At 59.7% G+C, this 54,368-nt stretch carries 57 protein-coding genes (2 of these 57 only partly in view); 26 read left to right on the top strand and 31 right to left on the bottom strand.

Going from position 1 to position 54,368, the window contains the following annotated elements:
• A protein-coding gene (locus tag ACR3XE_RS10530; protein ID WP_473700220.1) for an ATP-binding protein crosses the window boundary here: on the bottom strand, positions 1-697 show its 5' portion. It extends 554 nt beyond the left edge of the window; only the first 697 of its 1,251 coding nucleotides appear in the window; its start codon is at positions 695-697; the stop codon falls past the left edge of the window.
• A 165-nt stretch (positions 698-862) separates the two neighbouring features.
• On the opposite strand from ACR3XE_RS10530, the gene ACR3XE_RS10525 reads away from it, so the two are divergent.
• Both ACR3XE_RS10525 and ACR3XE_RS10520 read left to right on the top strand, forming a co-directional pair.
• A complete protein-coding gene (locus ACR3XE_RS10525) occupies positions 863-1,279 on the top strand; it encodes a hypothetical protein (RefSeq protein WP_473700221.1) in 417 nt (138 codons plus the stop codon).
• 59 nt (positions 1,280-1,338) lie between these two features.
• Complete coding sequence (locus tag ACR3XE_RS10520; protein WP_473700222.1) at positions 1,339-2,340, top strand: fumarylacetoacetate hydrolase family protein; 1,002 nt, start codon at positions 1,339-1,341, stop codon at positions 2,338-2,340.
• Positions 2,341-2,402: 62 nt separating this feature from the next.
• Here the strand turns inward: ACR3XE_RS10520 and ACR3XE_RS10515 are convergent, their stop codons facing one another.
• From ACR3XE_RS10515 to ACR3XE_RS10485, 7 genes are all read right to left on the bottom strand, one after another.
• Entirely contained in the window at positions 2,403-3,440 is a 1,038-nt protein-coding gene (locus ACR3XE_RS10515) for a type II secretion system F family protein (protein ID WP_473700223.1), read from the bottom strand.
• Between the two features lie 13 nt (positions 3,441-3,453).
• The gene (locus ACR3XE_RS10510; protein ID WP_473700224.1) at positions 3,454-4,425 is read right to left on the bottom strand and encodes a type II secretion system F family protein; all 972 of its coding nucleotides are present in this window, start codon (positions 4,423-4,425) and stop codon (positions 3,454-3,456) included.
• 64 nt (positions 4,426-4,489) lie between these two features.
• On the bottom strand, positions 4,490-5,770 hold the full coding sequence (locus ACR3XE_RS10505; protein WP_473700225.1) for a CpaE/TadZ family protein: 1,281 nt from the start codon (positions 5,768-5,770) through the stop codon (positions 4,490-4,492).
• Complete coding sequence (locus ACR3XE_RS10500; protein WP_473700226.1) at positions 5,767-6,411, bottom strand: CpaD family pilus assembly protein; 645 nt, start codon at positions 6,409-6,411, stop codon at positions 5,767-5,769. Before ACR3XE_RS10500 ends, ACR3XE_RS10505 begins: the two co-directional genes overlap by 4 nt.
• Before the next feature lie 23 nt (positions 6,412-6,434).
• The gene (locus tag ACR3XE_RS10495; protein ID WP_473700227.1) at positions 6,435-7,931 is read right to left on the bottom strand and encodes a type II and III secretion system protein family protein; all 1,497 of its coding nucleotides are present in this window, start codon (positions 7,929-7,931) and stop codon (positions 6,435-6,437) included.
• A 1-nt stretch (position 7,932) separates the two neighbouring features.
• Positions 7,933-8,979 (bottom strand): Flp pilus assembly protein CpaB, encoded by a 1,047-nt coding sequence (cpaB, locus tag ACR3XE_RS10490; RefSeq protein ID WP_473700228.1) that lies wholly within the window; start codon positions 8,977-8,979, stop codon positions 7,933-7,935.
• A 54-nt stretch (positions 8,980-9,033) separates the two neighbouring features.
• A complete protein-coding gene (locus ACR3XE_RS10485) occupies positions 9,034-9,516 on the bottom strand; it encodes an A24 family peptidase (protein ID WP_473700229.1) in 483 nt (160 codons plus the stop codon).
• Positions 9,517-9,629: 113 nt separating this feature from the next.
• On the opposite strand from ACR3XE_RS10485, the gene ACR3XE_RS10480 reads away from it, so the two are divergent.
• Complete coding sequence (locus tag ACR3XE_RS10480; protein WP_486185714.1) at positions 9,630-10,760, top strand: NAD(P)/FAD-dependent oxidoreductase; 1,131 nt, start codon at positions 9,630-9,632, stop codon at positions 10,758-10,760.
• Between the two features lie 67 nt (positions 10,761-10,827).
• Here the strand turns inward: ACR3XE_RS10480 and rnhA are convergent, their stop codons facing one another.
• The 3 genes from rnhA to ispH are packed head-to-tail and all read right to left on the bottom strand — an operon-like array spanning position 10,828 to position 13,267.
• Complete coding sequence (rnhA, locus tag ACR3XE_RS10475; protein ID WP_473700230.1) at positions 10,828-11,310, bottom strand: ribonuclease HI; 483 nt, start codon at positions 11,308-11,310, stop codon at positions 10,828-10,830.
• Positions 11,307-12,269 carry a homoserine kinase gene (gene thrB / locus ACR3XE_RS10470; RefSeq protein WP_473700231.1) on the bottom strand — a complete coding sequence of 321 codons (963 nt, stop codon included), beginning with the start codon at positions 12,267-12,269 and terminating at the stop codon, positions 11,307-11,309. The genes rnhA and thrB overlap by 4 nt, the downstream gene beginning before the upstream one ends.
• Before the next feature lie 5 nt (positions 12,270-12,274).
• Complete coding sequence (ispH, locus tag ACR3XE_RS10465) at positions 12,275-13,267, bottom strand: 4-hydroxy-3-methylbut-2-enyl diphosphate reductase (RefSeq protein ID WP_473700232.1); 993 nt, start codon at positions 13,265-13,267, stop codon at positions 12,275-12,277.
• Between the two features lie 161 nt (positions 13,268-13,428).
• Between ispH and ACR3XE_RS10460 the strand changes: the two genes are divergently transcribed.
• From ACR3XE_RS10460 to tatC, 9 genes are all read left to right on the top strand, one after another.
• On the top strand, positions 13,429-14,112 hold the full coding sequence (locus ACR3XE_RS10460; protein WP_486185713.1) for a hypothetical protein: 684 nt from the start codon (positions 13,429-13,431) through the stop codon (positions 14,110-14,112).
• Between the two features lie 152 nt (positions 14,113-14,264).
• Complete coding sequence (argS, locus tag ACR3XE_RS10455; RefSeq protein ID WP_486185712.1) at positions 14,265-15,992, top strand: arginine--tRNA ligase; 1,728 nt, start codon at positions 14,265-14,267, stop codon at positions 15,990-15,992.
• Positions 15,992-16,735, top strand: coding sequence for an SPOR domain-containing protein (locus tag ACR3XE_RS10450; RefSeq protein ID WP_473700235.1), 744 nt, complete (start codon positions 15,992-15,994; stop codon positions 16,733-16,735). The genes argS and ACR3XE_RS10450 overlap by 1 nt, the downstream gene beginning before the upstream one ends.
• Positions 16,736-16,844: 109 nt before the next feature.
• On the top strand, positions 16,845-17,852 hold the full coding sequence (nagZ, locus tag ACR3XE_RS10445; protein WP_473700236.1) for a beta-N-acetylhexosaminidase: 1,008 nt from the start codon (positions 16,845-16,847) through the stop codon (positions 17,850-17,852).
• A complete protein-coding gene (locus ACR3XE_RS10440; RefSeq protein WP_473700237.1) occupies positions 17,849-18,634 on the top strand; it encodes a segregation and condensation protein A in 786 nt (261 codons plus the stop codon). Before nagZ ends, ACR3XE_RS10440 begins: the two co-directional genes overlap by 4 nt.
• Positions 18,631-19,230: an SMC-Scp complex subunit ScpB gene (gene scpB / locus ACR3XE_RS10435; protein WP_473700238.1), complete on the top strand. Its 600-nt coding sequence runs from the start codon at positions 18,631-18,633 to the stop codon at positions 19,228-19,230. Before ACR3XE_RS10440 ends, scpB begins: the two co-directional genes overlap by 4 nt.
• Before the next feature lie 22 nt (positions 19,231-19,252).
• Positions 19,253-19,498, top strand: coding sequence for a twin-arginine translocase TatA/TatE family subunit (locus ACR3XE_RS10430; RefSeq protein WP_473700239.1), 246 nt, complete (start codon positions 19,253-19,255; stop codon positions 19,496-19,498).
• 31 nt (positions 19,499-19,529) lie between these two features.
• Positions 19,530-19,931, top strand: coding sequence for a Sec-independent protein translocase protein TatB (gene tatB / locus ACR3XE_RS10425; RefSeq protein ID WP_473700240.1), 402 nt, complete (start codon positions 19,530-19,532; stop codon positions 19,929-19,931).
• Positions 19,932-20,005: 74 nt separating this feature from the next.
• On the top strand, positions 20,006-20,761 hold the full coding sequence (gene tatC, locus ACR3XE_RS10420) for a twin-arginine translocase subunit TatC (RefSeq protein WP_473700307.1): 756 nt from the start codon (positions 20,006-20,008) through the stop codon (positions 20,759-20,761).
• Between the two features lie 23 nt (positions 20,762-20,784).
• On the opposite strand, the gene ACR3XE_RS10415 is transcribed toward tatC, so the two are convergent.
• Positions 20,785-20,919 (bottom strand): entericidin A/B family lipoprotein, encoded by a 135-nt coding sequence (locus ACR3XE_RS10415; protein WP_473700241.1) that lies wholly within the window; start codon positions 20,917-20,919, stop codon positions 20,785-20,787.
• A gap of 233 nt (positions 20,920-21,152) precedes the next feature.
• Positions 21,153-22,601 (bottom strand): magnesium transporter, encoded by a 1,449-nt coding sequence (mgtE, locus tag ACR3XE_RS10410; RefSeq protein ID WP_486185711.1) that lies wholly within the window; start codon positions 22,599-22,601, stop codon positions 21,153-21,155.
• Positions 22,602-22,780: 179 nt separating this feature from the next.
• Between mgtE and ACR3XE_RS10405 the strand changes: the two genes are divergently transcribed.
• On the top strand, positions 22,781-23,230 hold the full coding sequence (locus ACR3XE_RS10405) for a peptidylprolyl isomerase (RefSeq protein WP_473700243.1): 450 nt from the start codon (positions 22,781-22,783) through the stop codon (positions 23,228-23,230).
• A 36-nt stretch (positions 23,231-23,266) separates the two neighbouring features.
• On the opposite strand, the gene ACR3XE_RS10400 is transcribed toward ACR3XE_RS10405, so the two are convergent.
• Positions 23,267-24,400 carry an NAD(P)H-dependent flavin oxidoreductase gene (locus ACR3XE_RS10400; RefSeq protein ID WP_473700244.1) on the bottom strand — a complete coding sequence of 378 codons (1,134 nt, stop codon included), beginning with the start codon at positions 24,398-24,400 and terminating at the stop codon, positions 23,267-23,269.
• 113 nt (positions 24,401-24,513) lie between these two features.
• Here ACR3XE_RS10400 and nadC point away from each other — a divergent pair, with 113 nt between their 5' ends.
• Genes nadC through ACR3XE_RS10385 form a run of 3 tightly spaced genes read left to right on the top strand, consistent with a single transcriptional unit; the run spans position 24,514 to position 26,374 of the window.
• The gene (gene nadC, locus ACR3XE_RS10395; protein ID WP_473700245.1) at positions 24,514-25,362 is read left to right on the top strand and encodes a carboxylating nicotinate-nucleotide diphosphorylase; all 849 of its coding nucleotides are present in this window, start codon (positions 24,514-24,516) and stop codon (positions 25,360-25,362) included.
• A complete protein-coding gene (locus tag ACR3XE_RS10390) occupies positions 25,349-26,080 on the top strand; it encodes a ribonuclease T2 family protein (RefSeq protein ID WP_473700246.1) in 732 nt (243 codons plus the stop codon). The genes nadC and ACR3XE_RS10390 overlap by 14 nt, the downstream gene beginning before the upstream one ends.
• A 48-nt stretch (positions 26,081-26,128) precedes the next feature.
• Complete coding sequence (locus ACR3XE_RS10385) at positions 26,129-26,374, top strand: hypothetical protein (protein ID WP_473700247.1); 246 nt, start codon at positions 26,129-26,131, stop codon at positions 26,372-26,374.
• Positions 26,375-26,379: 5 nt separating this feature from the next.
• Here the strand turns inward: ACR3XE_RS10385 and ACR3XE_RS10380 are convergent, their stop codons facing one another.
• The gene (locus ACR3XE_RS10380) at positions 26,380-27,651 is read right to left on the bottom strand and encodes an MFS transporter (protein WP_473700248.1); all 1,272 of its coding nucleotides are present in this window, start codon (positions 27,649-27,651) and stop codon (positions 26,380-26,382) included.
• A gap of 145 nt (positions 27,652-27,796) precedes the next feature.
• On the opposite strand from ACR3XE_RS10380, the gene pgsA reads away from it, so the two are divergent.
• The 3 genes from pgsA to ACR3XE_RS10365 are packed head-to-tail and all read left to right on the top strand — an operon-like array spanning position 27,797 to position 29,069.
• Complete coding sequence (gene pgsA, locus ACR3XE_RS10375) at positions 27,797-28,369, top strand: CDP-diacylglycerol--glycerol-3-phosphate 3-phosphatidyltransferase (RefSeq protein ID WP_473700249.1); 573 nt, start codon at positions 27,797-27,799, stop codon at positions 28,367-28,369.
• Positions 28,370-28,374: 5 nt separating this feature from the next.
• Positions 28,375-28,632 carry a MoaD/ThiS family protein gene (locus tag ACR3XE_RS10370; RefSeq protein ID WP_473700250.1) on the top strand — a complete coding sequence of 86 codons (258 nt, stop codon included), beginning with the start codon at positions 28,375-28,377 and terminating at the stop codon, positions 28,630-28,632.
• The gene (locus ACR3XE_RS10365) at positions 28,629-29,069 is read left to right on the top strand and encodes a molybdenum cofactor biosynthesis protein MoaE (RefSeq protein WP_473700251.1); all 441 of its coding nucleotides are present in this window, start codon (positions 28,629-28,631) and stop codon (positions 29,067-29,069) included. Before ACR3XE_RS10370 ends, ACR3XE_RS10365 begins: the two co-directional genes overlap by 4 nt.
• Here the strand turns inward: ACR3XE_RS10365 and ACR3XE_RS10360 are convergent.
• A complete protein-coding gene (locus ACR3XE_RS10360; RefSeq protein ID WP_473700252.1) occupies positions 29,066-29,974 on the bottom strand; it encodes a hydrogen peroxide-inducible genes activator in 909 nt (302 codons plus the stop codon). The two genes, ACR3XE_RS10365 and ACR3XE_RS10360, sit on opposite strands and share 4 nt — an antisense overlap.
• Before the next feature lie 154 nt (positions 29,975-30,128).
• On the opposite strand from ACR3XE_RS10360, the gene ACR3XE_RS10355 reads away from it, so the two are divergent.
• Positions 30,129-30,596: an EF-hand domain-containing protein gene (locus ACR3XE_RS10355; RefSeq protein WP_473700253.1), complete on the top strand. Its 468-nt coding sequence runs from the start codon at positions 30,129-30,131 to the stop codon at positions 30,594-30,596.
• 31 nt (positions 30,597-30,627) lie between these two features.
• Here the strand turns inward: ACR3XE_RS10355 and trmFO are convergent, their stop codons facing one another.
• Positions 30,628-31,977, bottom strand: a complete 1,350-nt coding sequence (trmFO, locus tag ACR3XE_RS10350) for a methylenetetrahydrofolate--tRNA-(uracil(54)-C(5))-methyltransferase (FADH(2)-oxidizing) TrmFO (RefSeq protein ID WP_473700254.1) — start codon at positions 31,975-31,977, stop codon at positions 30,628-30,630.
• 112 nt (positions 31,978-32,089) lie between these two features.
• Here trmFO and ACR3XE_RS10345 point away from each other — a divergent pair, with 112 nt between their 5' ends.
• Positions 32,090-32,767, top strand: coding sequence for a lysoplasmalogenase family protein (locus ACR3XE_RS10345; protein WP_473700255.1), 678 nt, complete (start codon positions 32,090-32,092; stop codon positions 32,765-32,767).
• Here the strand turns inward: ACR3XE_RS10345 and ACR3XE_RS10340 are convergent.
• From ACR3XE_RS10340 to gyrA, 4 genes are all read right to left on the bottom strand, one after another.
• Positions 32,764-33,615 (bottom strand): TauD/TfdA dioxygenase family protein, encoded by an 852-nt coding sequence (locus tag ACR3XE_RS10340; protein ID WP_473700256.1) that lies wholly within the window; start codon positions 33,613-33,615, stop codon positions 32,764-32,766. The two genes, ACR3XE_RS10345 and ACR3XE_RS10340, sit on opposite strands and share 4 nt — an antisense overlap.
• 105 nt (positions 33,616-33,720) lie before the next feature.
• Positions 33,721-34,602, bottom strand: coding sequence for an OmpA family protein (locus ACR3XE_RS10335; protein WP_473700257.1), 882 nt, complete (start codon positions 34,600-34,602; stop codon positions 33,721-33,723).
• A 202-nt stretch (positions 34,603-34,804) separates the two neighbouring features.
• Complete coding sequence (locus ACR3XE_RS10330; protein ID WP_473700258.1) at positions 34,805-35,116, bottom strand: DUF952 domain-containing protein; 312 nt, start codon at positions 35,114-35,116, stop codon at positions 34,805-34,807.
• Positions 35,113-37,782, bottom strand: coding sequence for a DNA gyrase subunit A (gene gyrA / locus ACR3XE_RS10325; RefSeq protein ID WP_473700308.1), 2,670 nt, complete (start codon positions 37,780-37,782; stop codon positions 35,113-35,115). Before gyrA ends, ACR3XE_RS10330 begins: the two co-directional genes overlap by 4 nt.
• Before the next feature lie 299 nt (positions 37,783-38,081).
• On the opposite strand from gyrA, the gene ACR3XE_RS10320 reads away from it, so the two are divergent.
• From ACR3XE_RS10320 to ACR3XE_RS10310, 3 genes are read left to right on the top strand one after another with little or no spacing between them, the layout of a single operon-like run.
• Entirely contained in the window at positions 38,082-39,302 is a 1,221-nt protein-coding gene (locus ACR3XE_RS10320) for a glycosyltransferase family protein (RefSeq protein WP_473697735.1), read from the top strand.
• 51 nt (positions 39,303-39,353) lie between these two features.
• Positions 39,354-40,355 (top strand): hypothetical protein, encoded by a 1,002-nt coding sequence (locus tag ACR3XE_RS10315; RefSeq protein WP_486185710.1) that lies wholly within the window; start codon positions 39,354-39,356, stop codon positions 40,353-40,355.
• Positions 40,352-41,758: a sensor histidine kinase gene (locus ACR3XE_RS10310; RefSeq protein WP_473697738.1), complete on the top strand. Its 1,407-nt coding sequence runs from the start codon at positions 40,352-40,354 to the stop codon at positions 41,756-41,758. Before ACR3XE_RS10315 ends, ACR3XE_RS10310 begins: the two co-directional genes overlap by 4 nt.
• 224 nt (positions 41,759-41,982) lie before the next feature.
• Here the strand turns inward: ACR3XE_RS10310 and ACR3XE_RS10305 are convergent, their stop codons facing one another.
• Positions 41,983-43,269, bottom strand: a complete 1,287-nt coding sequence (locus ACR3XE_RS10305) for a citrate synthase (protein ID WP_473697739.1) — start codon at positions 43,267-43,269, stop codon at positions 41,983-41,985.
• A 52-nt stretch (positions 43,270-43,321) separates the two neighbouring features.
• The gene (gene gltX / locus ACR3XE_RS10300) at positions 43,322-44,848 is read right to left on the bottom strand and encodes a glutamate--tRNA ligase (protein ID WP_473697740.1); all 1,527 of its coding nucleotides are present in this window, start codon (positions 44,846-44,848) and stop codon (positions 43,322-43,324) included.
• Here gltX and ACR3XE_RS10295 point away from each other — a divergent pair.
• Both ACR3XE_RS10295 and ACR3XE_RS10290 read left to right on the top strand, forming a co-directional pair.
• A complete protein-coding gene (locus ACR3XE_RS10295; protein WP_486185709.1) occupies positions 44,847-45,206 on the top strand; it encodes a hypothetical protein in 360 nt (119 codons plus the stop codon). The two genes, gltX and ACR3XE_RS10295, sit on opposite strands and share 2 nt — an antisense overlap.
• Positions 45,207-45,260: 54 nt before the next feature.
• Entirely contained in the window at positions 45,261-47,009 is a 1,749-nt protein-coding gene (locus tag ACR3XE_RS10290) for a ComEC/Rec2 family competence protein (protein ID WP_486185708.1), read from the top strand.
• On the opposite strand, the gene lexA is transcribed toward ACR3XE_RS10290, so the two are convergent.
• The 8 genes from lexA to ACR3XE_RS10250 form a co-directional block, all read right to left on the bottom strand.
• Complete coding sequence (gene lexA / locus ACR3XE_RS10285; protein ID WP_473697742.1) at positions 46,963-47,643, bottom strand: transcriptional repressor LexA; 681 nt, start codon at positions 47,641-47,643, stop codon at positions 46,963-46,965. The genes ACR3XE_RS10290 and lexA overlap by 47 nt on opposite strands.
• Before the next feature lie 105 nt (positions 47,644-47,748).
• Positions 47,749-48,936: a molybdopterin molybdotransferase MoeA gene (locus ACR3XE_RS10280; protein WP_473697743.1), complete on the bottom strand. Its 1,188-nt coding sequence runs from the start codon at positions 48,934-48,936 to the stop codon at positions 47,749-47,751.
• Positions 48,933-49,403, bottom strand: coding sequence for a cyclic pyranopterin monophosphate synthase MoaC (gene moaC, locus ACR3XE_RS10275; RefSeq protein ID WP_473697744.1), 471 nt, complete (start codon positions 49,401-49,403; stop codon positions 48,933-48,935). The genes ACR3XE_RS10280 and moaC overlap by 4 nt, the downstream gene beginning before the upstream one ends.
• The gene (gene trpC / locus ACR3XE_RS10270) at positions 49,400-50,194 is read right to left on the bottom strand and encodes an indole-3-glycerol phosphate synthase TrpC (protein ID WP_473697745.1); all 795 of its coding nucleotides are present in this window, start codon (positions 50,192-50,194) and stop codon (positions 49,400-49,402) included. The genes moaC and trpC overlap by 4 nt, the downstream gene beginning before the upstream one ends.
• A complete protein-coding gene (trpD, locus tag ACR3XE_RS10265) occupies positions 50,194-51,189 on the bottom strand; it encodes an anthranilate phosphoribosyltransferase (RefSeq protein WP_473697746.1) in 996 nt (331 codons plus the stop codon). Before trpD ends, trpC begins: the two co-directional genes overlap by 1 nt.
• Entirely contained in the window at positions 51,186-51,776 is a 591-nt protein-coding gene (locus ACR3XE_RS10260; RefSeq protein WP_473697747.1) for an anthranilate synthase component II, read from the bottom strand. Before ACR3XE_RS10260 ends, trpD begins: the two co-directional genes overlap by 4 nt.
• 6 nt (positions 51,777-51,782) lie before the next feature.
• Positions 51,783-53,306 carry an anthranilate synthase component I gene (gene trpE / locus ACR3XE_RS10255; protein ID WP_473697748.1) on the bottom strand — a complete coding sequence of 508 codons (1,524 nt, stop codon included), beginning with the start codon at positions 53,304-53,306 and terminating at the stop codon, positions 51,783-51,785.
• 26 nt (positions 53,307-53,332) lie between these two features.
• Positions 53,333-54,368: the 3' portion of a SurA N-terminal domain-containing protein gene (locus ACR3XE_RS10250; RefSeq protein ID WP_486185707.1), read on the bottom strand. It continues 911 nt past the right edge of the window; the window shows 1,036 of its 1,947 coding nt (coding positions 912-1,947); its start codon lies beyond the right edge, outside the window; the stop codon is at positions 53,333-53,335.

The raw sequence follows: 54,368 nt of genomic DNA, 5'->3' as shown, positions 1-54,368 counted from the left end.
CACGTTCGATGGTTTCAAGAAAGCGTGACTGGGTTTTCGGATCAGTGTTTTCACCCACCATGTCGCGTAAGGGTTCGACATAGCCGAGGATGGCTGCGAGTGGTGTCCGCAACTCGTGGCTGGCATTGGCGACAAAGTCGGACCGCATCCGGTCGACCGCGTCTATCTCTGACCTATCTGACAGGAAAATGATCTTTTGTCGCCCGGAAAGCGCAGAAATCCGCATGGTCCAGCGCTGGCCCGATCGCGGGAAGTCGATCAGATTGACCGGCTCCATCGCCATTTTGCTGTCTTCTTGTGAAAGCTGGTCGATGGCGACCGGATGGCGGATCGCGGTGCGGACATCGGCGCCGATGATATGTTGCCCGAGCAGGGCGATGGCTGCGTCATTGGCAATCGTCACAATATTGTCGGCTGTTCCTAGCACCGGTTCCTGCTCCTGATCGGCCAAACGCGAAAAATCGGGATGGAGAAGCAGCGATGCCGTCGGGGCAGGTGGGAGCGTCAGCGGCGCGGGTGCTTGACCTCCTATCGTGCTGCCCGGAGCCGACGCCGTAAACATCAGGAAACAAGCTGCAAGGGCGGCGGCGGCCAATATGGCAATCGACCCTGCTTCGCTGCTCGTCATCGATGCCACCACGATGCCGATCGCAAGGGTGGTCAGCGCAATAATCAGGGTCGAAAGCCGGTCAAGCATGGACTGCGCCTCGCACAAAGCGGCGGCGTGGCGCAAGCCTGTTCCATGGACGGCGCAAGTGGTTGGGGATTAACGTCTTTAGCCGATTTGTCCCAAAGCGGGATTGGCTGTGGCCAGTGTAGTCTTTTGCTTTTGCGTGCTACTCATTTGGTTTATGCGATTGTGATGGACGATAAATTACCCACACCCGTGCCCGAAAATGACGCGGCATCCGGCGAAATTCCCACCCGCCGCAAGATGCTGATGCTCGGCGCAGTTGGTGTGTCGGCGGCGCTGACGATCCGTCCCGCCTTTGCCCAGACGGCTGCGTCGGTGATGAACTGTCAAATTCCGGTGCCCGATCCGGTGCGGGCCAGCGAATATATCGACGCTACGGGTAAGCTGGTTCCGGCAGGAACGCGCGGTGCTTTTCCGGGGGCTCCGCGCCCCTTTACTGGCGAAGAAGTCAGGCGCGCCTTCTATGGTCAAACGCTGCCGGGAACGAGCTATGAGCAGTCGCAAGCCTATTTACAATATATCCGGCGCTTGCAGGCAGGGCAGAGCGGCTTTACCTGTTTCGCATCCATAACGATGCCGCGCTGAACATCCCTGCCTTCGGGCGATGACGGGATGGGCCGCATCGCAGGGCGAAGGGATTAAAAGTGAAATTAGCGTCTTTGAAGAATGGCCGTGACGGACGGTTGGTTGTCGTGTCCAATGATCTGGCTTGGTATGTTGATGCGACTCAAGTCGCGCCGACTCTGCAAGCGGCCCTGGATAATTGGGCCTATGCCGCGCCTCGTCTTGCGATTTTATCTGAAGATCTCAACCATGATGCGGTTCCCAAAGAGCGGTTTCACGAGCGCGATGCCGCATCGCCTTTACCGCGCGCTTATCAATGGGCTGATGGCAGCGCCTATGTGAACCATGTCGCCTTGGTGCGGCAAGCGCGCGGTGCCGAAATGCCCGACAGCTTCTGGCATGACCCGTTGATGTATCAGGGCGGCAGTGATGCCTTTCTGGGCCCCCGCGACTCGATACCGCTCGGCGATCCGGCGTGGGGATGCGATATGGAAGCCGAAGTGGTGGTGGTGACGGGCGATGTGCCCTCCGGCATCGATGCGGTGGCCGCGCGCGACCATATATTGCTGATCGGGCTGACCAATGACGTGTCGCTGCGCGGGCTGATTCCAGCAGAGCTGGCAAAGGGTTTCGGATTTTTTCAATCCAAGCCATCGAGCGCGATGTCACCAGTCTTTGTGACCCCTGACGAACTGGGCGATCAGTGGCGCGATGGCAAATTGCATGGCACCCTATGCGTCGATCTGAATGGCAAGCCCTTGGGCCGCGCCGATGCCGGGGAAGATATGACCTTTGATTTCGGGACCTTGGTCGCCCATGCGGCCAAGACGCGTAAATTGGGGGCGGGGACGATCATCGGATCGGGCACCGTTTCCAATCGCGATGCCGATGGTGGGCCGGGTAAACCGATTGAAGAAGGCGGGCTAGGCTATAGCTGCCTGGCCGAAGTGCGGACCATCGAAACAATCCAGACCGGTGAACCCAAGACGCCGTTCATGCAGTCGGGTGATACGGTTCGGATCTGGATGGATGATGCCAAGCATCATTGCATTTTCGGGGCGATTGAACAGCAGGTTGAGTGACAGGAACAGGCCACTCCGGTGCTTTTGGTACCGGAGTGGCCCCCCCTTGGCTATTTGTTCGCTTATTTTCCGCCGAGTGCGCCCCCGAGCGCGTCTTTGATTGAACAGGCTGCCGGTCCCAAAATCACGATGAACAACACCGGAAGAATGAACAGGATCAGCGGCACGGTCATGATCGCGGGCAGGCGCGCAGCCTTTTCTTCGGCGCGCATCATACGTTCGTTGCGGAATTCGGCGGATAGCACACGCAACGCTGATGCCAGCGGAGTGCCGTATTTTTCGGTCTGGATCATGGTCGTGACCACGCCTTTCACAGATTCCAGATTGACGCGATAGGACAGATTCTCGAATGCGGCACGACGTTCGGTCAGGAAGCCGAGTTCGATCGACGTCAGCGCAAATTCCTCGCCTAATTCCGGATAGGCGCGTCCCAATTCTTTGGCGACGCGCGAAAAGGCGGAGTCGACAGTCAGGCCGGCCTCGGCGCAAATGACCAACAGGTCGAGCGCATCTGGAAGGCCCTTGCGAATCGCATCGGTTCGTTTGGTGCGCCGGTTCTGAACCCAAAGATCGGGGGCCTTATAGCCCAGCAGCAGAGCCGCCATCGTCGCGCCGGACCTTTTGAACGGCGTGAGATCGGGCCACATGTCGATGCCATAAATCAGGAAAGCGACGACCCCGCCCAAGACAATCGGCAAGATCAAGCGACCAAAAATCACCGCGACCGCCAGTTCCTTGGAACGGATGCCGGCCTGAGCCAGTTTCTGCTGCACATCCTTGATCTGGTCGTCTTGCAGAACCTGCAGCTTTGACAGGAAGGTGCGCATACGATCGGCGGTGTGATTTTGCCGAACCAGTTTGGCGCGTCTTTTGGCGGTGGAGGCGGTGATACCAGCCTTCAACTGTTCGCGGCGCTCGTTCAAGGCTTTGACGCGTTTGGCCATCGGGTCACGCACGGTCAGGGCACCATAAATGACAGCCAGGACAGCGAGCACGCCGACAGCGGCCATGGCGGTTGCAGCCCAGACGACATCAATGCCGCCGATGGTCGGTCCGGGCGTTGCGCCCGAAAATGCGCCGATTAGGAGGGTGCTATTCATGGGTATTCCCTCCTCAGACTTCAAACGCGATCATGCGCGACATGATGAAAGCGCCGATGCTCATCCAGACGAGCCCGCCTGCTCCGGTGATCATCAGAGTTGGGTCGGTGAAGAAACCGCCTAGATATTCCGGGTTCATCATCCACACGATGCCAAAGACAAAGAAGGGCAAGGCACCCACGATATAAGCCGATGCCTTGGCTTCGGATGACATGGCCTTGATCTTGAGCTTCATCTGGGCGCGTTTACGCAGCACTTCGGACAAATTATTCAAGGTTTCGGCCAGATTGCCGCCGGTTTCACGTTGGATTGCGATGGTGATGCAGAAGAACTGAAATTCGGGCGTGCCGAGCATTTCTGCAGATTCCTGCAGTGCCGCCTCCATCGTGTTGCCGATGCGGATGCGTTCGACAACGCCCTTGAATTCCTCGCCTACTGGGCCGGGCAATTCCTGGCTCACAACTTGGAATGTTTCAGTGACGGGAAGGCCCGATTTCAGGCCGCGGACCAACAGGTCAATGGCATCGGGAAACCGTGCGTTGAATTTGAGCACGCGCTTTTTGGCCAGGCGCGAAACGATCAGATTGGGTAGCCCCAGCCCGATAAAAATGCCCAGCATCGCCGCCAGAACAAAGGGCGTGCGGATGACAAGCAAGGCAGCAGTGACGGCCACAAACAAGCCCATAGAGGCGAACATGAACTGGCTGACATTCCAGGATTTTCCTGTTCTTTTCAGCCGTTTTTCCATCAACTCCCTGCGCGGCATGAAGCTCGAAATATTGGTGATGCCCTGACCGCCGACTGCCGCGATGGTTTTACGCATCTGAGCGGCAACAACTGCCTCGGTCGTTGCTGCATGCCGATCCTTGACCATGGCCAGTCGGCGCGACTTTGCCTTGGAAACTGACGGCCCGACAAAGGCAACCAGCAACATGGCAATAGCGACGAGAACCATAATAGTGATGAGGATAATTGGCATGTTCATAAGAGCATCATGTCCGCTGTTTTGGAGGCAAGGGCGATCCGGGGTGGCCGGTTGCCCTGCCTCCCTATTTTGCCGTTTTCTTTGACATTAATCCGCCAAGGCCGCCGAGTTTGCCGAGCAACGATCCATTTTTGTCGCCGGATTTGGACGACGTGCGCGGACCATCATCAGACTCGCCGTCGGTGCCGTCCAGAACCAGCTGCAGAAGCTGGTTCCAAACCTGGGCCGCCTTGCTGCCTTTACAGATTTCGGCATAGGATTTGCCCAGCTTTGCAGCCTGGCTCACCAGCTTGGGATCAAAAGGCAAGACGATGTCGATGACGCGTTCGATCGACGATTCAAATTCTTTGCGCGACAGTTCGCCTATTGCGTTCTGGAATTTGTTGGCAACCAGAACAACATTGGCGCCCGGCACATTCTGTTTGAACCAGGACAATAGCCGGATTGTGTCGCGCGCGGCGGCCAGTGTCACATCGGTGACGAGCAGGATTGTTCCGGCTTCCGACACAAGATGCGGGAAGGGGATCAGAACCTGTCGCGGAATGTCGACTATGGTCATTTCAAATGCGTTGCGCAGCTCTTCCTCCAGTTGGAAAAAGGCCGACCCGTCGGTCAGAACCGGCTGATGGATCGGGGCTTCGGCCGACAGCAGGCTAAGCTTGTCAGATGCACGCACCATGGCGCGTTCGATGAACAAGCCGTCGATGCGACTTGGATTGTCAATCGCGTCGATCAGCCCGCGGCCCGGTTCAAGATCGAGGGTCAATGCACCGGTCCCAAAATGTACGTCGAGATCCAGCAGCGCGGTCTGATGATCGGCCTGCTCGCTCATCGCCCATGCGAGTGATGTTGACACCAGCGAGGCACCAACACCGCCACGGACACCGACAACAGCCATCAAATGATGCGGCTTGTCTTCCTGCATATCCGCATGTTTCGGTGCGGTCAGCATGGCCTGGGCATGAGTGAGCGATTCGCGCACCTGTTCGACCGTCAAGGGCTTCAGCAGATAGTCCTGAATGCCGCTTGTCAACAAATCGCGATAGAGGCGCACGTCGTTGACCTGACCGGCAGCAATTACCACCGTGCCCGGTTCGCAGACTTCGGCCAACGCGTTGATGTCGTTGATCGGATCACCCGATTCCGACATGTCGACGAACAAGATGTTCGGGCTTGCCGAGACCGACAAGGACTGGACGGCATTGCGCAGTCCACCTTTGTTACATTTTTCGATCGGCCAGCCCATGTCGTTGGCGACGCCGCGGATCAGCTCCAGCGTGTCGTCGTCGCAAACAAAGGCGTTGAAGGGCTCACGTAACCCGGCTGCTTTAAAAGGAGCGTTCACTTGCCACCTCCACCGCTGGTTGATTCACTACGAAGTTCACCCGCACCTGTTTGAGCTTTTTCCCGATATGTATTTATGGGTCTTGTCGCCGCTCTCGGGTCATTGCTTTGATCGGTCGCCCCCTTGATCAGATCATTGGGGTCGGCAACCATGCCTGCAAGATTGCTGTTCGTAGAACAGCCATAATTGGCAGAGGTCGCATTTTTGATATTGATCGATGACTTGCTGGACCAGTCGGGACAACCGGGCACCTTGGCCGAAGCCCGGGTGACGGTGACCCGCAATTGGCCCTCTGTCAGGGCACCTGCGGTGACGGGAACTGCGTCGCTGAGCATCAGGCCACGGCGCGAAACCATCGATTTTATGGTCGCTACGGCAGCCGTCGAACCATAGAGCGAGGGGTCTTCTACAGCGATCCGATCACCATAGCGGATGCCGATTGCATCGAACCAGCCTTGCAGGCGACCCTGCTCGCTTGGCGGCAGTTCGCCATTTGCCATGGTCACATCAAAGCTGTGAATGTCGTTGCGCACGACCGGCTGATGCACCGAATATAGGCTCGTATTGCTATTGGCAGTTCCGGCACAGCCAGCCAAGGTAGTGGCCAGCCCCAGGATCGTTAATGTTGCGAATTGTTTCATCACTTTGCTCCTGAAATCGTGCGTCACTTAATGCTGAAGCCGGGCGATACATTGTCGCCACCACGTAGCCGGTCTGCCTCATCAACCGATGAGTCGAGCCGAGGTTTGGGTCGATCCCCGCCCGTTACGCCGTTGCTGGTTTGACCCAGCAGCAGTCGCGAAAGGTCGTCGGAATTCTGATAGGCATCGGTAGGCAGGACAATGTCGTTCGCCGAAACCGGCTTTACCAGATAAGGTGTCACGACAATCACCAGTTCCGTCTCACCGCGGCGGAAACTGTCCGATTTGAACAATGTGCCCAAGATCGGGATGTCGCCCAAGCCCGGAATTTTGTCGATTGCGCCAACCGAACGATTGTTCATCAAACCGGCGATCATAAAGCTTTCACCTGACCCCAGCTCCACCGTCGTTTCCGCCCGTCGCACAGTTAGCGCCGGAATTTGGAATCCTTGGATGTTGATCGCGCCATCTGTAGAGAGTTCGGACACTTCGGGACGGACGCGCAAGCTGATGCGGCCGTTCGATAACACTGTTGGTGTATAAGCCAGGCTGACACCATATTTGCGATATTCGATCGTCGTCCCGGCGAAATTGCCCGGGATCGGGATCGGAAATTCGCCGCCTGCAAGGAAGTCGGCGGTTTCGCCTGAAATGGCGGTCAAATTGGGCTGCGCCAATGTGACAACCATACCCGACCGCTCACCTGCATCAAGCGAGGCGATGACGTCGAGGCCGAATATCCGTCCCGCCGCACCAAGCGAGCTGATCCCGCTTGGGGTGTTAAACGTATAGGAGCGTGATCCAGCCGGCAGCGGAGGAGAGCCTTCGCCGCCATATTGGATCGTGCCAGCCGTGCGACCGTTGGAAACACTACCCAGAAAACCATTGCCCGGATTGTCGATATCGCGAGTGGCAACATTGCCACTGATTTCCTTAACCAGCGACCGGTTCACTTCGGCGATACGGACCTGCAGATTGACCTGCAGTGGCGTTGCTGTGCGCAGCCGCGACAAGACTTTGGTTTCATCGCCAACAAAGGCCTGCACCAATTGTTCGGCTTCGGCGGCGTCGTCGGGCGACTGAACCGTGCCGGTGAGCAGGACAAAGCCGTTCATCGTGTTGGCCGCAATTTTTGCTTCGGGCATTGCGAGCGACAGCATCTGGTCGATGGTCTCTATGTTGTTGCCGACGCGAGCGACGGTTGAATAGACGACCTTGCCGCTGGAATCGGTGGCATAGATGCTGGTTTCACCCGGCGACTTGCCAAAGATATAGAGCTGGCGTGACGAGCGAACCTGAACGTCCGCCACATCGTTTTTGGCCACGAAAACATCGGTCATTGGTGCTGGCAAGCTGATCAGCCGACCACGACCAACGGACAGGTCAATGCTGCTCGTTGCATTCTGGGTGGCCTGCGCCGTAGCCTGTTGGGCGGGGGCGTTGACCAGGGCTGCAGCTACCAGGCCGATGGCCAGAGTGCGAGCAATCGCCGCTGCTTTGAAATTGGCTTTGCTGTTCATCTTACTTGCCTCCAACCGGCACGACGGTGACTTCATCGCCGCGAGTTACGCGTACAACCGGGCCACGGGCTGCCGTCGATCCTGCGTCCCCTGCCTTGACGGGAACACCAGCTTGGGGTCCGTCAAACATATTCTGATTGCGGTGCCTCGGGCCGACACGCCCGCTGACAGGAACCCAAAAGCGCGAAACATCGCCACCGGTCGTTGCCGAGGTGCGCCCAGCCGTCGGGCGGTTTTCGGCTTCGGCCAGCATACGGCGTTCGGCAGCCGTGCCACCCTTTTCCGGTACATTCACATCACCTGACGCAATGGCTGCCTCTAGGTCGCCAGTTGTTTCAGCGAGTGGGCGCAGCGCCAGTGACAATTTGCCCATACCTTGAGCGACGGCAATCTTCTCTGCGATCGCAGGCGTGGCTTCGAGCGTGACCGAACCGAAGGTCTTGACTGGCGTATTGCCGGTTTCGTCCTCGGCATCGGTGCGCTGGTCTGTCGCGAGCACACGGACATTCTTGATGATCGTTTCGGAGGTGTGAAGCTGGTCGTCGGGATAATCCGACGCATCCTTGACTTCGATGTCCTGAGTCAACAGCACATCGACGCGGTCGCCCGGAAACACAAAGCCGGCGACCCCTTGTTCCTGAGAAACTTTAACCGTGACGGCGCGCATTCCGGCTCCAAGCGCCGCAGCCAGGAAGCCGCGATCATTGGGATGGACTAGTGCGCCTTGGGTCAAAGGCTGACCGGCGGTGATTTGATAGCGCACCACCGTTCCGACCAGCGTCTGGACGTCGGTCTTGTCCTTCAGGAAATAGGCCTTTTGGACCAACTCATTGGGCCAAGGCTGAAAACGGAAACTGTCAGCACCGATAATTGTGCCGACCGGCAGCTGCCGGGTGGCGACCAAAATCATCGGTCCCGTAATTTCCGGTGCGGCGGCAGCACGCGCTTGTGGCGCAGACGCCCCCCGCATCATCTGGTTGACTCCGAATGCGGCACCGATCGCAATGACCAATGCCCCAACGATCAGGAAAATCTTTCGCGTATCCATGACGATCTTTCGCCTCCTTAGCGCGACCAGATGCGGTCGTGCTTGCCATCAACTTCAAGCGATAGCCTGAAAGTGGTTAAGATATTGTTGGTGAAGCGCCCAAAGACCTGCAGCCGCGATTGCGACCCCATAGGGAACCTCTATAGTCTTGTCAGACGGTCGAATTTTGGTCAGGATCAGCATCACTGCCGACAGGATTCCGCCCGCTATCGCCATCACGGTCAGCATTGGCAGGAACAATGGCAGCGGAATCCATAGCATCACCGCGCCAATCATTTTCACATCACCGCCGCCCATGGCGCCGATAAAGAATAAGGCCGCAAAGACCATGAAGACCGCCAATGCGGCGCCAAATTGCAACGGCATGTCGGGCCAAAGCGCGAGGCTGGTCGCAAACCAGAAAGGGATAGCGAACAGCGCAATCGCGGCATTGAGTTGATTTGAAATAGTGCGCGACCGCAAATCGCTGATCGCAGCGGCGATCATCATCGCGGCGAGCAGGGCCATAAGAGCCATTTGGGTAACTGCGCTATTCATCAGTTTTTGTCCTAGACTCGATGGCTTACCAAATCGTAACCATCTTCCCGCGACAGGGAGGGCTTTATCGCTGCCCGGTGTCCATCCATTCAAAGCCGGAGAGCCGTCCTTTCATGCCCTTTGCCTCGCCTCATGATGTTGAAGTGTTGATTGTCGGCGCCGGTATCGCCGGTGCCAGTCTAGCGGCGGCGCTTGGCCCCTATCGTCGCGTGATGTTGATCGAAGCCGAAGATATGCCGGGCTATCATGCGACAGGACGATCAGCGGCGTTCTGGCACGAAAGTTATGGCGGGGTGCATGTCCAGCCACTGTCCGCTGCTTCCTTTGCAACACTCGATTCGCCCGATGCGGATTTCTCGGAGCGGGGATTTTTGTCGCCACGCGCAGCGCTGACGCTGGGCCATCGCGAAGAATCGGCGTTAGTGGACGCGTTTGTCCGCGATTTCGCGGCCAAGGGCGTCGCCGTCACTCGGCTAGAGTCCAAAGAGATCACGGCCAAAGTGCCGGGGATTCGACCCGACTGGTGTGAGGCGGCTTATGAGCCGGCGTGCAGTGACATTGATGTCGCGGGCCTCCACGCAGCCTATTTGCGGCGCGCCAAGCGCGCCGGTGTGACCTTGCTGACGCGTGCGCCGCTGACACAGGCGCGCTGGCAGGACGGTGGCTGGACTGTCGAGGCGGGCGGACGCACGCTGCGCGCGGCGGTGCTGGTCAACGCCGCAGGGGCCTGGGCCGATGCGGTGGCGGTCGCCAGCGGCATTTCTCCGCTGAGCATCCAGCCATACCGGCGCACCGTGCTTCAACTACGGCTGGGTGTGCCGACTCCCGCCGAACTGCCGCTTGTCATCCATGTGGGCGGCGATTTTTATTTCAAAGGCGGCGGGGAAGGGCGAATCTGGCTCAGCCCGCATGATGAAACCCCCGATGTGGCAAGCGATGTGGCTCCCGAAGAGTTGGACGTCGCTGTGGCGATTGATCGACTGCAAACGGTCGTCGACTGGTCAATCGCGGCGGTCGAGCGGAAATGGGCAGGCTTACGCAGCTTTGCGCCCGATCGTTTGCCGGTCTTTGGCTCCGACGCCGAATGCCCTGCCTTTGTCTGGTGCGCTGGGCAGGGTGGCTTTGGCATCCAGACGGCCCCCGCCATAGCGGGCTTGCTGGCGGCGCAACTGGGTGCTCCACTGCCAATTGGCGCAATCGGCGAAGTTGATCCGTCACCCTTTGCCCCGTCGCGATTTGCCTGACCACGACCTTAAGCGGGAATGCGCGAAGCTGAATAGATTTTTGCAGCATCAAAGTCGTCGAGCTGGCTTAGCCTGCAGCGCGGTTTGTGCGCATGATTTCAAGCGCGGCGTCGCTGGCCAGTTGGTCGGCGATCTCATTGTCAGGATGACCGGCGTGGCCCTTGACCCACAGCCATTCGATGGTGTGGCGTTCGGCCTCGACGACCAGTCGCTGCCATAGGTCGGCATTGGCCACCGGTTTTTTCGATGCAGTGCGCCAGCCGTTCTTTTGCCAGCCAAATATCCATTTGGTGATGCCGTCGCGAACATAGACGCTGTCGGTTGACAGCTCGACATGACAGCCGCGTTTTAGCGCCGCAAGGGCTTCGATCGCCGCCATCATTTCCATGCGATTATTGGTTGTATCAGGCTCGCCGCCGGACAGGGTTTTGACGACCTCTCCCCAACGCAGCACCGCGCCCCAGCCTCCGGGGCCGGGATTGCCCTTGCACGCGCCGTCGGTGGCGACGATCACGGTTTTGCGGCCCGTCCTGCTCTTTGCCTCGGTCATTGGGGCAGGAACAGGCTGGCGGCATCATCGGCCTGATAGCGTCGCAGACGGGCCAGAAAGGGGGCAGGGTCCTTGCGCGTCACCAGCGCGCCGGCGGGCGTGTGGACCCAATCATGCGCCCGCGTCACCAGGAACCGCAGAGCCGCCCCGCGCGCCAACAGTGGCAGCGCCGCCTGTTCCTCATCCGACAGGTCAATCTCGCCCAAATAACCGCGCATCAGCGCCTGCGCGCGCGCGCGGTCGCAAACCTCGCCGCTCGCATCGAACGTCCAAGCGGCATGGGTAATCGCCACATCAAAGGCGCGATAATCGCTGGCGGCAAAATAAAAATCGATCAACCCCGTCACCCGGTCGCCGAGCATCAGGACATTGTCGGGAAACAGGTCGGCGTGGATCACATGCGTGGGCAGCGCGGCGGGCCAGTGCGCCTCCATGTGATCCAGTTCAGCATCGACGATGGCCTGCAACCCGGGGCGCACCGCGTCGAGGTCGCCCGTGGCGTCGGCAATCCCCCGCCATATGGTGTGGCCCATACTGTTGGCGCGGGTGCCGTCATAATGTTGGAGGGCGTTATGCATGGTGCCCAGAGCCGCGCCTGCTGCCTCGCTTTGTGAGGGCGATGGCGTCGTCAGGGAAATTCCGGGCAGGAACTGGATGATACAGGCGGCACGTCCCGAAATCTGCTGAACGGCCTCACCCTGTCTGTCGCGGAGCATCGCCGGGACAGGGCAGTGACTGGCCGCCAGATGGTCGAGCAGATTTACGAAAAAGGGCAAGTCGTTGGCTTGCACCCGCTTTTCATACAGCGTCAGAATATAGTGGCCCACTGTCGTTTCGAGCAGAAAATTGCTGTTTTCCACCCCTTCGGCAATGCCTTTGCACGACAGGATGGTGCCAATGTCAAAACGGGCGACCAATGCCGCCAGATCATCGGGCTCGACCCGTGTATACACAGCCATTGGGGCTAAGCCCCCGTGATTACGGGGTCCAGCCCGCGCGGGAGTTTGAAAATCATATTTTCTTCGGCGGTGACGACGACTTCTTCGTCGATGGGGCGATGCTGCGCGACGCAGTCAATGACTTCGCGCACCAATGTTTCCGGCGCGCTTGCTCCGGCGGTGATTCCCAAAGTTGTGATGCCGGTCAGCCACGCGGGATCAATATCGACCCCGCGTTGCACCAGATGTGCCGGCGTGCCGAGGCGTTCGGCGGCCTCGACCAAGCGCAGGCTGTTCGAGCTATTGGGCGCGCCGATGACCAGCATCCGGTCGCAGCGCGCAGCAATCGCCTTTACCGCTGCCTGTCGGTTCGATGTGGCATAGCAAATGTCCTCGCCGCGCGGGCCGATGATGGCGGGAAACCGATGCTTGAGCGCCGTCAATATATCGCGCGTGTCATCAACCGACAGCGTCGTCTGGGTCAAATAAGCCAGCTTGTCGGGATCGGGTGGAGATAGCGCGGCGACATCGTCAACCGATTCGACGAGTGACATCGCCCCTGGCGGCAATTGGCCCAAAGTGCCGATGACTTCGGGGTGGCCAGTGTGTCCGACAAAAATAATATGTCGCCCGGATTCATAGTTCCGTTCGGCCTGACGATGAACTTTTGACACCAGTGGGCAGGTCGCATCGATAAAGTCGAGCCCGCGCGCTTCGGCCTTGCTTGGTACAGATTTGGGCACTCCGTGCGCGCTGAACACAACCGGGATGCCCTCGGGAACCTGATCGAGCGATTCGACGAAAACAGCACCCAAAGCCTTCAACGAATCAACAACATAGCGGTTGTGGACAATTTCATGCCGAACATAAACGGGCGCGCCATAACGCTCGATGGCCAGCTCGACGATGCGGATCGCACGGTCGACACCGGCGCAAAATCCACGTGGAGCCGCCACTAAAACGGCAAGGCGGGGCGCGGTTGTTGCGGGCGTCGGGGTTAGATTAGGGGGCGCATTCATGATGTAATCGCTCTAGCGCAGGCGTCGGCTCAGCGTAAAGCGGCTTCGTTGCCGTTGCGCCGCGTTCATCGCCCCGATAAGAAGCGGCGCGCATGGAGGTGTACAACTCGCCTCTAACCCCTTTGCCTTACCGGCCCGTTCGTTTGGAAAGCCCGATCATCATGACATTCAATGCGTCTCTTCCCCGTTCTACAGTCGCCTTGTTGGGCGGTGCAATGGCGATGATGCTGGTGGCGGGCTGCGCTGACAAGGGTCAGCTGGACGTCTCGGCAGCGGGTGTTGGCGTTCAGGCGGTTCGCACGGCGTGCCCAGCGGTCGCCATTCCGCTGCAGACGGGCGACATCACGCTTTTCGACCCGGCGACAAGCCGCGATTCGCGCGCGATTGATGTCGTGGCCTCGATCACCAACCTGACACAGCAATGCAATGATGCAACCGATACCGGCGACAAAGTCTATATGCTCGCCGACTTCGATGTTATGGCAACCCGCCGCGATGCCGGACCAGCGCGCACCGTGACCATCCCCTATTTCTCGACGGTTGTGCAGGGCGGTACTGCAGTTGTGGCCAAACGGCTGGGCAATGTCAGTGTGAATTTTGCCGCAGGTCAGACCCGCGGCTCTGGTCACGGTCAGGCGTCGGCCTATATCAACCGTGCGGCAGCGACTCTGCCTGCCGATATTCGTGAACGCATTACGCGCAAGCGCAAAGCCGGGGATCAGGACGCTGCGGTCGATCCCCTGACGATCCCCGAAGTCCGCGCGGCGGTTCAGCGCGCCAGCTTTGAATTGCTGGTTGGCTTTCAACTGACGCAGGACCAGCTCGAATATAACGTTCGACGATAGGCTCTGCTGGCTGGTCCAACTAACCGGCCTGCCGCTGCCCCCGTCAGGCGTCCTGCCACCGAAGGCAGCGCTTTTGTCGCCTTGGGCTTTCCGCAAGCCTTAAGCTGCGTTAGGGGCCGATACAGCCCATTTCCCGTGCGAAAGTTATTGCTTTGACTCTGTTCCGTCGTTTCTCCGACCATATTGGCGCCGCGCTTGATGTGCTGGCCGCGCGCGGCGACATTGTCGCCGGGCTGGATCGCGCCAATATCAGCGTAGAGCCGCCGCGCGACCCCGCGCATGGTGATGTCGCGACCAACGCCGCGATGGTGTTGGCCAAACCCGCCGGAACCAATCCGCGTGCGCTGGCCGAATTGCTGGTGGCTGAACTGAGAAAAATCGACGAAGTGACCGAAGCGAGCGTCGCTGGCCCCGGTTTCATCAATATGCGGCTCGCCGACGACAGCTGGCGCAGCGAACTGGCGTTGATTCACGCAGAAAATGACGAATATGGACGCTCGTTTTTGGGCGAGGGGCGGCGCGTCAACGTCGAATATGTCTCTGCCAATCCGACGGGGCCGATGCACGTTGGCCATTGTCGCGGTGCTGTGGTTGGCGATGCGCTCGCCGCATTGCTCGAATATGCGGGCTATGCCGTCACCCGCGAATATTATGTCAATGACGCGGGGGCGCAGGTCGATGTCCTCGCGCGTTCGGTCCACTTGCGGTACCGTGAAGCATTGGGTGAGGATATTGGCACCATCCCCGAAGGGCTTTATCCCGGCGACTATTTGAAACCGGTCAGCGTCTGGCTCGCCCGCGAATATGGTAATCGCTATGTCGGTGCGCCCGAAGGCGAATGGCTGGCGTTGTTCCGTGCCGCTGCGGTCGATGCGATGATGGACATGATCCGCGCCGATCTGGCAAAGCTTGGCATTCATCACAATCTCTTCTCATCCGAAGCTAAGTTACAATCTGAAGGTAAGCCAGCGGACGCCGAGGCGCGGTTACGCGCCGACGGGCTCGTCTATGACGGTGTGCTAGAGGCGCCCAAGGGGGAGACCCCCGATGACTGGGAACCGGTTGAGTTGCCGCTGTTCCGTTCGACCCAGTTTGGCGACGATCAGGACCGCCCGATCAAAAAATCAGACGGCAGCTGGACCTATTTCGGCGCCGACCTCGCCTATCATTATCAAAAAGCGCAGAGTGCCGACGAACTCATTGATATATGGGGCGCCGATCATGCCGGTACGGTCAAACGGATTCGCGCTGCCGTCGCGGCGCTGACCGGCGGCAAAACCAAATTTGACGTCAAACTTGTCCAGATGGTCCGCCTGCTCAAAAATGGCGAGCCGTTCAAAATGTCCAAGCGTGCGGGCAATTTTGTAACGCTGGCTGATATTGTCGACGAAGTGGGCAAGGATGCGGTGCGTTTCACCATGCTCACCCGCAAGGCCGATGCGCAGATGGATTTCGATTTTGCCAAGGTTGTAGAGGCGTCGCGCGATAATCCGGTCTTTTACGTCCAATATGCCCATGCGCGCATCTCGTCGCTGAAGCGCAAGGTCGCAGAGGCGAAGATGAAACTGCCTGCGCCCGCCCCCGAACGGCTCGACGCAGAGGAACTGGCGCTGGTCAAATTGCTCGCACAATTCCCGAGAATCGTCGAATCGGCGGCGGTTAGTCGCGAACCGCATCGTATTGCCTTCTTCCTTGGCGACGTGGCGGCTGCGTTCCATGCTTGGTGGAATATGGGTAATGATCGCCCCGAAGCGCGTATCATTTTGGCAAATGATACCGAAATGACCGCGACACGGCTTTATTTGGCTGACGGAATCGGGCAGGTTATCCGCAACGGGCTGCACCTGATGGGGGTCGACGCGCTCGAGGAGATGGTGTGATGCCAAAGGGTAAGGACAAGAACAAAGACGTCGAAGCAACCGAGCAGGAAGACGCTGCCGTCGAAAATGAGGAAAGTTTCGACCTGGCAGACGAAGATCGTCTGCCCTGGTTAGAAGCCGCTGACGATTATGAAGATGATGACGCGGTATCGCCTTCACGGCTCCTGATGCTCGTGGTTGGCGGCCTGGTATTGATCGCGGCGGTGATTGGCGGGCTTTGGTGGGTTCAAAATGGCGGAACGCGCGGCGATGCCGAACTGATCGCGGCGCAGGATGGCGACTATAAAGTTGCGCCCGAAAGCGACGATGCCAAAGTGTTTGAAGGCGAGGGCGACGCTAGCTTCGCCGCAACCGAAGGAGCGGAGCCAGCAGGTCGCGTCGATCCATCGCGCTTGCCAGAAGAACCCGCTGTGACGGCGGCAGCGAAGGCTGCAAAAGCTGCAAAGGCCAAATCTGTGGCTAAACCAGCCGCTGCCACGTCCAAATCGGCTACGCCAGTTTCGACCGGTTCGGGGGCAATCCAGCTGGGAGCGTACAGCAGTCAAGCCAGCGCCAATAAGGCATGGACGTCACTGGCCAAGCGCTTTTCCTATCTTGCCGATCTGAACAAGTCGGTGTCATCGACTTCGCTCGATGGCGGGACGGTTTATCGCTTGCGAGCCGCCACAGGGTCGGCTGCGAATGCCGCCAGCCTGTGCGGGAAATTACGGGTAGCCGGCGAAAATTGCGTTGTCGTCCACTGATTCGGAGCAATTGGCCGCAATCATCATTGGTCAGTTCGCTTGTCTGTGGCATGGCAGGATTGAAATCGCGGCCTTTTCCTCGGCTCCGATGTGTGGAGGCTGACGCGGTATGATACCAGCAATCTTCGGCATGGCTGCGCTGACGCTGTCTGAAGACGAGCGTGCCTTTTTCCGCGACTGCGAACCGGCGGGCTATATTCTCTTTGTCCGCAACATCGCCAATCGCGATCAGTTGCGCGCGCTCACCGATGATCTGCGGACACTGCATGGCCGTTCGGACCTGCCGATATTGATCGATCAGGAGGGCGGCCGCGTCGCGCGGATGAAAGCGCCCGAATGGCCCAATTTCCCCAGTGGTGCGGCCTTTGACGCCCTATATGAGCGCGCGCCCGCCAGTGCGATAGAGGCGGCGCGGCTGAATGCCATGGCGCTTGCGGTGATGCTGTCAGAGGTTGGCATCACGGTCGACTGTCTGCCGCTGCTCGATGTGCGCCAGCCTGGCGCCAGCGATGTCATCGGCGACCGCGCGCTGGGCAGCGAACCGATGCGCGTCGCCGCGCTGGGCCGCGCCATTTTGAACGGGCTGCAGGATGGCGGCGTGCTGGGGGTGGTCAAACATATTCCCGGCCACGGTCGCGCGCTGCTGGACACGCATGAAGCGTTGCCCGTCGTCACGGCATCGGACGCGGAGTTGCTGCATGACCTTGCGCCCTTTGCTGCTTTGCGCGACGCCGCGATGGCGATGACCTGCCATGTTGTATTCAACGCCTGGGACGCCGACCGGCCCGCGACACTGTCATCGACGGTCATCGAAACCATCATCCGTCAACGAGTCGGCTTTCACGGCCTGTTGATGACCGATGATCTGGATATGAAAGCCCTGTCGGGCGATGTCCCCTCTCGGGCAGCCGCGGCAATTGCGGCCGGGTGTGACATTGCACTCAATTGTTGGGCCAGAATGGACGATATGGTCGGCATGGCCAATCATCTCGATCCGATCAGCGCTAGTTCCCGGGCGCGGTTGGATGGTGCGATGGAACGTATCGCCGGTGCGCGTCAGGACCGTGGTTTCGCGGCTTTGGTCGACCAGCGCGACGCCTTGCTGGCGCTGGCATGAGCGACGTGGTTGAGCGTCTGCCTTTTGACGAAGATATTGCAGCCTCGCCCACCGAATCCGAAGATGCACTGCAGCTATCGCTCGATAGCTGGGAGGGACCGCTCGACCTGCTGTTGACGTTGGCGCGCAACCAAAAGGTTGATTTGCGTCAGATTTCCATCCTCGCGCTGGTCGAACAATATTTGACCCACATCACAGAAATGCGTGCGCTGAAGTTGGAAGTGGCGGCCGATTATCTGGTGATGGCGGCGTGGCTTGCCTATCTTAAATCGGCGCTGTTACTGCCCAAGGACCCACTCGAAGATCCCTCACCCGATGAATTGGCGCTGCGCCTGCAACTGCGCCTGCAACGGCTGGCCGCGATGCGCGAAGCAGCGGCGCGGCTGCTCGCGCGTGACCGTATGGGTCGCGACGTGTTTTTGCGCGCGAGACCCGAAGGACTTCGCGATGTGCGGATACGCCGCTGGGATGCCAGTCTCTATGACATATTATTGGCCTATGGCCGTGTTCGGCAGCGCAGCGAACCGGCGGTTCATATGGTGGAGCGGCGCCCCATCGTAACGCTTGATGCCGCGTTGCAGCATGTGGGCAGGCTTATCGGGGTTAAGCTTGATTGGGCCGAATTGTCCGAATTTCTGCCGCCCAAATTTGAGGGAACGTTACGCCGCTCGGCGGTGGCCTCAAGCTTTGTTGCCGCGCTCGAACTTGCGCGGCAAGGGCGTGTTGATTTGCGGCAGGCAGGAGCGTTTGAACCCCTATTTTTGAAAGCGGCCTCGTCATGACGATAATCGACGATCAGGAACGGGCGATAGAAGCTATGCTGTTCGCTGCCGACGCGCCGCTCGATCCGCGTGGGATCGCCAATCGGCTGGGCGGCGAGGTAACGACCGCGGACGTGCGCACGGCGATCGAAGCGATTGCGCTGCGTCATGCCGACAGCGGCATCGAACTTGTCGAGCGTGGCGGCAAATGGCATTTCCAGACTCCGGCGGATCTGGCGCATTTGTTGCGCCGGGAACGCGATGATCCACGCAAATTATCGCGCGCCGCCGCCGAGGTTCTAGCCATCATTGCCTATCATGAACCCGTGAGCCGCGCCGAAATCGAATCTATTCGCGGCGTCCAAACGTCAAAAGGTACGCTCGATGTTCTGATGGAGGCCGAATGGATTGCCCCCGCCGGACGACGCGAGGTGCCCGGACGACCGCTGATTTATAAGACCAGTGACGTTTTCCTGCAGCATTTTGGCCTGTCCAGCCGCAAGGACCTGCCGGGAATCGAAGATTTGCGTGCGGCGGGTCTGCTTGATCCTGTCGATCTTGCTCTAGAAGAGGCGATGGGCGAGCTGGACCTAGTAAAAGACGGCGAAGAAGCCTAAATACAGTGAAAGGAGAAATTTGATGGGCGGATTCAGCCTGATTCATTGGCTTATTTTGGGTGTGATCGTCCTGCTTTTGTTTGGCAAAGGTCGCTTTTCCGAGATGATGGGCGATGTTGCCAAAGGACTCAAAAGTTTCAAAAAAGGCATGTCAGAGGATGACGCACCGCCGTCACCGATGAAGCATATCGATGGCCAGCGCGCGCCCGATGCCCCGCCGCCTGTAACACCCGCACCCACGCCGACCAGCGACCAAGAAACCCGCTGACCCTCGCCGCCCGTACAGGGGTAGATGAACCATGTTTGACGTCGCGCCCACCGAGTTGTTACTCGTGGTGATGGTGGCTTTGGTGGTGATCGGCCCCAAAGACTTGCCCAAGGCGATGCGTTTTGTTGGCAAATGGGTTGGCAAAGCGCGCGGTATGGCGCGCCATTTTCGTTCGGGACTCGACACGATGATGCGCGAGGCTGAGCTTGAGGATCTGGAAAAAAAGTGGCGTGAACAAAATGATGCGATCATGCGTGAGTTTCCGCGCGTGACCGATGCAAACGAGGGTGGCGAACCGCCGGTTGCGATCGGAGCGAGCAGTTCGCCCACGCCAGAAGCGCCTATGGAAGATAGCAACTCAGACGATGCGTCCGAAACCGCTGATACTCCAGAAACCCACGCCATTCCGCCGAAGGACGGCCCGTTGCCATGACGGCGGAAGCGCGGGAAACGCCAGATACGCCGGAAACACCAACCACGGGAGATGGCGAGGGCGCGGGCGGAAAAATGCCGCTGCTCGACCATCTGATCGAACTGCGGTCGCGGCTGCTGAAATCGCTTGTGGCTATAGCCCTCGCGTTTGGCGTCTGTCTTTATTTTGCCAAGCCGATTTTCATTCTCCTCGTCAAACCGTTGGTTGCGGCGGGGCAGGGCAAGATTATTTATACCCAGTTGTTCGAGGCTTTTTTCGTTGAGATTAAGGTGGCTCTGTTCGCAGCGATGATGATCGCTTTTCCCGTGATCGCCAATCAGATGTGGAAATTTGTAGCGCCGGGGCTTTATCGCAAAGAGAAACGGGCTTTGTTGCCATTTATTATGGCGACACCGGTTCTGTTTGTCGCGGGGGCGAGCTTTGCCTATTTCATCACTATCCCAATCGCGCTGAAATTCCTGCTCGGTTATCAGGGCGATCTAGGAGGCATTCAGCAAGAAGCCTTGCCTTCTGTCGGAAATTATCTGAGCTTTATTATGCAGTTCATCATGGCATTCGGCATCGCTTTCCTGTTGCCAATCTTGCTCATGTTGCTCGAACGATCAGGAATTGTAACGCGCGAACAATTACTGTCGGCGCGGCGCTATATGATCGTCGCAGCTTTTGCGATTGCCGCCATTTTCACGCCGCCTGACGCTCTGAGTCAGTTGCTTCTCGCCGTGCCGTTGGTTCTGCTTTATGAAATTTCACTATTGGCCATCTGGTTCACCCAGCGCAGACGCAAGACAGCCGCCGATGTGGTGCCTGCGGAATCTCCAACAGAAGGCTAAGATTGATTTGAGGTCTATTGGCGCTAGTGGAGAACGTCTTCACCAGCCTGACCAACCGATTCAATGTCGCGGCCAGCGCCTTTAACGGTTGCGCAGCCGGCGAGCATGACTCCGGCAAACAGCGTCAACAGGATGGAGCGGAAAGCGAGTGTCTTCATCGAAAATCACCTTATTGCTGAAATAATGCAAAATGGCCCGGCACGATCCGAGGGGGGGAGTGGAACGTGACCGGGCCCATGTTGCTGAGCAGCGAATGCGGGGGGGCATAATCTCGCTGCTCGAATGGGAAACGACCTAGTTGAATGATGGTTCCCCAAAAAAGTGCGTTTGCGACAATATTTTTCTCGGAAAATTTCCGTGATAAAATGTTTTTTTAATACCAAAGACTTATTTAGCCCATGCTGGTCAGGCCGCTCGCCACCGCGAGGCCCAGAAAGGCCAAAAAGCCCATAGAGTCGGTTGTCATGGTCACGAAAACACTGCTCGCCACCGCCGGATCCTGATCGAGACGGTCGAGGAGCAGCGGAATCGCAACCCCCGCGACTCCGGCGACAAAGATGTTCGTGATCATCGCGGCGGCGATCACAGCGCCGAGGCCCCAGTTGCCAAACCACAGTCCCGTCGCGGTTCCGGCGATCAATGCGATGGTGCTGCCATTAAGAATCGCAATCTTCATCTCGCGATAGACGGCGCGCCAACTGTTCGAATCGGTGAGCTGGTTCATCGCCAACGCACGGACGGTGACCGCCAATGTTTGCGTGCCCGCATTGCCGCCAACGCCCGCCACAATGGGCATCAATGCGGCCAGCGCGACCATTTGCTCAATCGCGCCGCCGAAAATCCCGACAATCGACGACGCCACCAGCGCCGTGCCCAGATTGGCGACCAACCAGCGCACGCGAGCGCGAAACGTCTCGGCGATGGGCTCGTTAATGTCGCCATCGCCCGCGCCTGACAGCCGCAAAATATCTTCGCCGGCTTCTTCCTGAATGATGTGCACGACGTCATCGACGGTGATCATGCCGACGAGTTGCCCGCCGGGGTCGACAACGGCGGCGGAAATCAGGGCGTATTTCTGGAATCGCAGCGCGACCTCTTCCTGATCCATATCGACCGGAATCAGCGTTTGTTCGCGTTTCATCACGTCGCTGATCGCAATGTCGCGCGGGGTCCGCAAAATCCAGCTCAGCTGGCACACGCCAACCGGGTGGTGCGTCGGGTCGACGACATAGATTTCCCAGAAATCGGTGGTCAGGTCGCCATCGTCGCGCAACATGTCGATCACGTCGCCGACGCGGACATGTTCGGCCACCGCGACCAGATCGCGCTGCATCAGGCGGCCCGCGGTCTCCTCGGGATAAGATAGCGCTTCTTCGATCGCGGCGCGATCTTCGGGATCGAGCGCCTTGAGCACAGCTTGCTGCTCATGCGCCTCCATATCCTCGATGATGGCCACCGCGTCGTCGGTGTCCATTTCGGAAGCGATTTCGGCCACCTGTGCGGGGTCGAGCAGGTCGATCAACCCTTCGCGCACATGCTCGTTCATTTCGGAAAGCACATCGGCGGACAACAGGTCGCCCATCACGCTCGCCAGCATGATGCGGTCTTCTTCGGGGACCAGTTCGAACAAGTCGGCGATGTCGGCGGGATGCAGGCGACCGATGCGTTCGCGTGCGGCGTCGTCCTCTCCGGCTTCGGCCAGCTCGATCACGTCGCGAACAAATTCGGGCTTCAACCGATCATCTTCGTCGAGCTCGGTCTCGGCATCGACGGGCGCGATGATGCGGCCTTCGTCATTTTCGCGCAGGGCAGCGGTTAGGGATTCTTCGCGTTTGTCCATCGCGTGGTCCTCCCTGTTACTGGCGGCACATGTCGCCTTTGGCTCGTGTTTCCCCTAGTCCGCACGATAGGCATTGGCAACGCCGTCTGACAGTGGGGAATAATTTATCCTCGGCATGACGGCATTCGCCCGCTATGGGACGCGCATCTTTTTCTCACCATAGAGCCACAGGAGCTTCCATGACTGATCAGACCCTGACCCTTTCGCTGTCATCGGGCGATGTCAAAATCCGCCTGCGCCCAGACCTTGCCCCCCAGCATGTCGAGCGTATCACCCAGCTTGCGGGCGAAGGCTTTTACGACGATGTGATTTTCCACCGCGTCATTGACGGCTTTATGGCACAGGGCGGCGACCCGACGGGCACCGGCATGGGCGGCAGCAAGTTGCCCGACCTTCCCGCAGAATTTTCGTCAGCCCCGCACAGCCGCGGCGTCTGCTCGATGGCGCGCTCGCAAAACCCGAACAGCGCCAACAGCCAGTTCTTCATCTGCCTCGACGATGCCAATTTTCTGGATGGACAATATACCGTTTGGGGCGAAGTGATCGACGGCATGGATGCGGTCGACGGTCTGCCCAAGGGCGAACCGCCGCGCGAACCCGGCAAGATTGTCAAAGCCAGCGTTGCCTAATCTGATTTCCCCCTCTTCCGATGGGAGAGGGGGATTTTACTCCTCCAAGAATCCGTTCAGTCTGGCACGGGCGTCGATCCAGTCTTCCTTGAATTGCTGGACGACCTGACCCGCGCCCATGGCTTCGTTCATCAACCCGACGCCTTGACCGACCCAATAGGTCGCGAGCGTCTTGGCGCCTTCGTGGCCGCCCTCGGCCAGTTTGTCGACTTTGCGCAGCGCAGGTTCGCTGACCAGCGATTGCATCGGCATAGGCAGCGGTTTGGGCGCGCCTTCGGCTTCCCACGCGTCTGTCCACGGCGACCGCAGCTGGCGTGACGGCTTGCCGGTCCGGCTTTTCGACCGCACCGTATCGCGCGATGAAGCGATGAGCATTTTTTCTTTCACGACCGGATTGGTTTCGGCCTCCGCTGTGGTGAGCCACACCGAACCGGTCCACGCGCCATGCGCGCCCATCGCCATTGATGCGGCCATCTGACGGCCCGTCACGATACCGCCCGCTGCTAGGATCGGTGTATTCGCGCCAACAGCCGCAACCGCCGACGCGACTTCGGGGACCAGCACCATCGTCGCGACTTCACCGCAATGGCCGCCCGCCTCTCCGCCCGCTACGACCAATATATCGACGCCCGCGCGTACCTGCGCCAGCGCATGATCGCGCGTGCCGACAAGCGCGGCCACCGGCACATTATGGCGCTTACCCAGTTCGAGCATCAGCGGCGGCGGCACGCCCAGCGCGTTGGCGACCAGCTTGATTGGATGGCGAAATGCGACTTCAAGCAGAGCGGCGGCTCCATCTTCGCGCATATTGTCGCCGAGGCTGTTGCGTGCCAAGATCGGGAGCACCGCGCCATCATCATCGACTCCATGTTGCTTGAGCAGCGCGGCGGTAAAGTCTTTGTGCTCTTGCGGTATTTCGGGCGGTGCGGTGCGCGCTTCGCCTTTGCCGGCAAAGCTGTTGGGAACGATCAGATCGACGCCATAGGGCCGTCCGCCGATATGAGCGTCAATCCAGGCCAGTTCCTCCTCCAACCGTTCGGGTGGTAGCGAGGCCGCACCAAAGACGCCCATGCCACCCGCCTTTGACACCGCTACCACCACATCACGGCAATGCGAAAAGGCCAGCAGCGGGAATTCTATGTCCAGCATGGCGCAAATAGGTGACTGCATGTTTCTCTCCCGTGGCCGGGCAAATGCCCAGCTATGTCTAATTGCCGCAGTTTCGACCCTAGTTGACGTAAACGTCAAGTTGATTTGCGCCTGTCAGCCTTTATCGCATCTGCATGACAGAATTTGCGCTGCCCGATTTTGACCTCAATGCCTTTGTTCGCGCCACTTTGGCCGAAGACCTGGGGGAGGGAGGCGATATCACATCAATGGCGACCATTCCCGCCGATGCCTGTTTTGGCGGGGTGATGGATAGCCGCGACGCGATCGTCGTCGCGGGCCTGCCGATTGCCGAACGATTTTTTCGCGCCCTCGCGCCCGAAGTGGCCATCGAGATATTGGCTGGCGAAGGCGAATTTGTCGGGGTCGGCAGCGACCTGATGCGCCTGTCGGGCAACGCCCGCGCATTGCTCACAGCCGAACGATCAGCGCTTAACACGGTACAACATTTGTCAGGCATCGCGACGATGACCCGCACTTATGTTGACGCTTTGGCAGGCACCGGCGCGACCTTGCTCGACACGCGCAAAACGATTCCCGGTCTGCGTGTTCTGGAAAAATATGCGACGCGTATGGGTGGGGCGACCAACCACCGGATGCGGCTCGACGATGCGGCGATGATCAAGGATAATCATGTCGCGGTCGCGGGATCGGTCGGCGAAGCAGTGCGCCGCGCTGTTGCTGCGGGCATCGAAAGCATCATTGTAGAGGTTGATCGTATCGACCAAATCGAAGCGGCGTTGACTGCCGGAGCGACCCATTTGCTGCTCGACAATATGTCGCTTGATGATTTGCGTACATCGGTGCGGCTCGTTGATGGAAAAGTGCCGACCGAGGCGTCGGGCGGCGTTCGGCTCGATACGATTCACGCGATTGGCGAAACCGGCGTCGACTTTGTTTCGGTCGGGCGGCTGACCCAATCGGCCCCCGCCGCCGACATCGGACTCGATTTTGCGCTGGTTTAGTTGTGTCGTACTCGGGCTGGCGCTCGTTCCATCCGCCGCCGACGCACAGGCGCTGGCGTGCAGTGCGCCGGATCGCATAACTGTGCCGCGAGGTGAACACCCCCGCCGCGGCGAGCCGGTTCGCAAGCCAAAGATCGCGGGCTATCTGCTCAGCCTTAGCTGGTCGCCGCAACATTGTGCGATGGTGCGTAAACCAAATGGAGCACGCGACCGATTTCAATGTGGCGGAAAAAATGGCCAGTTCGGCTGGGTGCTCCACGGCCTGTGGCCCGAAGCGAAGGGGGCGGATTATCCGCAATGGTGCCGCCCCGCCAAAATTGTGCCGTCGCCGGTCATTCGTAAACATTTGTGCATGACGCCCTCGCCACAATTGTTGCAGCACGAATGGGCTAAGCACGGTACCTGCATGAGTCCGCATCCTGCCGCTTATTTTCGTGCCGCCGAGATATTGTTTCGCGCCGTTCGCTTTCCCGACATGTCAGAATTTTCGGACAAGGCTCAAACTGCCGGCGGTATTCGCCGCGCCTTTGCCGACGCCAACCCCGGTGTCGCCGCGCCCATGCTGTCGATCAAGGTTGATCGCAAAGGCTGGCTCGACGAAATCCGCTTTTGTCTGGGCCCCCGGATGCGGCCGCAACGCTGCAAGCCATTTCAAAGCGGGGCGGGCGACCGTCATCCGGTGCGGGTGCGTCCCATGCCGGGACATGCGCCGCGTTAACGATCTTTTAACCTTACCAAATTCTTAATTGCTCCATATCGTGGCGGCATGAACAGTGTCGACTCTTACTCGTCCGACCCGCGAATCGATATTCGCGACCGTTTACGCGCGCATCAATTACGTCAGGTGCAAGTGGCCCGGCTGAGCGCGCCCGCGGACTGGCAAGGCGAGCTCCGTCAAGCGTTGGCCGCGCATCGCGAACCGCAAAACGACTGGTTCAACCTTGATGATGCGAAGCTGTTTTTACAAAGTTTCGCGATCTTTTTCGTCGCAACCTTTGTGTTCTTTAGCTGAGCCAATCAGTCGCAGGCTTTATGCAGCCGCCACGCCAGAACCGATGAAATCAGGCACATCACCGCGACCATCAGCAAGGTATCGTCGATCGTAAACCCGATGGTGATGAGCGCGCTGAGAATCAGGGTTGCGACGACCATGAAAAGGCTGTTCACGATGTTATTGGCCGCAATGGTCCGCGCGGTTTTCGATTTGGCGACGGTGGTAGTCAAAAAGGCATAAAGCGGAACCACAAACATGCCGCCCGCCACCGAAATGCCAAACAGGTCAAAGATGATCCGGTCACCGGCGCGCAAGGTCAGAAATTCCCGCCAGTCCATCAACTGCGTCCCGACATGCTGCCACCCGCTGACGCACCACCATAAATCGAGTACGAAAACGGCCATGACAATCACTGATCCCGGCGAATATCGGGCCGATACATGGCCTCTCAACATGCGGTTGACGACAATAGAACCGACGGCGACGCCGATCGAAAATATGGCCGTGAACATCGTCGCGACTGTTTTGTCCGATGCCAGCGCATTTTTGACCAGCGGCGGAAACTGCGCCGCCAATATGGCCGCGATGGCCCAGAAGAAACTGATTGATACGATGGCCAGGAAGAGGCGCGGAATATGCATCGTCGAATTGACGAGCTGCCATGATGACCGCAGCACATTATGGTCGATGACCATGTCGCGGGCTTCTATTTCCGGCGGGGCAGCGGGGACCAGGCCGGCGGACAGCCGCCCGATAATGGCGACAATGACAATGCCAAAGACCGCAAAATGCGGCGGCATCAGGCCGCCGACAATCGTCCCGCCCAATATGGCGATATAGGTTCCGGCCTCGACCCAGCCGGTGCCCGCCAGCACTTCGTCATCTTCCAGATGCTGCGGCAGGATCGCATATTTAATCGGTCCGAAAAATGTCGAATGCATTCCCATCGCGAACAGCGCGAGCAGCATCAACGGGACATTGTGCATCCAGATGCCCGCCGCCCCCACCAGCATGATGCCGATCTCGGCCGTCTTGATGATGCGGATGATGCGCGCCTTGTCGTGACTGTCGGCCAATTGACCGGCGAGCGCTGAAAACAGGAAAAAGGGCAGGATAAACAAGCCGCCGGCCAGCGCGTTGAAAGAGGCCTCGGTTTCGGGATTGCGATAAATGGTGAAGGTGACAAGGATCACCATCGCCATCTTGTAAAAATTGTCGTTGAAGGCGTTGAGAAACTGGGTGGCGAAAAGCGGCAAGAACCGGCGTTGCTTCATCAGCGCAAATGAACCGGTCATGCAGGCCCCACCCTTTTATAATTCATGCGCAACGCCCGACTGGACCCGGCCAATATGGTTGTCGTGTGGCGGGCTTATCGGCTAGGGGGAGCAGGGTCAAAGCCCAATTTGGAACCGGCGCGGCAAGGGGTAAGAAACAGTCATTATGCTCAGTTTGCCAAACATCCTTACCTTGTCACGGATATTGGCGGTGCCGATCCTGCTGTTCCTGCTGTGGCCGGGGGTGCATGGCGGCTCGCTTCAGCCGCGTCCCATTGATTATGCGCTGGCCTTTGGGCTTTACTGCCTGATGGGGCTGACCGATTATTTTGACGGCTATGTGGCGCGCTCGCGCGGCACCGTGTCGCGCCTGGGCGCCTTTCTCGATCCCATCGCCGACAAGATCATGATCGCGGCGGTCATCCTGCTCCTTGTCTTTACCCGCGACATTGTTGGTTATCATGTCATCGCCGCGCTGATCATATTGCTGCGAGAGATTATCGTGTCGGGCTTGCGCGAATTTCTGGCGACCTTGCGGGTTTCGATGCCGGTGACGCAGCTCGCCAAATGGAAAACAACCTTTCAGATCATTGCCTTTGGCGCGCTGATCCTCGCGGGCGCGTTGCCCGAGATGGGGTGGATCAAAACGGTGGGGCTGTGGTCGCTGTGGGGGGCAGCGGGGCTGACGCTGATAACCGGCTGGGATTATCTGCGGGTCGGCCTCAAGCATATGGATTGACGCCAATGGCGCTTCACCTCAGCTATTTTGCCTGGGTGCGAGACCGAATGGGTTGCTCAGAGGAGGTGATTACACCCGATGTGGAGATTGCGACCATGGGCGATCTGATCGTCTGGCTGCGAGGTCGCGATGACCGCGGCGCTGCAGCCTTTGCCGACCTTTCTCGTATCCGCACGGCAATTGATGGTGCAATGGCCGGTCCCGAAACCAGCCTGGTCGGTGTACGTGAGGTGGCGTTGTTCCCACCCGTCACCGGCGGATGATACGCGTCGCACTTTTCACTGACACTATCGATGTCGCGGCGGAAATGGCGGCGCATGATGCCGGTGGCCATGGGGCGAGCGCCAGCTTCACCGGGCGGGTGCGCGGCGATGGCGGGCTGACCGAATTATTCCTCGACCATCATCCGGTGATGACGCTGGCGGGACTTGAAAAGCTGGCGGGCGAAGCCGCGACAAGGTGGAACATTGCCCAGCTGACGTTGATCCATCGCATTGGCGACATGGCGCCGGGCGAAACAATCGTCCTTGTCCTTGCCAGCAGTCCGCACCGTAGTGAGGCATTGGCAGCCTGCGCATATCTGATCGACCGGTTGAAGACAGACGTGATGCTGTGGAAGAGAGAGAGCTTTTCTGACGGGCGTGTGCAATGGGTTGAGCAACGCGCGTCCGACCATGACCGGGCCGGTCGCTGGGACTAGCCGGCCCTGCGATGTTTTCGAAAATCCTCAGCGAGCAGCTTGAACTCTTCGGCGCGCGGGCTGTTCCGGCGCCACACCAGCGCTATGGTGCGCCAGTCATGGTCGGATTCCAGCGGCCTTGTGTCGATATCGGTGTGATCCAATATCCCCGCTTCTAACGCCATTTGCGGCAGCATGGTGACGCCCAGACCATTGTCGACCATCTGAACCAATGTGTGCAGTGACGTGCCCATCATCCGCGCTCCGGCCCTCAGTTCGGGACGGTTGCACGCGGCGAGAGCATGGTCTTTCAGGCAATGCCCGTCTTCGAGCATCAGCATTTGCGCCGGATCAATCGCTTCGGCGTTCACTGTGGCGGGCAAATCCTTGGCATAATCGCCCGGAAAGGCGACGAACAAAGCGTCGTCAAACAGATCCTCACCCTCGATGTCACCGCAAGCATAGGGGAGGGCGAGCAGCACACAATCGACCTGTCCATGGTGGAGCGATTCACACGCCTGCGCGCTCGGCTCTTCGCGTAGGTATAGTTTCAGCGACGGGCGTTCCTTGCGCAGATGTGGTAACAGGCTGGGCAGCAAAAAAGGAGCAATCGTTGGAATGACGCTCATCCGCAGTTCGCCGACCAGCGGGGTTCCGGCGGCGGCGGCCATGTCGGCTAGTTCCTCTGCCTCGCGCAACACACGGTGCGCCCGTGCGACAATCGCATCGCCCAGCACGGTAAAGCGCACCACCCGCCGCGTCCGTTCAACCAAAGTCTGACCGAGCAGCGTTTCAAGCTCGCGAATGCCCGACGATAGTGTCGACTGGGTGACGTTGCAGGCATCGGCAGCGCGCCCGAAATGACCATGTTCGTGCAGCGCGACCAGATATTGCATCTGTTTGAGAGAGGGGAGGTAGTTGTGCATTAATCGAACCTAGCAATGTTGTGCGATGAATTGAACAAGTTTTTCGATAACATAGCAATTGGATTGATGTCGCTCCGCGCAAAGAGAGTTGCCGTTCTGACGCTTGTCATGATAGCCCTTGGCCTCTTCGCAAATGCTTGGGGCATGGCAGAATATGGCAGTTTCCCGTTTTCTTCTCGGTGGCTTGGCCAGCGCGCTACTCCTCACTGGTGGCGTATTCTTGTGGCAGGGGCGTAGCCAGACGGAGGGGCAAGCCACGCTTCCTGCGCCTCCGCCCGCTCTGCCTGCGATCCCGATCGCGGCGGTCGGTGCGCCCAAGCGCGGCGTTGCTCCGCCGACGCTACCCGCAGCCACCAAGGCCTCGCGCGAGGAGCGGCGGTTCAACCGCTATGATCGAGACCGCAACGACCGGATCAGCCGCATCGAATTAATGTCATCACGCAGCGCGGCGTTTCGTAAGCTCGACACCGATGGCAATAATTTGTTGTCGTTCGAGGAATGGGCGGTAGCAACAAGCAATAAATTTGCTGCCGCCGACAGCGACAAATCGGGTGACCTCACGCGCAGCGAGTTCGCGACCACCGCGCCCAAACATAAAGCCAAGCCTAAATGTAGCTGCTGATATGTCGACCCTGCTTATGCAGGGCGAGACGTCAGGCCGTAACGCCATCGGCAGCCTTTGCCCAGTCGCTCAGTGCCTTGCCAGCCCGTGCTGTATAACCAAGCTTGCGGTCTTTCTTGCGAACAGCCTCGGCCAGCGGCGGAAACAGGCCGAAATTGACGTTCATCGGCTGATAGCTCGCGGCATCGGCTCCGCCAGTAATATGCCCCAACAGCGCCCCCAATGCGGTCTCGTCAGGCGGTGGAGACAGCGTGCGACCGGCCAGTTCGGCGGCAGCAAAGCGCGCCGCGATCAATCCGATGGCAGCGCTTTCGACATAGCCTTCGCAGCCGGTAATCTGCCCGGCAAAGCGGATATGCGGTGCGGATTTGAGCCGCAACTGCGGGTCGAGCAATTCGGGTGAGCGGATGAAGCTGTTGCGATGCAGCCCACCCAGCCGAGCAAATTCGGCCTTTTCCAATCCCGGGATGGTGCGGAACAATTCCACTTGGGCGGAATGTTTCAGCTTGGTCTGGAATCCGACCATATTCCACAAAGTGCCCAGCGCATTGTCCTGACGCAGTTGCACCACCGCATAGGGCCAGCGACCGGTGCGCGGATTGTCGAGGCCGACGCCTTTCATCGGGCCAAAGCGCAACGTCTCGACGCCGCGTTCTGCCATCACTTCGATCGGCATACAGCCTTCGAAGTAGGGCGTGTCTTTTTCCCAATCCTTGAAATCGGTCTTGTCGCCGTCGACGAGCCCTTGGACGAAGGCATAATATTGCTCCTTGTCCATCGGGCAATTGATATAATCCTTGCCGTCGCCAATTGGCCCGACCTTGTCCCAGCGGCTGGCCATCCAGGCGATGTCCATATCGATGCTTTCGCGATAGACAATGGGCGCGATGGCGTCGAAAAAGGCCAGCGCATCCTTGCCCGTTGCGGTGCCGATGCTGTCCGCCAGCGCGGCACCGGTCAGCGGGCCTGTGGCGACAATCGTCAGCCCAGCGGTCGGTAGCGTGTCGATGCGCTCGCGAATGATGGTGACATTGGGATGTTCTTCCAGCGCCTGTGTCACGCCGTCTGCGAACAGGTCGCGATCGACAGCCAGCGCCGATCCGGCGGGAACCTTGGTTTTGTCGGCCTCACGTAGGATCAGCGAGTCGAGCGTCCGCATTTCGCGGTGGAGCAGGCCGACGGCATTGCTGTCACCGTCATCAGATCGAAAACTGTTGGAACAGACCATTTCGGCGAGCGCATCGCCCTGATGCGCGGGCGTCATATCGCCGCCACCGCGCATTTCGGACAAGCGAACCTTATGGCCCGCTTCGGCCAACTGCCACGCGGCCTCTGACCCCGCGAGGCCGCCGCCGATAATATGCACATGATAGTCGGTCATTTACCGTTTCCGTTGACAAGCTCACAATCGGTCTCAACCTATGGGACAAGGCGGACCAGAGAGGCTGGGGAGCCTCTTGCACGTTGAGCGGATAAAGCAAAGGGGGCGGAACATGAGCGGGGAACAGAGTAGGGATCGCGCGCGCTGGCTATGGCTGGCGGCGTTGGTAGCTGGCGTGAGCTATTTTGTCGCGGTGCTACAGGGCTGGCAAGGACCTGCAATCATAGCGTGGAAAACCGCCGGAGTCGGACTGTTGACGCTGTGGGCAGCGGCCAATGCACGGTCGGGATATGGCTGGATGCTGGTCGCGGTGCTGGGTTTCGGTGCGCTGGGCGATGCCTTGATTGACGCGTGCGGATTGCTAGCAGGGGCGGCTGCCTTTGCGGTCGGACATTTGATTGCAATCATCCTCTATATGCAGAATCGCCGCGCACATTTGTCGCGGTCGCAACAATTACTCGCGGCGGTTTTGGTGCCGTTGGTTCTGATTATCAGCTGGGGCTTGACCCGATCGGGGTCACCGGGCGAGGTCAGTTCTGCGGTCGCCTATGCTGGCGGCGTTGCCGTCATGGCCTCTACCGCCTGGACCAGCCGCTTTCCGCGCTATCGCACTGGTATCGGCGCGATGATGTTCTTGATTAGCGACATGCTGATCTTTGCCCGCGCAGGCGGGGCGATGCCCGGCTCGCTGGCGAGCTGGCTGATCTGGCCGCTCTATTTCGGCGGGCAGGCATTGATTGCCCGGGGCGTTGTGAAAACCCTATCGGTATCGACGGCGGTAAAAGGCTAGGCTGGCGCACCTCCCCATGCCGCGATCGTCGTGCGGTGGAGTAGCCGGTCGTGCCCGTCATAGCCGCCTGTTGCGCGGTGCAGGACGGAACGATTATCCCACATGATCAGCATATTCGCTGCCCATTGGTGCGAATAACGAAACTCTTCGCGGCCCTGCCATTCGATCAGTTCGTACAGGAGAGGCAATGCCTCTGCATCCTCCATCCCGTCTATTCCGATGATATAGCCCGCGCACCCGAACAGCCCCTCGCGCCCGGTTTCGGGATGCTTGCGAATGAAGGGATGGAGCTGCGTCGCGGTCGCGGTGTCGGAGGAGCGAATGTCCATGCTGCGGCCCTTATCCTGCGCTCCATACATGCCCGATGGTGCATAACCGCCCCGCGCGCTGTGGACCGCCATACGCCCTTCGATTTTGGCACGTAGTTCTGCAGGCATCGCGTCAAGTGCAGTGTGCTGGTTCGCGAATTCGGTGTTGCCGCCGACCGGCGGAATAGTGATCCCGAAGAGGCAGGTGCCGGCAGGCGGGCGGGCCTGGAAACTCCAGTCGCTGTGCCAGTTTTCGGCAAACAGCGGCGCGGTTTCATCGGCGCTGCGCTTGACGGCAATCACGTGGTTGCGGCCCTTTATGGGCGCGATGAAAGGATCGTCACCAAAGCCACCGAAATATCGGGAGAATCGCTCCAGATCATCGTCGCTGAGCGGCTGATCGGGAAAGGACAGCACATGATGATCGAGCCAAGCCGTACGGATGTCGGCAATCGTCGCGGTGTCCAACGGCTGTGTCAGATCGACGTCGGTCACTGTTGCACCGCACGCTTGTCCGCTGGGGATGATGGTGAGGGTCATGGCGCGATGCTGCGCCGGATACGGGATGAGGTCAATCGGGTGCGGCGCTCTAGGCGGACATTCTTTGAAATGTACGCCTAGAGCTTTTCAGTCCACACGCGTGTCTTACAGACCGTCAAGACCCTTGCTGACCAACACATTCACCGCAACGCGGCGGTTCTGTGCCTTGCCTTCTGCGGTGTCATTGCTTGCCGCCGGATCCGCTTCGGCCATCCCGGTGGGGGTCAGCATACGATAGGGTTTCCAGCCGCAGGCCTGTTGAAGATAATTGACAACACCACCAGCCCGCTTTTCGCTCAGTTGCTGGTTGAATTCTTGGCTTCCCGTGGAATCGGTGTAACCCACAACAAGCAGCAGGGCGTTATCCATGCTCTCGGCTGTATTTGCCGTATCGCAGAGCTCGGCTTTCGCTTGAGGGGACAGCGCCGCCTTGCCGGTGTCGAAATTCACATTCATTGAGTGTTTGACATTATATTGATCGATATCGCCCATGCGACCGCGCAGGGCCTCTGTCGCTGCCGTCTGTTCGGCAAAGCGCTGGTCTGTGCCGTTATGGATCATTGCCGCTGTCTTGAGGTCTTTGTTCTTCAAATCGATCTGGCTCGCCACCAGACCACCGTCCCACTGCGCTGTCTCGACGGAGACGGGCAGACCGTTGAGCAACGCATCCGTTGCGAGCTTGCTGCGATTGAGACCTAAAAACCCGCCGCTGGCCTTTATCTGGGTATTGTCATTGAGGGCGATAACCATGTTGGTGCCGTCGGCGGTCGTAACTTGCATCTTGTCGCCGCTGCGCGCGGAGATGATGCCCTCGATCTCTGGCCCTTCGGTCATCTCGGCCGCTTCAGGCGGAGGCGACCCATATACGGTCGTCAAGACTTCGCCCTCGGACGCGTCCTGTGGCTGCGCAGCCACGCTGCCCGTGGCAGTCCCGGCCAGCATGGCCAGCATCAACAATAATCTTGGACTTTTGGAAACGACACTCATTACCCTACTCCTTCTGTTAGATCAGCCGACCCCGTGCGTTCACGTGCCGTTTCTGGCTGAGGAGTACTCCCGACAAGACGGTTCGTTGCGCGTGGAGCTAGCTGAACGGGTAATCCGAGCGCTTTGCGCGGCGAGTCGATGCAGGCTGCGTGCATCTGCGAAATATCTTGCGGTGGACATTTGCCGCAGCGCCGCGCTGAAATCAGCCTCTATCGCGTTCTTGCGTTCCCACCACAGCGGACAAGGGCAGGTCGGCATATAAATGCGGGAATAGCGCGCCGCCTCGCGACACTTCCCACTTCACCGCATCGCCGAGCCGTGCCAGAGCCACCTCGGCAATCACTAGTCCTGATTGACCGGCAAAATGCTTGTCGAGCGTTCCTTGCACCTGTTCGGCTGTCGACATGTGGATATATCCATCGGCCAGATCCACGGGTGCGCCGATAAAGACACCGGTGCGTTGAAAGGCTGTCCATTGATCCGCCGTCAGGATTTTGAATGTGGTGTCGGTCATTCAGGATTGGAGTCGGTGTTGATCTCGGCCTCAGTCGCGGGCGTCTCGCCTTCGGTCGCTTCGCCGTCGGCTGGTTCCTCGTCGCTCTCTTCGATCAGGGCCGCGCTCACCACATGTTCGCCCTTGGCGACGTCAAACAGGCGCACGCCCGCCGATCCGCGCCCGATAACGCGCAGGCTGTCGAGGTCCATGCGAATCAGCTTGGCCTGATTGGTCACCAGCATCAATTGATCGGTGCGTTGCACCGGGAAGCTGGCAACAACAGGTCCGTTCCGCTTGATATTGTCGATGTTGGTCACGCCCTGACCACCGCGTCCGATACGGCGATATTCGTAGGTCGAGGACATTTTGCCATAGCCATTGGAGCAAACGGTCAGGATGAATTGCTCGCGCTCTTGCAAAAAGGCAAATCGCTCGGGCGTCATCACCGGGTCACCGTCTTTCTCTGCTTTCCAGGGGGCAAAGCGCAGATAATCTTCGCGTTCTTCCTGCGTGGTGCCGGCCCTGCGAAGGATCGTTAGCGACATGACTTCATCATCATTTTTCAGCGTCATACCGCGCACACCTGTTGAGGTGCGCGACTGGAACTGGCGAATATCCGTGCCGGCAAAGCGGATAGCCTTGCCCTGGCGCGACGCCAGCAACACATCATCTTCTTCGGTCAATAGGGCGACGCCGACTAGATGATCGTCGCTATCCTCGTCAAAGCGCATGGCGAACTTGCCGTTCGACGGCACATTGGTGAACGCATCCATGCTATTACGCCGTACGCCGCCCTTTGCGGTGGCGAACATAACGTGCAAATCGCCCCATTCTTCTTCATCCTCGGGTAAAGGCAGGACGGTCGAGATTGTCTCATCCTTGTCGAGCGGCAGCAGGTTGATCATCGGACGACCGCGTGTCGTCGGCCCGCCTTCGGGCAGCCGCCATACCTTCATGCGATAGACTTTGCCTGCAGTAGAGAAGAACAGCACCGGTGTATGGGTCGAGGTCACGAACAATTCGGTGACGACATCCTCATCCTTGGTCGCCATTCCTGCACGGCCCTTGCCGCCACGGCGCTGGGCGCGGAAGGTGTCGAGCGGCGTGCGCTTGATATAGCCGTCGAGGGTGACGGTCACGACCATATCTTCGCGCTCGATCAAGTCTTCGTCGTCGATTCCATCAGCGGCGGGCGCCATCAGCGAGCGGCGCGGGCTGGCAAACTCGTCACGTACCGCGATTAACTCTTCGCGTATCACCGCGTACAGCTTTTCGCGATCAGCAAGGATACTCAACAGTTCCTCAATTATGTCCGCCAACTCTTTGAGTTCTTTAGCAATGTCGTCGCGGCCCAGGGCAGTCAGGCGATGAAGCCGCAGCTCAAGGATCGCTTTCACCTGCGTTTCGGACAGCTGATAGGTGGCGCTTTCCGCCAGCTCGCCTTCGATCGCTTCGACGAGACGGATATAGACGGCAATGTCACCGATCGGCCATTCGCGCGCCAACAAAGCCTCACGGGCCGCTGCTGGGCTGGGCGAGCCGCGGACAATGCGGACGACTTCGTCCAGATTGCTGACTGCAACCACAAGACCAAGCAAGATATGTGCACGGTCGCGCGCCTTGTTGAGTTCAAATTTGCAACGCCGCGTGATGACCTCTTCACGGAAGGTAATGAAGGCCGACAGGATCGTCTTCAACCCCATCATCTCTGGCCGACCACCACGAATGGCCAGCATATTGGCGGGGAAGCTCGATTGGGCGGGTGTGTGACGCCACAATTGGTTAAGTACGACTTCAGCCGTGGCGTCACGTTTGAGCTCGATGACAACGCGCACGCCTTCGCGATTGGATTCGTCGCGGATATCGGCAACGCCCTCGATCCGTTTGTCACGTGCGGCTTCGGCGATTTTCTCTACAAGCCCCGATTTTCCGACCTGAAATGGGATCGCCGTCAAAACGATGGATTGGCGGTCGTTGCGGCCCTCTTCAATGTCGTAAGTCGCGCGCATCATCACCGATCCGCGCCCGGTGGCATAGGCGCTTCGCGCGCCGCCCTGGCCCAATATCATGGGGCCAGTTGGAAAATCTGGCCCGGGGATGATTTCCATCAACTCGTCGAGAGTGATCTCGGGATTGTCGATTTGGGCCAGTGTCGCATTGATCACTTCGCCCAGATTATGCGGCGGAATATTGGTCGCCATGCCGACCGCGATCCCGCCCGCGCCGTTGACGAGAAGATTGGGATAGCGGGCAGGCAACACCTGAGGTTCGGACTCAGAACCATCGTAATTCGGCTGAAAATCGACCGTATTCTTGTCGAGATCGTCGAGCAGCGCGATGGCGACTTTGGCCAATCGCGATTCGGTGTAGCGCATGGCGGCTGGCGGATCGGGGTCCATCGACCCGAAATTGCCCTGACCATCGACAAGCGGCACGCTCATCGACCAGTCTTGCGTCATTCGCGCCAGTGCGTCGTAAATAGAGCTGTCGCCGTGCGGATGATATTTACCCATCACATCGCCGACGATACGCGCCGACTTGCGATAGGGCTTGCCCGCGACATAACCGCTTTCATAGGCCGAATAGAGGATGCGGCGATGCACCGGCTTTAACCCGTCGCGCACGTCGGGCAGCGCGCGGCTGACGATCACGCTCATCGCATAATCGAGGTAGGAGGTCTTCATTTCTTCGACGATGTTGATCGGCGAAATTCCGTCACTCGACGGCGGCAATTGCGGTGTTTCTTCGGTCAAGACCCGGCCTTTTATTTTTGCTTTGGGGAAGAGGATTCTGTCTAGCCCAATGCTGGCAGGAATGCCAGCTTTTCGCGCCCGTTTTGGGGGAGAAATTCTGTGTCTTTGTCCGTCGCAAAAGTTGACGTCACGCCACCGCAATTGACCCATGATGGCTGGGCGGGGTTGCCAATCGGCGGTGGCACCATATGAGGCGTATCTGTGATCCTGTTTTCGAACCCCGTAGGCTCTTGCCGCTAATAGCTCTCATAGGGGCCAGCGAGCCGCTGACCGACGGTCGCTTGCGGGCGCTCGCCAGCGTCGCGGGGGCGAGCATCATAGAGCGTCAGGCGGGGCGCCTCGCCGATATTGGGGTCGAACATATCTTGGTGGCGGTTGGCGCTGTTCCTGCCGAATTGCTCGCCGCCTTTGATCGCATACACCGCCGTGGGTTGAAAGTGACACCGGTACGCAATGCCGCCGATATGGCGGATGTGGTGGGCAAGGACGACCGGGTCATCCTGGTTGCCGATGGATTGCACGCGAGTGGCACCCACTATTCTGCGATTGCCGGAGCCGGTGCGCCCGCCATGCTTGTCACCGGCGACACCCCACTAACCCAGGGGTTTGAACGGATTGATGCCAGTCAACGGTGGGGCGGCCTTGCCATTTTGACCGATGCCATGACGTCCGAATTGGCCGCCATGCCGGGCGAATGGGACATGGTGCTCACGCTGCTGCGGCTGGCTGTGCAGGCGGGCGGGCGGCGACTCTATTGCGAACCGGCATTGTTTGAGCAGGGCGACATTACGATTATTGCCGACGCGCAGACCGCCGCCTTACTCGAGCAATCGAGCCTGCAGCAGGTTGAATATGGTGGCATGGGGCTGGGCCGGTCGGCGATCATGATGCCACTGGTCCGCATGTTTGGGCCGCTCCTCGTCAAATCAGGAGCGATCGCACGTTATTTGCCGATTATCACAGGACTGATCTGGCTCAATGTCGCTCTGTTGGCGATTGCAGGGTTGGCGGTAGCCGGAGCGCTGCTCGCGGTTTTTGGAGGATTGGGTCTGGCGGCGATGCGCTTTCTGGCGGCCTTTCGCGCTCAAAGCGCCCGGCAGGACCGGCTGAGAGAATATATTCGCGTCTTTGGCTGGGTATTGCTTGCCATATTCCCATGGCTGGTGTCACTCGCTCGGCCCGAACATAAACCGCCGCTGTTTACCGAGGCGGCGCTTGCGCCCTGTCTTGCGGCAACGATCTTACTGGCGCGCTGGCTCTATGAAGAATCGGGAGCGAGTCGCCGTTTCCATTGGCTTTTGCCCGACAGCGATCAGGCGTGGCTTATGCTCGTCCCCGCGCTGTTTTTTGGCGTTGATTCGCTGATGTTTGCCGTGCTGCCGCTGCTCGCGCTGTTTCAGGTCATGATCTGGCTGCGCCTTGCACGCCGCCCCAAAGCGAGCGTGCGTTGATGCCATCAAGGTTTAGCGCGCATTAACGCCATGCTGTTAAGCCGTTTTGCTATGGCTGAACCATCTGCCTCTTTCGGGATCGCCCAGATCAACCCGGCACTGTCCGCGCGCCTGCGCGAAGTGGCGGATTTTCTGGCTGCACCGGCCGCCGGACGGCTGACCGAGGAGCAGCGCGCAACGGTGCTGGGCATCGCCAGGCGGTTGATTGCCGACATTGCCGAACAGCTTGGGACCCATATTGATTCGCAGGATTTGTGGAGAAACTGGTCCCAAGACGGCATTCCGGGCGCCGAACGGCTGGCCTTACTCTGTTTCGCGCGCGCCGAAGAATTTCGGTGGCGTCAACATTCGCTCCATTTTGCAAACCAGCTCCATGGGGATCTGGGGCAGGCTGATGCGAGCGAGGATGACGATGGCGAGGTGCCCGAAGCAAAAGACCAACAGGATTCGCCGCTTGATCGTGCCTATCTTGCGCTGGTGATTGCGGATCGGCGACGGTTGGATGTATTTGGCCATCCGCGTGTTCCCATCGCCGATCTGGAGGGATTGCTCTATCAATCGCTTTTGCTCGATATTGCAGCTGTGGCGCTGGTGCAGAGCGGCAATGACCCTGTTGTGGCGCGTCAATTGGGCAGTGATATTCGCCAATTGGTCGCGCAACGCAACGATGATGACGGCATCGACGCGGCGGCGCTTGGCTATTTCTCTGCGATACAGGTGGTTGGCGATGGCGGCAAAGCCGTTGCCGCGGCCATACGGGGCTATGACTGGGCGTCGGTTATCGCCGTAGCGGCGGGGCATCATGGGGTGCGTTACGAGGCGATGTCGCTTCGCTTGTTGGTGGCGGACATCGACGAGGTGCGTGCCATCTTTGCACCTTTGGGCCTTGATGATCGGGATTTGGCGCCCTTGGTGGCATCGATCGAAACCGTCCCCAACCGGCAAATATTTGCGGGTCGGCAGGCAGAGACGGGAGCTCATGCTGACGTCTATTCGGCCTTGCTTCAGACGCGCGCGCAAACACTGACCTCACCGGGTGAGGGTGCGCCATGACCGCCGCTCTAACCCGTGGTCGCGTAGACAATGCGGGCCTTCTGACCCTAGCTGATCCGGCGTTGCTGCGGTTGCAACAGCGCGCAGGCGGCGGTCTGTCCAAGCCGTTGGCGCTGCCGCAACTGGCGCGTCTGGTTGCTCTGTCGCAGCGCTTGCAGCGAGAGATTGGGCGCCCGATGCTGGCTGCCGATGACCATAGCGACATCACCGCTTGGGTGCGGATTATTCCCGATGCCGACGGCGCAGATCTGGAAATCAGCGATTGGCGCGCTAAGCCAATGGCGCAGCCACAACGCCCTCTGCTCACCGAAAGCGACGACAGCGGCACCGCAGCGGTGCCCAACAGTTGGATGTGGGAATGTGACCAGCAATTGCGGCTGGTCGCGCTTCAGGCGACACCGGGCGCGACCCCTATCGTGGCGGGCTGGGAAGGCCAGTCTTTATCGGAACTTTTTGAACTGCAACCCGATGAGGACGGGCGTTTTCCGGTGCTTCAGGCGCTCGCACGGCAAAGTCGCTTTCATCGTCAGCTGGCGCGCGTTACCAGCGCTGCCGAGTCGGGTGTGCGCAAAATGCTGATTTCGGGCGAGGCGCGATTTGATGCGACGGGTGACTTTACAGGATTTCGAGGCGTTGCTGCGCCGTTTGAAGAGCAGGAATCTTCCAGTGCAGCTCCGGTCGGCGCGACGATGATTGATCCGGCCTTTGGCTCGTTACCGCTGTCCGATCCACAATTCGGCCGCCGTATCGATGGCGCATTGCGCGGTCCACTCAGCCGTATCATTGCGACGGCCGAAACTATTTCGGGGCAATTCGACGGGCCAATCCGGGCTGACTATGCGCGCTATGCTGGCGATATTGCCCATGCGGGTCGACATTTGCTGGGACTCGTCGATGATCTGGCTGACTTGCAGAATATTGAACGTCCCGGATTTAAAGCCGCGCGCGAAGATGTCGATCTTGCCGATATAGCCCGCCGCGCGGTTGGCTTGTTGGGCATGAAAGCTGAGGAAAAGGGCATCCGCATCGATGTTCCTCCCAAGGAAGACACCATGCCCGCGACCGGCGAATTTCGTCGGACTTTGCAGGTTTTGATCAATCTGCTGGGCAATGCCATTCGCTATTCACCCGAACAATCACTGATCTGGATTCGGATTGATCGGAGCGGCGACCGCGCGATGGTGACGATTGCCGACCAGGGGCAGGGGATGAGCAGCGATGAGCAGGCCGTCGTGTTTGAAAAATTCGAACGCTTGGGCCGTACCGATAGCGGCGGGTCAGGACTTGGCCTTTACATCGCCCGCCGCCTTGCCCGCGCGATGGACGGCGATCTAATCGTCGACAGCGCGCCGGGACAGGGCGCACGATTCACGCTCAGCCTGCCCGCGCGCGATCCCGAGTAAAAAAATCGCGCAGAGCTGCACAAACCCCCTTGGATTGTCGCGCCTCGCTCACAATGACGATATAAAGTCAGATATTCACGCTCAAAGGGTTCACGCGGAGCCGCGAAGTCGCGGAGAAGGATAAGAAAAGGGCGGCAACGCCGCTCAATCCTAGTCAAATATCTGGATGAAGATGTGGAGGGCGAAGCCAAATAGCGTCATCCCCTCCGCGTCTCCGCGTGAAATCAGCGCTTTTCAACCGGAACATAGGGGCGATGCGTCGGGCCGGTGTACAGCTGGCGCGGGCGACCAATTTTCTGCGCAGGGTCCGAAATCATTTCGTTCCACTGGGCGACCCAGCCAACGGTGCGGGCGAGTGCGAACAGCGCGGTGAACATCGTGGTCGGGAAACCGATAGCCGACAGGATAACGCCGGAATAGAAATCGACGTTCGGGAACAGCTTTTTCTCGACAAAATAAGAGTCGTTCAGCGCCATTTCTTCGAGCTGCAAAGCAACCTCGAACACCGGATCGGTGACCTTCAGCGCGTCGAAGACTTCGCGCACCGTTTTCTGCATCACAGTCGCGCGCGGATCGTAATTTTTATACACGCGGTGGCCAAATCCCATCAGGCGGAACGGATCATCCTTGTCTTTGGCACGGGCGATAAATTCGGGGATGCGGTCGGGTGTGCCGATTTCGCGTAGCATATTGAGAGCGGCTTCGTTCGCGCCGCCATGCGCCGGCCCCCAAAGACAAGCGATGCCGGCGGCGATGCAGGCAAAAGGATTGGCGCCCGAGGAACCGGCCAGCCGGACAGTCGAGGTCGAAGCGTTCTGCTCATGGTCGGCGTGGAGGATGAAAATGCGGTCGAGCGCACGCTCGACAACCGGGTTCACTTCATATTCCTCTGCGGGAACGCCAAAGGTCATACGCAGGAAATTGCCCGTGTAGCTCAGGTCATTGCGCGGATAGACGAAGGGTTGGCCGACCGAATATTTATACGCCATGGCCGCAATCGTCGGCATTTTGGCAATCAGCCTGTGGCTGGCAATCATGCGCTGGTGCGGATCATGGATTTCGGTCGAGTCATGATAGAAGGCCGACAAGGCACCGACGACGCCGCACATGATGGCCATCGGATGAGCATCGCGCCGGAACCCGCGGTAAAAGGTTGCCAACTGCTCGTGCAGCATGGTGTGGCGGGTGATGGTGTGGCTGAATTTATCGAGCGTATCGGCGTCGGGCAGTTCGCCGTTGAGCAGAAGGTAGCAGACCTCCATAAAATTGGAATTTTCGGCCAGATCGCCGATGGCATAACCACGGTGGAGCAGCACGCCTTCATTACCATCAATATAGGTCAGCTTGGATTCGCAACTCGCGGTCGAGGTGAAGCCCGGGTCATAGGTAAAGGCGCCGGTTTGCGCATAAAATTTGCGGATATCGACCACATCGGGGCCGACGGAGCCAGACAGGACAGGGCTTTCAATCGTATCATTACCCAAGGTGATTTTGGCAGTTTTGTCAGTCATTGCACTTTTCCTGTTCTGATGCCTTCATTCGGCTTGTTCCCACCCTGATACACTATCCCCCTGCCGGATAATTGTGCGCTGCGTCAAGTCGTGCCAGACTGACCTCGCGTCCCAGCAACAACAGCACGTCAAATATCCCTGGAGACACAGTGCGACCGGTCAAGGCGGCGCGTAATGGCTGCGCGAGCTTACCTAAACCGACCTCTGCTGCCTCGCTGGTGGCGCGAACGGCAGCTTCGATTGTCTCTGCATTCCAGTTATCGAGCGCACGCAAATGATCGGTGACCGCTGCGAGCAACCCTGATGGGGCGTTGCTTAGCACCAGTGCGGCCTTTTCGTCCACTGTCAGAGGCAGCGTCAGAAACAAAAATTCCGATCCTTCCGCGATTTCATCCAAGGACTTGGCACGCGGCTTGAGCGCGGCCATCGCACGGGTGAGCAATGCGCGGTCCTCGTCGCTCATTTCGCGCCCGATCAGAGCGGCTACGCGCGGTGCGACCAGCTCTGCCAACCGCGCATCTTCGGCTTCGCGTAGATAATGGCCGTTCAGATTTTCGAGCTTTTTGAAGTCAAAACGCGACGGCGACCGGCCGACATGCGCCAGGTCAAACCATTCGACCGCCTGTTCACGGCTGATAATCTCGTCGTCGCCGTGTCCCCAGCCGAGTCGAAGCAGGTAATTGTTCACGGATTCGGGTAAATATCCCATCTCGTCGCGATAGGCATCAACCCCCAGCGCGCCGTGGCGTTTCGACAGTTTCGCGCCGTCGGCGCCGTGGATCAGTGGGACATGGGCATAGACAGGCTCATCCCAGCCCATCGCGCGGATCAGCGCGACCTGGCGGAATGCGTTGTTCAAATGATCGTCGCCACGGATGACGTGGGTGATGCCCATGTCATGATCGTCGACGACGACGCTGAGCATATAGGTGGGTGTGCCGTCCGAACGCAGCAGGATGAAGTCGTCGAGCTCGGCATTTTGCACCGTGACGTCACCCTGCACCTTATCGGCGATGGTGACGGCACCTTCGAGTGGAGCGCGCAGCCGGATCACGTGGGGGATGGCGGGGTCGCCATCGCTACGGTCGCGCCACGGGCTACGGACCCGGAACGGCGTGCGCATTTCTTGAGCCTCGGCACGCATGGCCGCGAGCTCATTCTGGCTGAGATAGCAGCGATAGGCCTCGCCCTTCGCCAGCAGTTCGGTGGCAACAGTGGCGTGGCGGTCGGCGCGGGCGAATTGGAACACCGTCTCGCCATCCCAATCGAGGTCGAGCCAGCGCATCCCGTCCAAAATCGCGGCATTGGCCGCTTCGGTCGAGCGGGCGCGGTCGGTATCTTCGATCCGCAACAGGAATTTGCCGCCATGGTGGCGTGCAAACAGCCAGTTGAACAAAGCGGTGCGCGCGCCGCCAATATGGAGAAAGCCCGTTGGCGACGGCGCGAAGCGGGTCACAACCGCTGTGCCAGTAGCTTCTGGGGTTGCTTCTGCACGGGCTGGATTATTTTCGGTTGCCACCACGGCCTCTTTCACCCACTTTGACGCCCCATTGGCGATGATCGGAGCTGCCCCTAGCATGGCGACTTGGCCGCTTCAAACGCCCATTGGTGCGGCGCAGTCATTGCTGCCATGGCGCTGGGGGCCTTGGCTTGAAAGCCAATTGGAAGTCGAGCGCGAGCGTGTCGGGCTGTGGCTGCCTGTCGCGCTGGGAACCGGGATCGCTAGCTGGTTCGCACTAACCACACAGATGCAATGGATCGGCTTCCTTTTGATCGCCGCTGCGGGTGCCTGTGCGGGCTTGCTCATCGGCTGGCAACGGCGACTTGGGCGCGTCATTGCGATTGGCTGCGGTTCCTTGGCGACGGGGCTGCTGCTGATCTGGATGCGTGCCAGTTGGGTTGCGGCGCCGGTCGTTGCTTATCCGGTGACGACTTAGTTTTCGGCCAGCATCGAAAGCGTCGAGCCGCTGCCAGCGCGTGGACAGCAACGGTTGATCGTGCGCCCGAACAATCGTCCAGACCTCCCGCCGCGCGTCCGGCTGACCATGCGGACTAATGGCCATGACGCTTTGGTGGCGGGCGAAGCGATAGGCGTGCGGGCGCGGTTGATGCCGCCGCCGGGGCCAAGCCTGCCCGGTGGATATGATTTTGCGCAGCGGGCCTGGTTCGACGGGATTGGCGCGGTCGGAACCGTTCTCGGCAGTCCGACCCGCGCCAAAGGAGCGGACAAGGAGGTTGCGCCGTTGCGGCTTCGGCTCAGCCAGCATGTCCAGTCGCAAATTGCGGGGTCGGCGGGCGGGATCGCCGCTGCTTTGGTCAGTGGGGATCGCGGCGCGATCAGCGATGATGATGCCAACGCCATGCGGCGCAGCGGATTGGCACATTTGCTGGCGATCAGCGGACTTCATGTTACCGCGGTGGTCGGCTTTGTGATGTTTTTCTTGTTGCGCTTGCTCGCGCTGAACCAGCGGCTCGCTCTGCGTGGTTCGATCATTCTCTATGCCGCTGCCGGGGCCGCGATTGCAGGGCTTGGCTATACATGGCTGACAGGCATGGCGGTGCCCACCTTGCGATCGTGCATCGCCGCCATGCTGGTTCTTGCCGCCTTTATGATGGGGCGTGAAGCCTTGACGTTGCGGCTGGTCGCGGCGGGGGCGTTAATCGTTATGGTGTGGCGTCCCGAATCGCTGGCCGGACCCAGTTTTCAATTGAGCTTTGCCGCCGTCGCCGCGATTATTGCGCTGCACGAAAGCCCGCCGATGCGCGTTTTTCTTGCGCGCCGCGAAGAACCTCGGCTGTGGCGCTTGGGCCGCGCCATCGCCGGACTGTTGATTACCGGCCTTGTTATTGAGCTGACTCTGGCGCCGATTGCCTTGTTCCATTTTCACAAGGCCGGCCTCTATGGCGCGCTTGCCAATGTGATCGCGATCCCGCTCACCACCTTTGTGATTATGCCGATGGAGGCGCTGGCGTTATTGTTCGACAGCGTCGGGATCGGCGCGCCCTTTTGGTGGGTGGCTGGGGAGGCGCTCAACGGCTTGCTCGTGCTCGCCCATGCGGTGGCGGATGCGCCCGGCGCGGTCGCGACATTGCCGGTGTTTCCGGCCTATGGTTTTGCACTGTCGGTGCTCGGCGGGCTTTGGTTGCTGTTGTGGCGCACGCGCTGGCGTTGGGCGGGGCTGGCGCCGATGCTGGTGGGTGCGCTGGTCCTGACCGCACAGCCACGTCCTGATGTGCTGATTACCAACGACGGCCGCCATATTGCCGCAAAGCTGGACGATGGCCGCTATGCCTTATTGCGCGACCGTGCGGGCGACTATGTTCGCGGCAGTCTGGGCGAAGCAGCAGGCGTCGATGGCAAACTGGTCGCCCTGTCCGCTTCCGGTCAGGCAAAAGCCGAATGCAACCGCGATTTCTGTCGCTGGCAACAGGGCCGGGGATCGCAAAGCCTGACCATCATGGCCTCACGCGGCACGGCAAAGATAGAGGGGACAGATATGGCCGCGGCCTGCGCTGCCGCCGATGTGGTGGTCAGTGATCGCTGGTTGCACGACGAATGTCACGCCCGTTGGCTGACGATTGATCGCGACAGCCTGCCGCAAACGGGCGGTTTGGCACTTTACCTAGATGGCCCGCGCGTCGTGACAGCGCTGCGCGCGGGAGACGAGCATCCTTGGCGTCGCCCCGTCACGCTTAGTGGTAACGACGAAGCAGTCCCGACAAGCGCCCTTGCACCATGACGCGGTCCGCGGCGTAGCGCTGCGGTTCATAGGCGCCATTGGCGGGATCGAGTCGGACCATCGCGCCTTCGCGGCGGAAATATTTGAGCGTGGCATCCTGCCCGTCGACCAAGGCGACAACAATTTCGCCCTCGCGTGCCGTGTCGGCTTTCTGGATCAGTGCATAGTCGCCATCCAAAATTCCCGCTTCGACCATCGAATCGCCCGATACTTCCAACGCATAATGTTCGCCCGAGCCGAGCAGCGCGGCGGGAACCGACAGATTGTTATGATCCTCAAACGCCTCGATCGGCACACCGGCGGCGATTTTGCCGTGCAGCGGCACCTCGATAATATCATTGGCCGCAATCGGCTGCATCGCAGGTGGTGACTTGCGCAGTGGAACAACATTGTCGGACGAACCTTGCGCCGCCTTGCCGCCTTCGGGCAATTTTACGACTTCCAAAGCGCGCGCGCGATTGGGCAAGCGGCGCAGAAATCCGCGTTCTTCAAGCGCACTGATCAAGCGGTGAATCCCTGATTTTGACTTCAGCCCCAAGGCCTCCTTCATTTCTTCGAACGAAGGCGAAATCCCGCTAGCGTCGAGACGCTGCTGGATGAAGTGGAGCAGTTCATGCTGCTTGGCGGTCAACATCGATCATTCTCCAATGGGGTCTAAGCCGGACATAAGGGGAACGATAGTGGAACAGAGAGGGGGTTGTCAAGCGTGCGGTGTATATCCCCTTGCGTCAAATGCGCGTTAGAGCGCGATATAGGGGACAGGCATTCCGGCCTCTGTGGCGGCGGCGCCAATCTCCCGCACCACCAGCGCGTTGGCCACCGCCAAGGGACGGGTTTGTCCGCTGTCCTGGCTGGCCAGCAACGACACTGTTCCATTTGCCACCACAGCGCGCAGATAATCGCGACGGCTGCCTCCAGCGTCCAGCGGCGTGGCCAGCGGCGCTTGGTAGATTTGCGGGAGCGGATCACCGGCCCCCGCTAGATGCCGTACCAATGGCAACAGAAACAGTGTCGCGGTGACGAAGGCCGATGATGGATTGCCGGGTAGCCCCAGCACGACCGCATCGCTCAACGTCGCGGCGAGAAGCGGCTTGCCGGGGCGCATCGCGATCTTCCAGAAATCGATCGCGCCGCCCGCGTCTGTAATCGCGCCCCGCACATGGTCATGCACGCCGACCGATGCCCCACCGACGGTAACGATGACGTCGTGACGTCGCGCTAACTCATCTAAAAGACTGGATAAAGCCTGTCGATCATCACGAACATGACAGGGCGGGGTGATTAGCGCGGGCTCGGCGGTGAGCATTGCGGCGAGCATGACTCCATTGCTGTCGGGAATCTGGCCGGAGGCGAGGGGGTGGCCGGGCGGCACCAGTTCGTCGCCGGTGGTGACTATCGCCACGCGTGGGCGTGTGCCGACCGCAACTTGGCCGGTGCCGTTCATCGCCGCAGCGGCAAGAGCGCCCGCAGTCAACCGCGTCCCGCGCTCAAGCAGCCTGTCACCAGCGGCAAAGTCGCCGCCGCGCGCGCGAATATGGCGGCCGCGCTCTGCCGGACCGTCACCGGTCAAAAATATGCTGCCGCCGCGTATTTCCGTGTCTTCTTGCACCATGACCGTGTCTGCGCCATCGGGCAGCATGGCGCCGGTAAAGATGCGGATCGCTTCGCCGCTGGCCAGTGTTTGTGACGGAACTGCGCCAGCGGCGACTTCGCCTGCCAAAGCCCACGGGCCGGGTAGGTCGGCAAAGCGGATCGCAAAGCCATCCATCGCCGACATCGGCGCGGTGGGCTGATCGCGCTGGGCTATGATTGTTTCTGAAAGAAAGCGCCCAACAGATTCGAATAGCGGGATATTTTCTGAAGCGAGCGGAGGTTTTAGCGCCAGAAATCGCGCCTGAGCTTCCTCAACCGGAAGCTGCGCGCTCATGGTGCTGACCAGTCGCCCGACCGGCCACCGCTCTTTTCGAGCAGGCAAATGTCACCAATGACCATCGCCCGGTCGAGCGCCTTTGCCATGTCATAGAGGGTGAGCAGCGTCACCGACACGGCGGTCAGTGCCTCCATCTCGACCCCGGTCGGTCCGGTTGTTGCCGCCGTCGCGCGCACCGCAACGCCGTCCTCTTCCCATGTAAAATCGACCGTCACGCTGGTGAGCGCCAGCGGATGGCAAAGCGGGATCAGGTCGGCTGTGCGCTTTGCGGCCATAATCCCCGCGATACGCGCGGTCGAGATGACGTCACCTTTGGGCGCATTTCCATTGCGAATGGCCTTTAGTGCATCTGACGTCATGCCGATGTGTCCACCCGCGACGGCGCGGCGGACTGTCGTGGCCTTGGCGCCAACATCGACCATATGCGCGGCGCCGCTCTCGTCGAGATGCGTCGGGCGCGTCACACGGCTTCGCCCGTCAGTAACTGGCGGGTGGCGGTGCAAACATCATCCTGCCGCATCAGGCTTTCGCCCACCAGAAAGGCGTTAACCCCATGTTTTGCTAGGCGCTGGCAGTCGGCATGGATGGAAATGCCGCTTTCTCCGACCAGCAAGGTTCCGGGCGGGACGCGTGTCGCCAGACGCTCTGTGACGCCAAGGTTGGTCTCAAAAGTCCGCAAATCACGGTTGTTGACGCCAATCAGCCGCGATTTGAGGTGGGTCAGCGCGCGGTCCAGTTCGGCCTCGTCATGGACTTCGACCAGCACATCCACTCCGCGTTCGGTGGCCGCTGCTTCAATCTCGGCCATGACGTCATTGTCGAGCGCGGCGACAATGATCAGGATGGCGTCGGCACCGATCGACCGACTTTCAGCCACTTGCCACGGATCGACCATGAAATCCTTGCGCAAGACAGGCAAATCGCAAGCCGCGCGCGCCTCCACCAGATAATCCTCATGCCCCTGAAAATAGGGGGAGTCGGTAAGTACCGACAGACAGGCCGCCCCGCCATCGGCATAAGCGCGGGCATGGTCATCGGGGTTAAAATCTTTTCGGATTAGTCCTTTGGATGGCGAAGCTTTCTTTATTTCTGCGATCAAGCCAAAGCCGCCTGCTTGGATCCGCGCCCAAAGCGAGGCCGCAAAGCCGCGCACTGGCGACGCCGCAATCCGGTCGAGTTCGCTCATTGAGCGCGCAGCTTTGCGTTGCCTGACTTCCTCGGCCTTTGTAGCCAAAATTTCAGTCAGCTTGTTCATTAATACGCGATCCAGCAATCGAGCAGCGCCTTGGCGAGCCCCTTGTCTATCACCTCTGCGGCTTCCTCGGCACCGTCGCGCAAGGTCGGGGCGACGCCGGCGATGACCAGCGCTTCGGCGGCATTATACAGCACCGCATCGCGATAGGCCCCGGGCTCACCCATCAACAGAGCGCGTAGCGCCTGTGCGTTCCAGTTGACGTCACCGCCGCGAATGGCGTCGATGGGATAGGAGGGCAGGCCCGCATCCGCGGCCACGCTACGCTGCATCTGCACACCGTCGGGCGTGATGACCGCGACTTCGTTGCCGCCCGCAAGCGAGAGTTCGTCGAGTCCTTCATCGCCCGATACGACGCGCGAATGCTCTGTCCCCAGATGGTGTAAGGCTTCGGCATAGACCGGCACATAGTCTGGGCGTGCAATTCCGATCAGCTGGCGCTTGACCCGCGCCGGATTGGCGAGCGGCCCCATCAGGTTGAAAATCGTCCGTCGACCCAGTTTTTGGCGGATCGGCTGGATGCGCGCCATGGCGGGGTGGTGATTGGCGGCGAACAAAAAGCAAATGCCAAGGTCGGCCAGCGTTGCCTCTGCCATGTGTCCCGCACGCTCCATGTCGAGGCCCAGTGCTTCGAGCGTGTCGGCGGCACCTGCTTTTGAAGATGCGGCGCGATTGCCATGTTTGGCGACCGGCACTTCGCACGCGGCGACGACAATCGCGACGGCGGTTGAGACGTTGAGCGTATGATGGCCGTCACCGCCGGTGCCGCACACATCGATGGCACCTGCAGGCGCTTTGATCGGGATGAGCCGTTCGCGCATGGCTGCGGCGGCGGCGGAGATTTCTATCATTGTTTCGCCGCGATCGGACAACGCGACCAGAAATGCGGCGACGGCTTCGTCGCTAGCCACGCCATCTAGGATATCGGCAAAAGCCTTTGCGGCCTCGTCATGGTCGAGCAGCTGGCCCGGATCGGGGAGGGGGCCAAAGTGGCTCATGCCGCCGCCCGTCCGCGCACCGTCTGTCCGGCAATCTTCAGGAAGTTTGCCAGCATCGCGTGGCCATGTTCGGTGGCGATGCTTTCGGGGTGGAACTGCACACCGTGGAGCGGCAGTTCGGCGTGTCGGAATCCCATGACCGCTCCATCGTCGCTGGTGGCGTTGATCACCAGTGTCTCGGGTACATCGACGACTTCGAGACTGTGATAGCGCGTCGCGGTAAAAGGGGAGGGCAAATCGGCGAATAATCCGCTGCCGTCGTGGCAAACGGGCGAGGTTTTGCCGTGCATCAAATGCCCGCGCTGCACCGTGCCGCCGAAATGCTGCCCCATCGCCTGATGTCCCAGACATACGCCGAGCAGCGGCTTGGACGCTTCGGCGCAGGCTGCGACCAGATCGAGGCTCATGCCTGCTTCATTGGGGGTGCACGGCCCTGGAGAGATCAGAAACGCATCGGCCCCGCTCGCCATCGCCTCTGCCGCCGTCAGCGCATCATTGCGCTCGACGCGCACTTCGGCCCCCAACTCGATCAGATAATGAACGAGATTGAAGGTAAAGCTGTCATAATTGTCGATGACGAGGATCATGCTGACTTACTGCCCATATCCCGGCGTTCCGGCAACCCGGATCGCCTCGCGCGCGGCGGCGAACAGCGCCCCCGCCTTGGCCTCGCACTCGCGCTGCTCATATTCGGCGGTGCTGTCAGCGACAATTCCCGCGCCAGCTTGCACATGCATTTCGCCGTCTTTGACGATGGCGGTGCGTAGGACGATGCAGCTGTCCATATTGCCGTCGGGGGCGAAATAGCCGACGCCGCCTGCATAAGGCCCGCGCGCGTCCTTTTCGAGTTCGGCGATAATCTGGCAGGCGCGCACCTTGGGCGCTCCACTGACGGTGCCTGCCGGAAAGCCCGCGAATAATGCGTCGATGGCGTCTTTGTCGGGGGCAATGCGGCCGATGACGTTCGACACGATGTGCATGACATGGCTGTAGAATTCGACCGTATAGCTGTCGGTGACGGTCACGCTGCCGCCCACCGCCGCGCGCCCGACATCGTTGCGCCCCAGATCGAGCAGCATCAGATGTTCGGAGCGTTCCTTGGGATCGGCGAGCAGCGATTCGCGGTTTTGGGCATCTTCGGCGCTGGTGCTTCCGCGAGGCCGCGTTCCGGCGATGGGGCGGATCGTAATCTCGCCATCGCGCACCCGCACCAAAATCTCTGGCGACGATCCGATGAGTGCAAAGCCCGGAAGGTCGAGGAAATAGAGGAAAGGCGACGGATTGATACGGCGGAGCGCGCGATACAGGTCAAAGGGTGATTGGGTGAAGGGCGTCGAGAAACGCTGTGACAGCACGACCTGAAATATATCGCCCGCAGCAATATAATCCTTCGCCGTCGCCACCATAGCGGCATAGTCGGCCTCGCTGGTCTGCGGTGTCGCGACGATGGAGTCAGCATCGGGCAGCGCTGCAGAATCGCTGCGCGGCGCGCGTGCCGGTTTGTTGGCGAGCTGCGCCGCAATATCCTCCAGTCGCGCCTGTGCGGTATCGAGCATCTGGTCAATCGGCGCTGTTTCGTCAGGCCAAATGGGAGCGATAAGGAATAATTCGTCCGCCAACCGGTCGAACACGAGCAAGGTCGTCGGGCGAACAAACACCATGTCGGGCAGCCCCAAACCTGCGCCAGATGCGCGCGGGATTCGTTCGACCAGACCGATGGTTTCATAGGCGAAAAAGCCGACCAATGTGGCCATCGCCTTGGGCAGCGCCTCAGGAACGTCAAAGCGGCATTCGGCCACCAGATCGCGCAACGCCTGCAACGCTGGCCCAGGCACATCGGCAAATGGGTCGCGGTCATGCCGCCAGTTGCGGTTGATGCGCGCCTGATCGCCGCGCACTTCGAACATCAAATCGGGATCGAGCCCAATCAGGCTGTAACGTCCGCGCGTTTCGCCGCTTTCGACTGATTCAAGCACCCAATCACCGCGCCCCGGCTCGATGAGTTTGAGCGCTGCCGAAACCGGGGTCTCGGTATCCGCAATCAGACGCTGCCAGACGACCGCCCCGCGCCCTTGCGACAACGCATTCAGCGCGGCGGCCTTGCCCTCAAGCGTCATCAGGCCATGAATCCTTGCACTAGGACTTAGCCAGAAACCGGCGCAGTACCGGTGAGTTCGCGGCGCAACTGCTCGACCAGATCCTTGTTGATTTGCACGTCGGCGCGCCGTTTGGCCTCGGCCAGCAACTGTTCGGCCATTTCATTTCCAATTGCAGAGGCGAGGGGCGTTGCCACGGCGGCAATGCGTGCGGGATCGACCTTTTTGGGATCGGGGCGGGTCACATCGTTCAGCCGCAGGACTAGCCAACCTCGATTGCCCGGAATTTCAAGCGTTTTGACGCTGCCGGGGGCCATCGAGAACAACAAAGCCAGTTCGGGAGGAACAGGCTTGCCATCGCGATTCAATTCGGAGCGTTTGCCGCCGATCGTTTGAACTGGAGCAACCTTGGGGCCTTCGGCGCGCGCGGCTTCGGTCAGCGATTTGCCGCCTTCAACCGCCTTGACGATGGCGCGTGCCTTGGCGCGTGCCGTTTTGTGCCCCTGCGCCAAACGCCAGTCAGTGACTAATTGGGCACGAATTTTATCAAAGGGTGGCGGTGCTGCTGCGATGATTTTTTTGACCGCGAAAACAGCGAACTTCTGGTTCTCGACCAGCGTGGCGAGCTGCGCTTCGTTCTCGCTGCCACCTTGAAACGCCTGACCAACCATCGGTGCCAGTTCGGGGGCCATCTTATAGCTCGCCTGATCGGGCGCGCTCCCACCAGGCAGGATCGCCGGCGTTTCGATCAATTTGAGTTTACGATCCGCGACGACTTCTTCGATCGGCGCTCCGCCGTTCACCGCATCCTGGATGCTGTTGTAATAGTCGACAATGGCTTCATTGGCTTTGTTCTTGGCGAGTTTGTCGCGAATTTCGGGTGTCGCCTGCTCCAAAGTCCGGGCCGGAATTTTGTCAATTTCCTCGACACGAATAACGGACCAGCCGAGCCCGGTTTTTTCTGGGCCAAGCAGTTCGCCTTTTTTAGCGGCAAAGGCTGCCTTAGCTGTCGCGGTACTTGTCAGTCCGGCATAAGATAGTTGGCTGACCGGAGAGGTTGTGCCAGCAGCAAGTCCGACGCTG

The organism is Sphingopyxis sp. 10G20-10 (assembly GCF_057365075.1).
Note: the sequence above shows the minus strand (reverse complement) of the source record. Positions and strands in the feature narration are given on the sequence as shown.

What these genes read in the sequence shown, in the direction of transcription:
- ACR3XE_RS10525 (WP_473700221.1), top strand. Translation starts at nt 863, where the DNA reads ATGGACGATAAATTACCCACACCCGTGCCCGAAAATGACGCGGCATCC.
- ACR3XE_RS10515 (WP_473700223.1), bottom strand. Translation starts at nt 3,440, where the DNA reads ATGAATAGCACCCTCCTAATCGGCGCATTTTCGGGCGCAACGCCCGGA.
- ACR3XE_RS10510 (WP_473700224.1), bottom strand. Translation starts at nt 4,425, where the DNA reads ATGAACATGCCAATTATCCTCATCACTATTATGGTTCTCGTCGCTATT.
- ACR3XE_RS10500 (WP_473700226.1), bottom strand. Translation starts at nt 6,411, where the DNA reads ATGAAACAATTCGCAACATTAACGATCCTGGGGCTGGCCACTACCTTG.
- ACR3XE_RS10495 (WP_473700227.1), bottom strand. Translation starts at nt 7,931, where the DNA reads ATGAACAGCAAAGCCAATTTCAAAGCAGCGGCGATTGCTCGCACTCTG.
- cpaB (WP_473700228.1), bottom strand. Translation starts at nt 8,979, where the DNA reads ATGGATACGCGAAAGATTTTCCTGATCGTTGGGGCATTGGTCATTGCG.
- ACR3XE_RS10485 (WP_473700229.1), bottom strand. Translation starts at nt 9,516, where the DNA reads ATGAATAGCGCAGTTACCCAAATGGCTCTTATGGCCCTGCTCGCCGCG.
- ACR3XE_RS10480 (WP_486185714.1), top strand. Translation starts at nt 9,630, where the DNA reads ATGCCCTTTGCCTCGCCTCATGATGTTGAAGTGTTGATTGTCGGCGCC.
- rnhA (WP_473700230.1), bottom strand. Translation starts at nt 11,310, where the DNA reads ATGACCGAGGCAAAGAGCAGGACGGGCCGCAAAACCGTGATCGTCGCC.
- thrB (WP_473700231.1), bottom strand. Translation starts at nt 12,269, where the DNA reads ATGGCTGTGTATACACGGGTCGAGCCCGATGATCTGGCGGCATTGGTC.
- ispH (WP_473700232.1), bottom strand. Translation starts at nt 13,267, where the DNA reads ATGAATGCGCCCCCTAATCTAACCCCGACGCCCGCAACAACCGCGCCC.
- ACR3XE_RS10460 (WP_486185713.1), top strand. Translation starts at nt 13,429, where the DNA reads ATGACATTCAATGCGTCTCTTCCCCGTTCTACAGTCGCCTTGTTGGGC.
- ACR3XE_RS10450 (WP_473700235.1), top strand. Translation starts at nt 15,992, where the DNA reads ATGCCAAAGGGTAAGGACAAGAACAAAGACGTCGAAGCAACCGAGCAG.
- nagZ (WP_473700236.1), top strand. Translation starts at nt 16,845, where the DNA reads ATGATACCAGCAATCTTCGGCATGGCTGCGCTGACGCTGTCTGAAGAC.
- ACR3XE_RS10440 (WP_473700237.1), top strand. Translation starts at nt 17,849, where the DNA reads ATGAGCGACGTGGTTGAGCGTCTGCCTTTTGACGAAGATATTGCAGCC.
- scpB (WP_473700238.1), top strand. Translation starts at nt 18,631, where the DNA reads ATGACGATAATCGACGATCAGGAACGGGCGATAGAAGCTATGCTGTTC.
- ACR3XE_RS10430 (WP_473700239.1), top strand. Translation starts at nt 19,253, where the DNA reads ATGGGCGGATTCAGCCTGATTCATTGGCTTATTTTGGGTGTGATCGTC.
- tatB (WP_473700240.1), top strand. Translation starts at nt 19,530, where the DNA reads ATGTTTGACGTCGCGCCCACCGAGTTGTTACTCGTGGTGATGGTGGCT.
- tatC (WP_473700307.1), top strand. Translation starts at nt 20,006, where the DNA reads ATGCCGCTGCTCGACCATCTGATCGAACTGCGGTCGCGGCTGCTGAAA.
- ACR3XE_RS10415 (WP_473700241.1), bottom strand. Translation starts at nt 20,919, where the DNA reads ATGAAGACACTCGCTTTCCGCTCCATCCTGTTGACGCTGTTTGCCGGA.
- mgtE (WP_486185711.1), bottom strand. Translation starts at nt 22,601, where the DNA reads ATGGACAAACGCGAAGAATCCCTAACCGCTGCCCTGCGCGAAAATGAC.
- ACR3XE_RS10405 (WP_473700243.1), top strand. Translation starts at nt 22,781, where the DNA reads ATGACTGATCAGACCCTGACCCTTTCGCTGTCATCGGGCGATGTCAAA.
- ACR3XE_RS10400 (WP_473700244.1), bottom strand. Translation starts at nt 24,400, where the DNA reads ATGCAGTCACCTATTTGCGCCATGCTGGACATAGAATTCCCGCTGCTG.
- nadC (WP_473700245.1), top strand. Translation starts at nt 24,514, where the DNA reads ATGACAGAATTTGCGCTGCCCGATTTTGACCTCAATGCCTTTGTTCGC.
- ACR3XE_RS10385 (WP_473700247.1), top strand. Translation starts at nt 26,129, where the DNA reads ATGAACAGTGTCGACTCTTACTCGTCCGACCCGCGAATCGATATTCGC.
- ACR3XE_RS10380 (WP_473700248.1), bottom strand. Translation starts at nt 27,651, where the DNA reads ATGACCGGTTCATTTGCGCTGATGAAGCAACGCCGGTTCTTGCCGCTT.
- pgsA (WP_473700249.1), top strand. Translation starts at nt 27,797, where the DNA reads ATGCTCAGTTTGCCAAACATCCTTACCTTGTCACGGATATTGGCGGTG.
- ACR3XE_RS10370 (WP_473700250.1), top strand. Translation starts at nt 28,375, where the DNA reads ATGGCGCTTCACCTCAGCTATTTTGCCTGGGTGCGAGACCGAATGGGT.
- ACR3XE_RS10365 (WP_473700251.1), top strand. Translation starts at nt 28,629, where the DNA reads ATGATACGCGTCGCACTTTTCACTGACACTATCGATGTCGCGGCGGAA.
- ACR3XE_RS10360 (WP_473700252.1), bottom strand. Translation starts at nt 29,974, where the DNA reads ATGCACAACTACCTCCCCTCTCTCAAACAGATGCAATATCTGGTCGCG.
- ACR3XE_RS10355 (WP_473700253.1), top strand. Translation starts at nt 30,129, where the DNA reads ATGGCAGTTTCCCGTTTTCTTCTCGGTGGCTTGGCCAGCGCGCTACTC.
- trmFO (WP_473700254.1), bottom strand. Translation starts at nt 31,977, where the DNA reads ATGACCGACTATCATGTGCATATTATCGGCGGCGGCCTCGCGGGGTCA.
- ACR3XE_RS10345 (WP_473700255.1), top strand. Translation starts at nt 32,090, where the DNA reads ATGAGCGGGGAACAGAGTAGGGATCGCGCGCGCTGGCTATGGCTGGCG.
- ACR3XE_RS10340 (WP_473700256.1), bottom strand. Translation starts at nt 33,615, where the DNA reads ATGACCCTCACCATCATCCCCAGCGGACAAGCGTGCGGTGCAACAGTG.
- ACR3XE_RS10335 (WP_473700257.1), bottom strand. Translation starts at nt 34,602, where the DNA reads ATGAGTGTCGTTTCCAAAAGTCCAAGATTATTGTTGATGCTGGCCATG.
- ACR3XE_RS10330 (WP_473700258.1), bottom strand. Translation starts at nt 35,116, where the DNA reads ATGACCGACACCACATTCAAAATCCTGACGGCGGATCAATGGACAGCC.
- gyrA (WP_473700308.1), bottom strand. Translation starts at nt 37,782, where the DNA reads ATGAAGACCTCCTACCTCGATTATGCGATGAGCGTGATCGTCAGCCGC.
- ACR3XE_RS10315 (WP_486185710.1), top strand. Translation starts at nt 39,354, where the DNA reads ATGGCTGAACCATCTGCCTCTTTCGGGATCGCCCAGATCAACCCGGCA.
- ACR3XE_RS10310 (WP_473697738.1), top strand. Translation starts at nt 40,352, where the DNA reads ATGACCGCCGCTCTAACCCGTGGTCGCGTAGACAATGCGGGCCTTCTG.
- ACR3XE_RS10305 (WP_473697739.1), bottom strand. Translation starts at nt 43,269, where the DNA reads ATGACTGACAAAACTGCCAAAATCACCTTGGGTAATGATACGATTGAA.
- ACR3XE_RS10295 (WP_486185709.1), top strand. Translation starts at nt 44,847, where the DNA reads ATGGCGACTTGGCCGCTTCAAACGCCCATTGGTGCGGCGCAGTCATTG.
- gltX (WP_473697740.1), bottom strand. Translation starts at nt 44,848, where the DNA reads ATGCTAGGGGCAGCTCCGATCATCGCCAATGGGGCGTCAAAGTGGGTG.
- lexA (WP_473697742.1), bottom strand. Translation starts at nt 47,643, where the DNA reads ATGTTGACCGCCAAGCAGCATGAACTGCTCCACTTCATCCAGCAGCGT.
- ACR3XE_RS10280 (WP_473697743.1), bottom strand. Translation starts at nt 48,936, where the DNA reads ATGAGCGCGCAGCTTCCGGTTGAGGAAGCTCAGGCGCGATTTCTGGCG.
- trpC (WP_473697745.1), bottom strand. Translation starts at nt 50,194, where the DNA reads ATGAACAAGCTGACTGAAATTTTGGCTACAAAGGCCGAGGAAGTCAGG.
- trpD (WP_473697746.1), bottom strand. Translation starts at nt 51,189, where the DNA reads ATGAGCCACTTTGGCCCCCTCCCCGATCCGGGCCAGCTGCTCGACCAT.
- ACR3XE_RS10260 (WP_473697747.1), bottom strand. Translation starts at nt 51,776, where the DNA reads ATGATCCTCGTCATCGACAATTATGACAGCTTTACCTTCAATCTCGTT.
- trpE (WP_473697748.1), bottom strand. Translation starts at nt 53,306, where the DNA reads ATGACGCTTGAGGGCAAGGCCGCCGCGCTGAATGCGTTGTCGCAAGGG.